60 protein-coding genes, 1 tRNA gene and 1 pseudogene (2 of these 62 cut by a window edge) are annotated in these 55,435 nt (G+C 58.3%); 36 read left to right on the forward strand and 26 right to left on the reverse strand.

The annotated features are described in order from the left end of the window. The 4 genes in view from JQ848_RS14400 to lpdA are tightly spaced (at most 4 nt apart) and all read left to right on the forward strand, a layout consistent with a single transcriptional unit that may run on beyond the window. Positions 1–777, forward strand: the 3' portion of a protein-coding gene (locus JQ848_RS14400) for a 3-methyl-2-oxobutanoate dehydrogenase (2-methylpropanoyl-transferring) subunit alpha (protein ID WP_003442106.1). The gene continues 456 nt to the left of window position 1, outside the view; only the last 777 of its 1,233 coding nucleotides appear in the window; its start codon lies beyond the left edge, outside the window; the stop codon is at positions 775–777. Positions 778–781: 4 nt separating this feature from the next. Further along, entirely contained in the window at positions 782–1,837 is a 1,056-nt protein-coding gene (locus JQ848_RS14405) for an alpha-ketoacid dehydrogenase subunit beta (RefSeq protein ID WP_003442104.1), read from the forward strand. Then, positions 1,838–3,118, forward strand: coding sequence for a dihydrolipoamide acetyltransferase family protein (locus JQ848_RS14410; RefSeq protein ID WP_202210877.1), 1,281 nt, complete (start codon positions 1,838–1,840; stop codon positions 3,116–3,118). 2 nt (positions 3,119–3,120) lie between these two features. After that, positions 3,121–4,509: a dihydrolipoyl dehydrogenase gene (lpdA, locus tag JQ848_RS14415; protein ID WP_202210878.1), complete on the forward strand. Its 1,389-nt coding sequence runs from the start codon at positions 3,121–3,123 to the stop codon at positions 4,507–4,509. A 400-nt stretch (positions 4,510–4,909) separates the two neighbouring features. On the opposite strand, the gene JQ848_RS14420 is transcribed toward lpdA, so the two are convergent. Then, the gene (locus tag JQ848_RS14420; protein ID WP_202210879.1) at positions 4,910–6,550 is read right to left on the reverse strand and encodes an ABC1 kinase family protein; all 1,641 of its coding nucleotides are present in this window, start codon (positions 6,548–6,550) and stop codon (positions 4,910–4,912) included. A 173-nt stretch (positions 6,551–6,723) separates the two neighbouring features. Here JQ848_RS14420 and JQ848_RS14425 point away from each other — a divergent pair, with 173 nt between their 5' ends. Together JQ848_RS14425 and JQ848_RS14430 are read left to right on the forward strand one after the other, a co-directional pair. Continuing rightward, positions 6,724–8,100, forward strand: coding sequence for a nucleobase:cation symporter-2 family protein (locus JQ848_RS14425; protein WP_003442097.1), 1,377 nt, complete (start codon positions 6,724–6,726; stop codon positions 8,098–8,100). A 106-nt stretch (positions 8,101–8,206) separates the two neighbouring features. After that, positions 8,207–8,530, forward strand: a complete 324-nt coding sequence (locus JQ848_RS14430) for a DUF6388 family protein (RefSeq protein ID WP_202210880.1) — start codon at positions 8,207–8,209, stop codon at positions 8,528–8,530. A 42-nt stretch (positions 8,531–8,572) separates the two neighbouring features. Here the strand turns inward: JQ848_RS14430 and JQ848_RS14435 are convergent, their stop codons facing one another. Genes JQ848_RS14435 through JQ848_RS14455 form a run of 5 tightly spaced genes read right to left on the reverse strand, consistent with a single transcriptional unit; the run spans position 8,573 to position 13,322 of the window. Continuing rightward, positions 8,573–9,172 (reverse strand): ATP-binding cassette domain-containing protein, encoded by a 600-nt coding sequence (locus tag JQ848_RS14435; RefSeq protein ID WP_003442093.1) that lies wholly within the window; start codon positions 9,170–9,172, stop codon positions 8,573–8,575. Then, positions 9,165–9,971: an ATP-binding cassette domain-containing protein gene (locus JQ848_RS14440; protein WP_003442091.1), complete on the reverse strand. Its 807-nt coding sequence runs from the start codon at positions 9,969–9,971 to the stop codon at positions 9,165–9,167. Before JQ848_RS14440 ends, JQ848_RS14435 begins: the two co-directional genes overlap by 8 nt. Continuing rightward, positions 9,971–10,777 (reverse strand): ABC transporter permease, encoded by an 807-nt coding sequence (locus JQ848_RS14445; RefSeq protein WP_202210881.1) that lies wholly within the window; start codon positions 10,775–10,777, stop codon positions 9,971–9,973. Before JQ848_RS14445 ends, JQ848_RS14440 begins: the two co-directional genes overlap by 1 nt. Then, positions 10,774–11,745, reverse strand: a complete 972-nt coding sequence (locus tag JQ848_RS14450; protein ID WP_235972479.1) for an ABC transporter permease — start codon at positions 11,743–11,745, stop codon at positions 10,774–10,776. Before JQ848_RS14450 ends, JQ848_RS14445 begins: the two co-directional genes overlap by 4 nt. Further along, a complete protein-coding gene (locus tag JQ848_RS14455) occupies positions 11,742–13,322 on the reverse strand; it encodes an ABC transporter substrate-binding protein (RefSeq protein ID WP_202210883.1) in 1,581 nt (526 codons plus the stop codon). The genes JQ848_RS14450 and JQ848_RS14455 overlap by 4 nt, the downstream gene beginning before the upstream one ends. A gap of 285 nt (positions 13,323–13,607) precedes the next feature. On the opposite strand from JQ848_RS14455, the gene JQ848_RS14460 reads away from it, so the two are divergent. Further along, a complete protein-coding gene (locus tag JQ848_RS14460; protein ID WP_127196298.1) occupies positions 13,608–14,099 on the forward strand; it encodes a hypothetical protein in 492 nt (163 codons plus the stop codon). A 173-nt stretch (positions 14,100–14,272) separates the two neighbouring features. Here the strand turns inward: JQ848_RS14460 and JQ848_RS14465 are convergent, their stop codons facing one another. Beyond that, positions 14,273–15,604: an aminotransferase-like domain-containing protein gene (locus JQ848_RS14465; protein ID WP_202210884.1), complete on the reverse strand. Its 1,332-nt coding sequence runs from the start codon at positions 15,602–15,604 to the stop codon at positions 14,273–14,275. Between the two features lie 98 nt (positions 15,605–15,702). On the opposite strand from JQ848_RS14465, the gene JQ848_RS14470 reads away from it, so the two are divergent. After that, positions 15,703–16,599, forward strand: coding sequence for a DMT family transporter (locus JQ848_RS14470; protein ID WP_127196296.1), 897 nt, complete (start codon positions 15,703–15,705; stop codon positions 16,597–16,599). A gap of 11 nt (positions 16,600–16,610) precedes the next feature. On the opposite strand, the gene JQ848_RS14475 is transcribed toward JQ848_RS14470, so the two are convergent. The 6 genes from JQ848_RS14475 to JQ848_RS14500 form a co-directional block, all read right to left on the reverse strand. Continuing rightward, positions 16,611–17,942, reverse strand: coding sequence for an LLM class flavin-dependent oxidoreductase (locus JQ848_RS14475; RefSeq protein ID WP_010656401.1), 1,332 nt, complete (start codon positions 17,940–17,942; stop codon positions 16,611–16,613). 83 nt (positions 17,943–18,025) lie between these two features. After that, a complete protein-coding gene (locus JQ848_RS14480; RefSeq protein WP_003442075.1) occupies positions 18,026–18,790 on the reverse strand; it encodes an ABC transporter ATP-binding protein in 765 nt (254 codons plus the stop codon). Between the two features lie 25 nt (positions 18,791–18,815). Next, a complete protein-coding gene (locus JQ848_RS14485; RefSeq protein ID WP_003442072.1) occupies positions 18,816–19,601 on the reverse strand; it encodes an ABC transporter permease in 786 nt (261 codons plus the stop codon). Further along, positions 19,598–20,503 carry an ABC transporter permease gene (locus JQ848_RS14490; RefSeq protein ID WP_202210885.1) on the reverse strand — a complete coding sequence of 302 codons (906 nt, stop codon included), beginning with the start codon at positions 20,501–20,503 and terminating at the stop codon, positions 19,598–19,600. Before JQ848_RS14490 ends, JQ848_RS14485 begins: the two co-directional genes overlap by 4 nt. A gap of 3 nt (positions 20,504–20,506) precedes the next feature. Next, positions 20,507–21,610: an ABC transporter substrate-binding protein gene (locus JQ848_RS14495; RefSeq protein WP_202210886.1), complete on the reverse strand. Its 1,104-nt coding sequence runs from the start codon at positions 21,608–21,610 to the stop codon at positions 20,507–20,509. Positions 21,611–21,646: 36 nt separating this feature from the next. Further along, a complete protein-coding gene (locus JQ848_RS14500; RefSeq protein WP_010656404.1) occupies positions 21,647–22,558 on the reverse strand; it encodes a TauD/TfdA dioxygenase family protein in 912 nt (303 codons plus the stop codon). A 481-nt stretch (positions 22,559–23,039) separates the two neighbouring features. Between JQ848_RS14500 and JQ848_RS14505 the strand changes: the two genes are divergently transcribed. Both JQ848_RS14505 and JQ848_RS14510 read left to right on the forward strand, forming a co-directional pair. Then, complete coding sequence (locus JQ848_RS14505) at positions 23,040–24,095, forward strand: fatty acid desaturase (RefSeq protein ID WP_003442063.1); 1,056 nt, start codon at positions 23,040–23,042, stop codon at positions 24,093–24,095. 79 nt (positions 24,096–24,174) lie between these two features. Next, complete coding sequence (locus tag JQ848_RS14510) at positions 24,175–25,320, forward strand: serine hydrolase domain-containing protein (protein ID WP_202210887.1); 1,146 nt, start codon at positions 24,175–24,177, stop codon at positions 25,318–25,320. 391 nt (positions 25,321–25,711) lie between these two features. On the opposite strand, the gene JQ848_RS14515 is transcribed toward JQ848_RS14510, so the two are convergent. Beyond that, positions 25,712–25,799 (reverse strand) — tRNA-Ser (locus JQ848_RS14515). A gap of 123 nt (positions 25,800–25,922) precedes the next feature. On the opposite strand from JQ848_RS14515, the gene JQ848_RS14520 reads away from it, so the two are divergent. The 8 genes and pseudogenes from JQ848_RS14520 (at position 25,923) to JQ848_RS14555 (ending at position 30,451) form a co-directional block, all read left to right on the forward strand. Further along, complete coding sequence (locus tag JQ848_RS14520; RefSeq protein WP_003442061.1) at positions 25,923–26,594, forward strand: Bax inhibitor-1/YccA family protein; 672 nt, start codon at positions 25,923–25,925, stop codon at positions 26,592–26,594. Between the two features lie 110 nt (positions 26,595–26,704). Continuing rightward, a complete protein-coding gene (tusD, locus tag JQ848_RS14525; protein WP_003442060.1) occupies positions 26,705–27,097 on the forward strand; it encodes a sulfurtransferase complex subunit TusD in 393 nt (130 codons plus the stop codon). 1 nt (position 27,098) lies between these two features. Continuing rightward, the gene (tusC, locus tag JQ848_RS14530) at positions 27,099–27,461 is read left to right on the forward strand and encodes a sulfurtransferase complex subunit TusC (RefSeq protein ID WP_010656406.1); all 363 of its coding nucleotides are present in this window, start codon (positions 27,099–27,101) and stop codon (positions 27,459–27,461) included. Continuing rightward, on the forward strand, positions 27,461–27,736 hold the full coding sequence (gene tusB / locus JQ848_RS14535) for a sulfurtransferase complex subunit TusB (RefSeq protein ID WP_202210888.1): 276 nt from the start codon (positions 27,461–27,463) through the stop codon (positions 27,734–27,736). The genes tusC and tusB overlap by 1 nt, the downstream gene beginning before the upstream one ends. Beyond that, positions 27,733–28,068 (forward strand): TusE/DsrC/DsvC family sulfur relay protein, encoded by a 336-nt coding sequence (locus JQ848_RS14540; protein ID WP_160628072.1) that lies wholly within the window; start codon positions 27,733–27,735, stop codon positions 28,066–28,068. Before tusB ends, JQ848_RS14540 begins: the two co-directional genes overlap by 4 nt. Next, positions 28,065–29,066 (forward strand): glycosyl transferase family protein, encoded by a 1,002-nt coding sequence (locus JQ848_RS14545; RefSeq protein WP_003442054.1) that lies wholly within the window; start codon positions 28,065–28,067, stop codon positions 29,064–29,066. Before JQ848_RS14540 ends, JQ848_RS14545 begins: the two co-directional genes overlap by 4 nt. Positions 29,067–29,154: 88 nt before the next feature. Then, positions 29,155–30,152: pseudogene (locus JQ848_RS14550) on the forward strand (glutathione S-transferase family protein). Positions 30,153–30,223: 71 nt separating this feature from the next. Further along, positions 30,224–30,451: a YheU family protein gene (locus JQ848_RS14555; RefSeq protein ID WP_003442050.1), complete on the forward strand. Its 228-nt coding sequence runs from the start codon at positions 30,224–30,226 to the stop codon at positions 30,449–30,451. Between the two features lie 18 nt (positions 30,452–30,469). Here JQ848_RS14555 and JQ848_RS14560 read toward each other — a convergent pair whose 3' ends face one another. Next, the gene (locus JQ848_RS14560; RefSeq protein ID WP_003442048.1) at positions 30,470–30,802 is read right to left on the reverse strand and encodes a YnfA family protein; all 333 of its coding nucleotides are present in this window, start codon (positions 30,800–30,802) and stop codon (positions 30,470–30,472) included. Between the two features lie 201 nt (positions 30,803–31,003). Between JQ848_RS14560 and JQ848_RS14565 the strand changes: the two genes are divergently transcribed. After that, positions 31,004–31,162, forward strand: a complete 159-nt coding sequence (locus JQ848_RS14565) for a DUF3309 family protein (RefSeq protein ID WP_177412975.1) — start codon at positions 31,004–31,006, stop codon at positions 31,160–31,162. Positions 31,163–31,233: 71 nt separating this feature from the next. Here the strand turns inward: JQ848_RS14565 and JQ848_RS14570 are convergent, their stop codons facing one another. From JQ848_RS14570 to JQ848_RS14585, 4 genes are all read right to left on the reverse strand, one after another. Continuing rightward, the gene (locus JQ848_RS14570; RefSeq protein ID WP_202210889.1) at positions 31,234–33,312 is read right to left on the reverse strand and encodes an LTA synthase family protein; all 2,079 of its coding nucleotides are present in this window, start codon (positions 33,310–33,312) and stop codon (positions 31,234–31,236) included. A gap of 565 nt (positions 33,313–33,877) precedes the next feature. Next, positions 33,878–34,069 carry a PLDc N-terminal domain-containing protein gene (locus JQ848_RS14575; RefSeq protein ID WP_003442042.1) on the reverse strand — a complete coding sequence of 64 codons (192 nt, stop codon included), beginning with the start codon at positions 34,067–34,069 and terminating at the stop codon, positions 33,878–33,880. Positions 34,070–34,154: 85 nt separating this feature from the next. Next, positions 34,155–34,685: a hypothetical protein gene (locus JQ848_RS14580; RefSeq protein WP_010656408.1), complete on the reverse strand. Its 531-nt coding sequence runs from the start codon at positions 34,683–34,685 to the stop codon at positions 34,155–34,157. A 70-nt stretch (positions 34,686–34,755) separates the two neighbouring features. Continuing rightward, positions 34,756–35,289 (reverse strand): ankyrin repeat domain-containing protein, encoded by a 534-nt coding sequence (locus JQ848_RS14585; RefSeq protein ID WP_003442036.1) that lies wholly within the window; start codon positions 35,287–35,289, stop codon positions 34,756–34,758. Positions 35,290–35,602: 313 nt separating this feature from the next. Here JQ848_RS14585 and JQ848_RS14590 point away from each other — a divergent pair, with 313 nt between their 5' ends. Continuing rightward, positions 35,603–35,881, forward strand: a complete 279-nt coding sequence (locus JQ848_RS14590) for a DUF3509 domain-containing protein (protein ID WP_003442035.1) — start codon at positions 35,603–35,605, stop codon at positions 35,879–35,881. Positions 35,882–35,991: 110 nt separating this feature from the next. Here the strand turns inward: JQ848_RS14590 and JQ848_RS14595 are convergent, their stop codons facing one another. The 3 genes from JQ848_RS14595 to aroC form a co-directional block, all read right to left on the reverse strand. Further along, the gene (locus JQ848_RS14595) at positions 35,992–36,537 is read right to left on the reverse strand and encodes a 1,2-dihydroxy-3-keto-5-methylthiopentene dioxygenase (protein WP_003442034.1); all 546 of its coding nucleotides are present in this window, start codon (positions 36,535–36,537) and stop codon (positions 35,992–35,994) included. A 91-nt stretch (positions 36,538–36,628) separates the two neighbouring features. Next, positions 36,629–37,783, reverse strand: coding sequence for an MFS transporter (locus JQ848_RS14600; RefSeq protein ID WP_202210890.1), 1,155 nt, complete (start codon positions 37,781–37,783; stop codon positions 36,629–36,631). A gap of 34 nt (positions 37,784–37,817) precedes the next feature. Then, the gene (gene aroC, locus JQ848_RS14605; RefSeq protein ID WP_003442032.1) at positions 37,818–38,909 is read right to left on the reverse strand and encodes a chorismate synthase; all 1,092 of its coding nucleotides are present in this window, start codon (positions 38,907–38,909) and stop codon (positions 37,818–37,820) included. Between the two features lie 143 nt (positions 38,910–39,052). Here aroC and JQ848_RS14610 point away from each other — a divergent pair, with 143 nt between their 5' ends. Beyond that, positions 39,053–40,051, forward strand: a complete 999-nt coding sequence (locus JQ848_RS14610; RefSeq protein WP_003442029.1) for an alpha/beta hydrolase — start codon at positions 39,053–39,055, stop codon at positions 40,049–40,051. A gap of 59 nt (positions 40,052–40,110) precedes the next feature. Further along, positions 40,111–40,902: a hypothetical protein gene (locus JQ848_RS14615; RefSeq protein ID WP_202210891.1), complete on the forward strand. Its 792-nt coding sequence runs from the start codon at positions 40,111–40,113 to the stop codon at positions 40,900–40,902. 45 nt (positions 40,903–40,947) lie between these two features. Here the strand turns inward: JQ848_RS14615 and prmB are convergent, their stop codons facing one another. Continuing rightward, a complete protein-coding gene (gene prmB / locus JQ848_RS14620) occupies positions 40,948–41,856 on the reverse strand; it encodes a 50S ribosomal protein L3 N(5)-glutamine methyltransferase (RefSeq protein WP_003442023.1) in 909 nt (302 codons plus the stop codon). A 273-nt stretch (positions 41,857–42,129) separates the two neighbouring features. Between prmB and JQ848_RS14625 the strand changes: the two genes are divergently transcribed. From JQ848_RS14625 to JQ848_RS14650, 6 genes are all read left to right on the forward strand, one after another. Continuing rightward, the gene (locus JQ848_RS14625) at positions 42,130–42,720 is read left to right on the forward strand and encodes a cysteine hydrolase family protein (protein WP_003442020.1); all 591 of its coding nucleotides are present in this window, start codon (positions 42,130–42,132) and stop codon (positions 42,718–42,720) included. Between the two features lie 143 nt (positions 42,721–42,863). Continuing rightward, positions 42,864–43,184, forward strand: coding sequence for a hypothetical protein (locus JQ848_RS14630; RefSeq protein WP_003442017.1), 321 nt, complete (start codon positions 42,864–42,866; stop codon positions 43,182–43,184). Between the two features lie 63 nt (positions 43,185–43,247). Then, positions 43,248–43,805 (forward strand): Smr/MutS family protein, encoded by a 558-nt coding sequence (locus JQ848_RS14635; protein ID WP_003442014.1) that lies wholly within the window; start codon positions 43,248–43,250, stop codon positions 43,803–43,805. 77 nt (positions 43,806–43,882) lie between these two features. Continuing rightward, entirely contained in the window at positions 43,883–44,428 is a 546-nt protein-coding gene (folE, locus tag JQ848_RS14640; protein ID WP_003442011.1) for a GTP cyclohydrolase I FolE, read from the forward strand. A gap of 100 nt (positions 44,429–44,528) precedes the next feature. Beyond that, complete coding sequence (locus JQ848_RS14645; protein WP_003442008.1) at positions 44,529–44,900, forward strand: glutathione S-transferase N-terminal domain-containing protein; 372 nt, start codon at positions 44,529–44,531, stop codon at positions 44,898–44,900. 156 nt (positions 44,901–45,056) lie between these two features. Then, positions 45,057–45,788: a hypothetical protein gene (locus tag JQ848_RS14650; RefSeq protein WP_161718844.1), complete on the forward strand. Its 732-nt coding sequence runs from the start codon at positions 45,057–45,059 to the stop codon at positions 45,786–45,788. A gap of 121 nt (positions 45,789–45,909) precedes the next feature. Here JQ848_RS14650 and JQ848_RS14655 read toward each other — a convergent pair whose 3' ends face one another. Beyond that, complete coding sequence (locus JQ848_RS14655) at positions 45,910–46,512, reverse strand: glutathione S-transferase family protein (RefSeq protein ID WP_010656413.1); 603 nt, start codon at positions 46,510–46,512, stop codon at positions 45,910–45,912. A gap of 11 nt (positions 46,513–46,523) precedes the next feature. After that, positions 46,524–47,690, reverse strand: a complete 1,167-nt coding sequence (locus tag JQ848_RS14660; protein ID WP_003441999.1) for an aminotransferase-like domain-containing protein — start codon at positions 47,688–47,690, stop codon at positions 46,524–46,526. A gap of 82 nt (positions 47,691–47,772) precedes the next feature. On the opposite strand from JQ848_RS14660, the gene JQ848_RS14665 reads away from it, so the two are divergent. The 3 genes from JQ848_RS14665 to JQ848_RS14675 all read left to right on the forward strand — a co-directional run bounded on the left by JQ848_RS14665 (position 47,773) and on the right by JQ848_RS14675 (position 50,508). After that, positions 47,773–48,213, forward strand: coding sequence for a MarR family winged helix-turn-helix transcriptional regulator (locus JQ848_RS14665; protein ID WP_003441996.1), 441 nt, complete (start codon positions 47,773–47,775; stop codon positions 48,211–48,213). Positions 48,214–48,463: 250 nt separating this feature from the next. Further along, entirely contained in the window at positions 48,464–49,813 is a 1,350-nt protein-coding gene (locus JQ848_RS14670) for an NCS2 family permease (RefSeq protein ID WP_003441995.1), read from the forward strand. Positions 49,814–49,881: 68 nt separating this feature from the next. Further along, entirely contained in the window at positions 49,882–50,508 is a 627-nt protein-coding gene (locus JQ848_RS14675; protein WP_003441992.1) for a LysE family translocator, read from the forward strand. 127 nt (positions 50,509–50,635) lie between these two features. On the opposite strand, the gene uraH is transcribed toward JQ848_RS14675, so the two are convergent. Further along, the gene (gene uraH / locus JQ848_RS14680) at positions 50,636–50,989 is read right to left on the reverse strand and encodes a hydroxyisourate hydrolase (protein ID WP_003441977.1); all 354 of its coding nucleotides are present in this window, start codon (positions 50,987–50,989) and stop codon (positions 50,636–50,638) included. 372 nt (positions 50,990–51,361) lie between these two features. Here uraH and puuE point away from each other — a divergent pair, with 372 nt between their 5' ends. From puuE to JQ848_RS14705, 5 genes are all read left to right on the forward strand, one after another. Continuing rightward, positions 51,362–52,291 (forward strand): allantoinase PuuE, encoded by a 930-nt coding sequence (puuE, locus tag JQ848_RS14685; RefSeq protein ID WP_003441974.1) that lies wholly within the window; start codon positions 51,362–51,364, stop codon positions 52,289–52,291. After that, a complete protein-coding gene (gene uraD, locus JQ848_RS14690; RefSeq protein ID WP_003441971.1) occupies positions 52,288–52,803 on the forward strand; it encodes a 2-oxo-4-hydroxy-4-carboxy-5-ureidoimidazoline decarboxylase in 516 nt (171 codons plus the stop codon). The genes puuE and uraD overlap by 4 nt, the downstream gene beginning before the upstream one ends. 61 nt (positions 52,804–52,864) lie before the next feature. Then, positions 52,865–53,860, forward strand: a complete 996-nt coding sequence (gene alc / locus JQ848_RS14695) for an allantoicase (protein ID WP_003441968.1) — start codon at positions 52,865–52,867, stop codon at positions 53,858–53,860. A gap of 115 nt (positions 53,861–53,975) precedes the next feature. Next, positions 53,976–54,479: an ureidoglycolate lyase gene (locus JQ848_RS14700; protein ID WP_003441966.1), complete on the forward strand. Its 504-nt coding sequence runs from the start codon at positions 53,976–53,978 to the stop codon at positions 54,477–54,479. Positions 54,480–54,528: 49 nt separating this feature from the next. Continuing rightward, a protein-coding gene (locus JQ848_RS14705; RefSeq protein ID WP_010656415.1) for a urate hydroxylase PuuD crosses the window boundary here: on the forward strand, positions 54,529–55,435 show its 5' portion. The gene runs 383 nt beyond the window's last position; 907 of the gene's 1,290 nt are visible here — the first part of the coding sequence; its start codon is at positions 54,529–54,531; the stop codon falls past the right edge of the window.

A 55,435-nucleotide genomic window follows, 5' to 3' on the forward strand; every position in this document is an offset into this window, starting at 1 on the left:
TTGCTGTCCAACGAACGCGATCCACTTAAAGGCCGTCAGTTGCCGATCATGTATTCGGTCCGGGACTACGGCTTTTTCAGTATTTCCGGGAACCTCGCGACCCAATTCATGCAGGCGGTCGGCTGGGGCATGGCATCGGCGATCAAGGGCGACACCAAAATCGCCTCCGCCTGGATCGGTGATGGCGCCACCGCCGAATCGGACTTTCACACCGCCCTGACCTTTGCCCACGTCTACCGCGCGCCGGTGATCCTTAACGTGGTGAATAACCAGTGGGCCATTTCGACCTTCCAGGCGATTGCCGGTGGCGAAGCCACCACCTTCGCCGGACGTGGCGTGGGCTGCGGCATTGCCTCGCTGCGCGTCGACGGTAACGACTTCATCGCGGTGTACGCCGCCTCGGTCTGGGCCGCGGAGCGCGCACGACGCAATCTGGGGCCGACACTGATTGAGTGGGTCACGTATCGCGCCGGCCCGCACTCCACTTCTGACGACCCTTCCAAGTACCGTCCTGCCGATGACTGGAGCCACTTCCCGCTGGGCGATCCGATCATTCGCCTCAAACAGCACCTGATTGCCACTGGCAACTGGTCCGAGGAAGAACACGCAGCCGTCAGCGCCGAACTCGAAGCCGAAATCATTGGTGCACAGAAAGAAGCCGAGCGATTTGGCACCCTGGCCGGCGGCCAGATGCCAAGCGCGGCGACGATCTTTGAGGACGTGTACAAGGACATGCCCGAGCACTTGCGTCGGCAACGTCAGGAATTGGGGTTATAACCAGATGAACGACAACAATAAAATTCTGATGGAGAACGCCGTGAGCACCAGCACCATGACGATGATCCAGGCCCTGCGCTCGGCCATGGATGTGATGCTTGAGCGCGACGACAATGTGGTGATATTTGGCCAGGACGTGGGCTACTTCGGCGGCGTATTTCGTTGCACCGAAGGCCTGCAGGCCAAATACGGCAGCTCGCGGGTGTTCGACGCCCCGATCTCGGAAAGCGGCATCGTCGGCGCCGCCGTCGGTATGGGCGCCTATGGCCTGCGCCCGGTTGCCGAAATCCAGTTTGCCGACTACTTCTACCCGGCATCCGACCAGATCGTTTCCGAAGCGGCCCGCTTGCGCTACCGCTCGGCCGGTGAGTTTATCGCCCCCATGACCCTGCGCATGCCCTGCGGCGGCGGCATCTATGGCGGCCAGACCCACAGCCAGAGCCCGGAAGCCATGTTCACCCAGGTATGCGGCCTGCGCACCGTCATGCCGTCCAACCCCTACGACGCCAAAGGCCTGCTGATTGCCGCCATCGAAAACGATGACCCGGTGATCTTCCTGGAACCAAAACGCCTGTACAACGGCCCCTTTGACGGCCACCACGAACGCCCGGTGACCCCGTGGTCCAAGCACCCGGCCAGTGCCGTACCCGATGGCTATTACACTGTGCCGCTGGATTGCGCCGCGATCGTGCGCCCCGGCACTGAAGTCACCATCCTGACCTACGGCACCACCGTCTATGTGGCCCAGGTCGCTGCCGAAGAAACCGGCATCGACGCTGAAGTCATCGATCTGCGCAGCCTGTGGCCGCTGGATCTGGACGCCATTGTCACCTCCGTGAAAAAAACCCGCCGTTGCGTCGTCGTGCACGAAGCCACCCGCACCTGCGGTTTTGGCGCCGAGCTGATTGCGCTGGTTCAAGAGCACTGCTTCCACTATCTGGAAGCACCTATTGAACGCGTCACAGGCTGGGATACGCCTTATCCGCATGCTCAGGAATGGGCTTACTTCCCGGGCCCTGCACGGGTCGGTGCGGCTTTGCAACGGGTTATGGAGGTCTGAATGGGTACGCACGTTATCAAGATGCCGGACATTGGCGAAGGCATTGCGCAAGTAGAACTGGTGGAATGGTTTGTCAAAGTCGGTGACATGGTCAGCGAAGACCAGGTGGTCGCCGATGTGATGACCGACAAGGCCACCGTGGACATTCCCTCCCCGGTAGCGGGCAGAGTCCTGGCTCTGGGCGGCCAGCCCGGCGAGGTAATGGCCGTAGGCAGCGAGCTGATTCGTATCGAAGTCGAAGGCGCGGGTAACCTGCGCGAAAGTGCTCAGCCGGCCGCTGCTGCAGAACCGCTGGCCGCCGCCCCGAAAGCTGCGCCACAGGCCCGGGTCGAAGTGGCGCTGGTCACGGCCCCGGCAATCAAGCCTGCTGCGGCCCAACGGCCTGCGCCTGTAGCCCGCGAAGCCAATGAACGTCCGCTGGCCTCCCCCGCCGTGCGAAAACGCGCCTGGGATGCCGGCATCGAATTGCGCTTTGTCATCGGCAGCGGCCCGGCAGGACGTGTGCTGCACGACGACCTTGAGGCTTATCTGGCGCAAGACAACACCTGCGTCGCGGCACCGGCCAGCGGTTATGCCAAACGCAACGATGAACAACAGATCCCGGTGATCGGCCTGCGCCGCAAAATCGCCCAGCGCATGCAGGAGGCCAAGCGCCGCGCCGCACACTTCAGTTATGTCGAAGAAGTCGACGTCACTGCCCTTGAAGAACTGCGCGCGCAGCTCAATCAAAAATGGGGCGAAAGCCGGGGCAAGCTGACCCTGTTGCCGTTTCTGGTACGGGCGATGGTGGTGGCCTTGCGCGACTTTCCGCAAATCAACGTTCGGTATGACGATGAAGCGCAAATCATCACCCGCTTTGGCGCCGCCCACATCGGAGTTGCCGCGCAAAGCGACGGCGGCTTGATGGTGCCGGTGGTCCGACACGCCGAAACCCTGACCCTGTGGGGCGCGGCCAATGAAATCACGCGCCTGGCCAACGCCGTGCGCGCCGGCAAGGCGACCCGTGAAGAACTCAGCGGCTCGACCATTACCCTGACCAGCCTTGGCGCACTGGGCGGAATCGTCAGTACCCCGGTGGTCAACCTGCCCGAAGTCGCGATTGTCGGGGTCAATCGCATCGTCGAACGGCCAGTGGTAGTCAAAGGCCAGATCGTGATCCGCAAAATGATGAACCTCTCCAGCTCCTTCGACCATCGGGTAGTGGACGGCATGGACGCAGCGCAATTTATCCAGGCCATGCGTGGCTTGCTCGAACAACCAGCCACCCTGTTTCTGGAGTGAACATGCAGCCAACCCAACACACCACGCTGCTGATTATCGGTGGCGGCCCTGGCGGCTACGTGGCTGCCATCCGCGCCGGCCAGCTGGGAATTGCAACAGTCCTGATCGAAGGTCAGGCGCTGGGCGGTACCTGCCTGAACGTCGGTTGCATCCCGTCCAAGGCGCTGATCCATGTGGCCGAGCAATTTCACACCACCCAAGGCTACAGCAATAACAGTTCGCCACTGGGGATCAAGACCCAGGCCCCGACCCTCGACATTGGCCAGAGCGTTCAGTGGAAAAACGGCATCGTTGATCGCCTGACCAGCGGCGTCGGTGCGTTGCTGAAAAAGAACGGCGTCAAGGTCATCCACGGCTGGGCCAAAATCCTCGATGGCAAGGCGGTTGAAGTCGACGGCCAGCGGATCGAGTGCGAACACCTGTTGCTGGCCACCGGCTCGAAAAGTGTCGACCTGCCGATTCTGCCCATTGGTGGCGCGATTATTTCCTCCACCGAAGCCCTGACCCCCACCAACATACCAAGGCGTCTGACCGTGGTCGGCGCGGGTTATATCGGACTGGAGCTGGGCATTGCCTATCGCAAGCTGGGCGCGGAAGTCACGGTGGTCGAGGCCCGCGACCGGATCCTGCCGACCTACGATAAAGATCTGACCCTGCCCGTTGCCGAGTCCCTCAAGGCATTGGGCATCACTCTGTATCTGGAACATAGCGTCGAAGGCTTCCAGGCCAGCAGCAAAACCCTGTCGATGCGCAATGCCCTGGGCGAAAGCCAGACTCTGGAAACCGACCAGGTCCTGGTCGCAGTGGGACGTCGCCCGCACACCCGGGGCTTCAACCTTGAGACCCTGGCGTTGGCCATGAACGGCCCGGCGCTACGGGTCGACAATCGCTGTCAGACCAGCATGCGCAATGTATGGGCGATTGGCGACCTGACCGGTGAGCCGATGCTGGCTCACCGGGCCATGGCCCAGGGCGAGATGGTCGCCGAGATCATTGCCGGCAAACAGCGCGAATTCTGCCCGACAGCCATTGCCGCGGTGTGCTTTACCGATCCGGAAATTGTCGTGGTCGGTAAATCCCCCGCCGAAGCCGAAGCGGCGGGCCTGGACTACATAAGCGCAAGCTTCCCGTTCAGCGCCAATGGTCGCGCCATGACCCTGGAATCAAAAAGCGGATTCGTGCGGGTTGTTGCGCGGCGTGACAACCACCTGATTCTCGGTTGGCAAGCAGTGGGCGCCGGTGTTTCGGAGCTGTCCACGGCCTTCGGCCAGTCGCTGGAAATGGGGGCTTGCCTGGAAGACATCGCCGGCACCATCCACGCTCACCCGACCCTGGGCGAAGCCGTGCAAGAAGCCGCGCTGCGTGCGCTGGGGCATGCACTACATCTCTAACCCGTAGGAGCGAGCTTGCTCGCGAGCTTTTAACGCTACAACCATAAGCTCGCGAGCAAGCTCGCTCCTACAGATAAGTCGCTGCTGCAGTGCGGCACAGCTTCTGAACAGGCTCCACAAGAACGCCAACATCTCAAAAACGCAGTAAACCCCGTAGGAGCGAGCTTGCTCGCGAGCTTTTTCAACGCTGCAACCATGAGCTCGCGAGCAAGCTCGCTCCTACAGACAAGTCGCTGCTGCAGTGCGGCTCAGCTTCTGAACAAGCTCCACAAGAACGTCAACATCTCAAAAGCGCAGTAAAACCTGTAGGAGCGAGCTTGCTCGCGAGCTTTTTCAACGCTGCAACCATAAGCTCGCGAGCAAGCTCGCTCCTACAGACAAGTCGCTGCTGCAGTGCGGGTCAGCTTCTGAACAAGCTCCACAAGAACGCCAGCAAGCCGCCTAAGGTCGCAATCCCCGCCAGCCAGCCAATTGCCGACAAACCCTGACACACTGGCCCCGCTGCCGCTATTTGCGGACCAAATGCGATCAGCAGCGCGCTGATCAGCAACGCCAGCGACAATCGGGTCGAGGCCAGTCGCAATGAGCGCTCCAACCGTTCCAGCCCCGGCATGTCCACCTTGAGATCCAGCACCCCGTGCTTGAGACGGTGCACCATCAGGCGCGTGAGCTTGGGCAGGTCGCTCAGCACCCCGCGCCCCAGTTCCAGACCGTCGATGCCCAACCCCCTGGCCACTTTCCAGCTGAATTGCTCACGCAGCATTTTCTCGACTGCCGGCTTCGCCGTGGCGATCAAATCCAGATCAGGATCAAGTTGCGTCAATACCCCGTCAGCCGTGATCAGCGCCTTGAACAACACCAGTAAATCCGGCGGCAGCAACAAACGATATTCACGGATCAAACCGAGAAAATCGGTGATCAACGCGCTGATTTTCAATTGCCCCCCTGTGTGGCGCGCCATATATTCGCGGGCGGCCTGTTCGATCAGGGACAGGTCTTGCACGCGCTCCCCGCTCCAGTCAATCAGCACAGCCACAAGGAGCTCGGTACTGCCCTCGGTCAACGCGCGCATGAAATTCATGACCTCAAGGCGCCGTCGCTCATCCAGTCGACCCACCATGCCAAAGTCGATGAAGCCTACGCGGTTATCACTCATTGCCCGCAGGTTGCCCGGGTGCGGGTCGCCATGGAACAACCCGTCCTCCAGCAGCATTTTGATAAAGGCGCGTGCCCCGCGCCTGGCCAGCAAGCCGGGATCAAGCCCTTGTTCGATCAGTGCATCCCGCGCCAAGGGGGTAAAGCTGGGCAAGAATTCCTGCACCAATAACCGCTGGCTACTGAAAGCCCAATAGATACGCGGGATGACGATATGCGGCGTCTGCGCAAAGTTCTGCGCGATGCTGTCGCCGTTCTGCCCCTCCTGAGTGAAGTCCAGCTCCTCCAGCATCGCCCGGGCCAGCTGCCTGACCATCTGGCGCGGCTGATACACCGCCAGCGCGGCATTCTGCTCAACCAGCTGGGCCAGGCTTTCGAGCAACTGCAAGTCGGCGGTCATGGTGTGCCGCAAGCCGGGCCGTTGCACCTTGACCACCACCGCCTCGCCACTCAGTAAACGTGCAAGGTACACCTGGGCCATGGAGGCCGCGGCAAGGGGCTGAGTGTCGAACTCGGCAAATACCTGATCGAGACCGCAGCCCAAATCCTCCAGCACCTGTGCCTCCAGCTCGGCCCATGGCAGGGTTGAGGCCTGACTGTGCAAGGCCTGCAGTTCATTGACCCACTCCGGCCCCAGGATGTCGCGGCGGCTGGCCAGGATCTGCCCGCACTTGATAAACGTTGGCCCCAGCGCTTCCAGGGCCATGCGCACCCGCTGCGGCGTACTGGCCGGCAGCGATTCACCGGGCTCGGCATTGACGTCCACCAGCAAACGGCCCAGGCCCAGACGCAGCAGTACGTCCTGGGCACCGAAGCGCACCAGGGTGGCGACAATCTGATGAAGCCTGCGGTGGTGTTTCAAAGCCGTCCACGAGGAATCAAGCATGGTTACGTGTCCTGTTTAAAGTAGTGCCGGGGCCCGGTCAGACCAAGATTCGGACCTTCAGAGTCGCTGAACATTCGATTAATTAAAGTTCGCCTACGCTTGCAGGCAAGCAAACGCTGTGCGTGATGGCCCAAGACCAGTAGAATCGCGCTCTTTTTTCCAGGGCACTCGCCATGACCTCTCCCAAAACACCGCATGAAGCCGAGTCCCAGACCAGCGATCTGGTCTTTGGTCTCGAAGCCCGTCCCAAGCCATGGATCGCTTTCCTGGCAGCGCTGCAACATCTGCTGGCGATCATTGTTCCTATCGTCACCCCCGGCCTGCTGATTTGCCAGGCGCTGGGCGTCTCGACCCGCGACACCAACATGATTGTGTCCATGTCCCTGGTGATCTCCGGGATTGCCACCTTTGTTCAATGCAAGCGCTTCGGGCCTTTCGGCGCCGGGCTGTTGATCGTGCAAGGCACCAGCTTCAACTTTGTCGGTCCGCTGATCGCGGGCGGCGCGTTGATGGTGAAACAAGGCACCCCGGTTGAAGGGGTGATGGCTGCCATTTTTGGCGTGGTGATTGCCGGTTCCTTTGTCGAAATGGGCATTTCCCGGGTACTGCCGTTTGTAAAACGCATGATCACCCCGCTGGTGACCGGCATCGTCGTACTGATGATTGGCCTGACCCTGATTAAAGTCGGCCTGATCAGCATGGGTGGCGGCTTCACCGCAATGGGCAACGGCACCTTCGCCAATGGCGAAAACCTGATGCTGTCAGGCGTGGTGCTGGCGATTATCGTGATCCTCAACCGCATCCCGCTGGTCTGGATGCGCAGCTGCGCCATCGTCATCGCGCTGGCCGTGGGCTACGCCCTGGCGGGCTACCTCGGACGTCTGGACTTCACCGGCATGCACCAGGCCGAAGTATTCCAGGTACCGGTACCGCTGCACTTTGGCCTGGGCTTCTCGTGGGCCTTGTTCATTCCGATGCTGGTGATTTATCTGGTGACCTCGCTGGAAGCCATTGGTGATGTGACCGCCACCAGCAAGGTCTCGCGCGAACCCGTTGAAGGCCCGGTGTGGATGCAGCGCATCAAGGGCGGCGTGCTGGTCAACGGCGCCAACTCGCTGCTGGCAGGTATTTTCAACACCTTCCCGAGCTCGATCTTTGCCCAGAACAACGGGGTGATTCAGCTGACCGGCATCGCCAGTCGCCATATTGGCGTGTGGATTGCCGGCATGCTGGTGCTGCTGGGGCTGTTTCCCAGCGTTGCTGGTGCCATTCAGGCAGTGCCTGAGCCGGTACTCGGTGGTGCGGCCATGGTGATGTTCGGGGCTGTTGCAGCCTCCGGGATCAATATTCTGGCCAGCACTACACTGGACCGTCGTGCCCTGTTGATCATTGCGGTGTCGCTGGCGCTGGGTCTTGGTGTGTCGCAAGTCCCTGAGTTCCTGGCCCACATGCCCGCCGCCCTGCGCAATGTGCTGGAGTCCGGTGTGGCCACAGGGGGGATTTGCGCCTTGTTACTGAACTGGTTCCTGCCGGAAGCAGAAAAGAAATAACCCGCAATACGACCATCAACGGCAGGATTGCCTTGAGCCATCCTGCCTGGCCTTGAACCGGGCCTGTACCCTGTACCGACCGTCCCTTTGCAACCAGGAGTCTGGCGTGACTGAACCCGGAATCAACCATCAGCAAGCCCTTGATCGCTTTCTCGGCGAGCACCCCGAACTGGCAGCCGAGCTTGAGAAGTTAAACCCCTTGGCCGCCCGTGCGGTGGGCCAATCGATGAAGGAATATCGCCAGGAACGTTTAAACGAAGCCTTCGAGGCCGAGGCTGAACGCCTGGGCTTTTTTGCCTGGGAACTGACGCTGCAATTGACCAGTGCCAGCACCGAGGAGTTTGAGGCCAAACGTCTTGAGGTACACCGCGAGGTGGCACAAATGGCAGGTATGGACTGGGACGAGTATTGCGAGCTGCATGGCCTGTAGGAGCGAGCTTGCCTCGCGATGCCAGCACACAGCTTGCGCGGATCAGCCGTCCCGCTGTGGCATCCAGATACTGGAACAGACTTTCTCCAGCAGCGCCTTGTTATGGCTGAACACAATCAGCCCCAGTTCACGGCGCTTGACCTCCTCCAGCAACACTCGCCATACCTGGGCCTGAATGTGAGGGTCAAGTTGCGCCGTCACCTCATCGGCAATCAGATAGCGCGTGCGCGGGTCCAGCGCCCTTAGCAAGGCGATACGCGCCAGTTCGCCGCCCGATAGTTCATCCGGCCGGCGCGTCAGCCAGGCAGGATTCACCGCCATGCGTTCAAGCCATGGGGCATCCGGGGACCAGGCATCACGCAGGCTCTCACCCGTGGTGCGATAGGGATTGAAGGTCAGTTCGGGGTGTTGTGGCACTAGCTGAACCGGGCAGTAGCCCTTCTTCGACAGCGGTTTACCGCCCACTGTGACACTGCCCGAAGTTGCCGTTTGCCACTGCGCCAGCACCCGGCCCAGGGTGGTTTTCCCAAAACCGCTGGGGGCGGAGATGCCTTGACACTCCCCCAGCCCCACCTGAAAAGACACCGAATCCCAGAGTCGATGACCGTCTTGCACAATGCTGAGTTCGCGCACTTCAAGCATAAGAATCAGCCCCGACTTCCGGTACCCGCCGCGCCAGAAACTGTTGCTCGGGCAAGGCCGCCCAAAGCGACTGTAGCCACGGACTGCCTGCGCTTTCACGCAACTCTTTCGCGCTCAGGGTTTCGTGCAGTTCACCTTGATGCAACACCGCGATCTTGTCGGCAAAACGCGCCGCCAACGCCAGGTCATGGGTGACCCACAGAATGCCCCGCCCCTGCTGGCAAAAACCCTTGAGATGGGTCAGCAGCTGACAAGCATGCTCGTCATCCAGCCACGAGGTGATCTCGTCCGCCAGAATGTAGCGCGCGTGGGTCAGTGCCGCGCAGCTGGCCAGAACCCGCTTGGCCATGCCCCCGGACAACTTGCGCGGATATTCGTCCACCAGCCCGGGTTGCAGGTTGTATTGCTGCAGTTGCCGCGCCACAGCCCCCGGCTCCAGCGTGACCCCGCTCAACTGCGCCGCCCTGTTCAACTGCGGGCCGACTTTGATCAGCGGGTTCAGGGCACTCACGCCCTGGGGCACATAGCACAGGCTTTTGCCGCGCTGGTCGACCTTGCCCGCAGCGCTCAGCACCTGCCCATCGAGCACGATATCGCCATGACAGCGCATGTTGTCCGGCAGCAAACCCAGGGCGCTCTGTAGCAACAGGCTTTTGCCCTCCCCGCTGGAGCCCACAAGTGCCACCAGCTCACCGGGGTTAATCTCCAGGGAGATATTGCTCAGCAGCGGATGCCAGGTTTTATGGCCCAGCCAGTGATAGTGGGCGATATCAATCGCAAACCGGTCGAATTTCAGCATCAGGTAATCCTTATCCAGAGCTGTTGCAGCGCTCGTGCAAAATGGTCGAATACCAGTACCAGACCCACCAGAATCAAACCCGGGAAGAACGCCATCCACCAGGCACCCGTACTCAAGTACCGTAGCGCATCCGCCAGCAACAAGCCCAGTGACGGATCATGGGGCGCCAGACCAAAGCCCAGAAAGCTCAGCGCCGCCGAATGCAACACTGCATGGGGGAACATCAGCAAGGTGCCGATGATCCACTGCGGCAGCAACAACGGCAGCAAGTGATGGCGCCAGCGATAGAAGCTGCTGTTGCCCAGGCGATGGGAGAGCATGACAAAATCGGTCTCGCGTATGCGCAGGATTTCGGCTCGCAGGATCAGGGCCAGTCGCGGCCAGTGGGTCAGGGCCACGGCCAGGATCACTCCCTGTTTGCCGCCGCCCAGGGTGAAGCAAATCAACACCAGCAACAGCAGATGCGGCAACGCCAGCATGCTGTCGATCAGCCCGCGAATCAGGTAGTCCAGGGTTTTGTTCAGTGCACACAGGCTGGCGGCAAACATGGCCAGAAAACCGCTGCTAAAGGCGGCGGTCAAACCGATTTGCAGGCTGGTGGTCATCCCCTGGAAGCACCGCAGCCACAGGTCCCGTCCCAGGCTGTCGGTGCCGAACCAATACTCGGAAGAAGGTGGCAGGCGCCGCGCCAGCAAATCCATCGGAACATCAACGCTGACTATCGACAGGCCATACGCGATCAAAAGCAGCAGCATCAGCAGCGAGAGGCAAAGCCTGAACAAGGCACGATTGGGGTCGTAAGTCATGACTGGCGCGCCGCCCCGCGGTTGAGGCGCAGTAACAGCGCGTTGGCAATGCTGTTGCCGGTAAACACCAGCACCGCACAAAACATCACAATCCCCATCAGTAACGGGATATCACCACGCAAGCCGGCATCGATAGTGGCCTGGCCGAGGCCCGGATAAGCGAAGACTTTTTCCGCCAGCAGCGAACCGCCAATCAACTCCCCCACCGAAGCAAATTGCAGGCACAACGCGGGGGTTACCGCGTGACGCAAAATATGAAAGTTGATCAGCGGCCAGCCTTTATCGCCCTGGGCCTGGGCATAGCGAATGAACTCACTGTTCATCACCTCTGCCACCCGTGAGCGGGTGTGCAGCGCAATATTGCCGACCCCCAGAACCCCGAGGGCCAGCATGGGCAAAATCAGGTGCCTGAGCTTGTCGCCCCAGGTGGCTGTTTCGGCGCTGCTGCCCGGGGTCCAGGCACAGCAGATCGGCGCCCAGTTGAGGGTGACGGCAAACAGTGACAGCAACAACAGGCCAATCCAGAAGGTCGGCAGGGACGCCAGTACATAGGACAGGGTCGAGATCAACCGGTCCGGCCAGCGATTCAAGTAACGTCCGGCCGTAAGGCCCATGGCCAGACCGACAATCCCGGAAAACAGCCACGCTGACAATAGCAGCGCGAATGAGGTGGCAAAGCGCTCACCAATCACTTGCGACACCGGCGCGTTGTAGAGCATCGAGTAGCCGAAGTCGCCTTGCAGGATCTGGCTGAACCAGTGCAAAAAGCGCTCCCACAAGGGCTGATCCAGCCCCCAGCGCGCAGCAATCAGCGGGTATTGCTCGGGCGGCACGTGCAACAGGTCGTTGCCGATATAAGCCCGGATCGGGTCAACCGGAGAAAAGCTGAGCAAGGTAAACGTGCCTGCTGCCGTCACCAGCAGCAGGCACATCAAGCGCACAACATAAAGCGAGAATCCACGAATCACTTGCAGGTCCACTTCCAGCCATCAAGGCTATTGAGCAGCGACCAGGAACCGTGGATTTCCGGAGCGCCTTTGCCCAGGTCGATACACTCATCAGCCAAATACGTGTGCTGTACGTTCAGCAACCACGCCCAGGCTGCATCGCCCTTGACCCCGGCGCCGGTCTTGCCGTCCCACTCCACTTGCTGCCAGAACGGTACCGCCTGCTGCCAGGTCGGAGCATCCAGCGCCTGCTGCAAATGCTGATCGACTACAGGATTCTTGTAATAACCGGGGTTGTAGTACTCAACCCCGGCCGCCTTGCTGCTGTAGTGATGATAAAGCTCCATCGGGTCGAGGCTGCCCCAGCCAAACAGGGTCGGGTTGGCGTGCATGTTGCGTTCAACGGTTTCCCAACTGCCTGACTTCAAGTCCACCTCGATCCCGACCGGCTTGAGCATGGAGCGCACGGCCTGGGCCAGGTCACGTCGGGTCGCATCGCCACTGGCGTACCACAGGGTGAGTTTGGCCGGCACACCCTCTTTGGCACGAATGCCACTGGCGGTTTCAACCCAGCCGGCTTCATCCAGGATCTGTTTGGCCCTGGCGATATCGCCATCCTTGAAGGCCGCCTGCGGGTTATCCCAGGGCAAACCCTGGACCCCGGTGTAGGCAGGTATCGCATGCCCTTCGAGAATCTGGTCCGCCAGCAATTGGCGATTGATTGCGTAGTTGATGGCCTTGCGGATCGCCACATCGGCGGTCACATCGTTACCAACGGGGTAGCCATGGGCATCCTTTTTGCCTGCCCTGGTGGTGGGCAGCACAATGCCGCGATTCTCGACACTGGGGCGTACCCACAGCTTCATGCCCGGTGTCGGCGTCACCGCCAGCGACGGAACGATTCGTACGATACCCAGCTGCTTGCTCTGGGCCGCGGCAAACGAGCTGTCCTCATCGAGGAATACAAACACCAGCTTGTCGAAATCGTTTTTCTGCCCCGCGTAATACGGATTGGCTTCAACAATCAACTGCTGCCCCGGCTGGTAGCTGACCAACCGGTAAGGCCCGGCACCAACAGGCTTTTGCGCATAGGTTTTAGCGTCGTACTTGTCGGCCGAGACAATGCCCAGCGAACCCAGCACATTGACGAAGGTACTTTGCGGCGCCTTCAACTCAATGCGCACGGTGAGCGGATCTACCGCTTCGGCCTTGAGGAAGTTGCCCATATCGACCTTGCCGCCACTGGCCGCCGCATTGTTGTAGGTGTAGGCCACATCCCTGGCAGTCAGGGCCGAGCCATCGGAGAATTTCAAGTCGGGCTTGAGCTTCAAAGTCCAGGTTTTGCCATCGTCACTGGTCTGATAATCAGTGAGCAGGAAACTGCTCCAGGACAAGTCCTCGTTTTGCTTGAGCAACGGGCTGTGCAACAGCAGATAACTGCCGTGACTCCAGCCCAGCATGGGGTCAAAGCCTTCAGTGGGTTCATCGCCAATGGCCAGTTGCAGAGTTCGTGCCTGCGCTGAGTAAACCGGCGCAGCGAGCACACTCAACAAGGCAGCGGCCACCAGGGTATTGCGCATCCATGCAGGCTTTGACATCTATCCTCCTGAAATAAATAGCTTCGTCGGCAAATCCCGGAAAAACCATGCGCCAATTCTCGCGCCCAACAGTAATAGCACCCCAGTATCAAATATCCAGCAGTCATATGATTTTTTAGGGAAATCTTCATACCGGCGCATTATCTTGTAACAACATAAGAATCCCCAGCGACCGGGATCTCAACTTCCAGGCAACCTCTGAGAGGTTCAAGGACGCGGCTGTGCTATACCAAATGGGTACGATTGTTCAGACATGGCATGCAGATTCCACATACAGAGGTTCACATGTTCAAAGGATTAGCCGGTCACCTCAAAGACAAAAACATCCACTCGATCAACGCCCTGCCATCGAACAATATCGAACTGTTCGACTGCTACACCGGGCTGATCCTGGGCCACCTGTATCGCAATTTCCCGCTGCCCCTCACCCTCACCGCCGAGCGCTTTATCGATTACAAAACCCTGGGCGCCAGCAACCGCGACACTCTGGAAAAAGAAGAGGCCCTGTTCCTGGCCACCGTCAAATGGCTGGCCGACGTCGGCTACATCCACTTTGACGGACTGTCAGGGGTTTCATTTTTCGAAGTAGTGCTGACCAATAGCGGACTGCTGATTTTGCGCGCGTTCCCTGAAGGCAAAGACAACGCCCCTACCATTGGCGAGAAGTTGTCGCACTGCACCAGGGACGAAAATAATGGCGAACTACGGGCCCTGGTGTCAGAAGCACTGGGCCTGGGAAGCCGGATGATCAGCCCGATGACGCGCTCGGGGATTTGAGCCAGTCGCATTGATCCGCATGCCACTGCAACGTTTCAACTCTGGCCTTCGCTGAAGCCGATGTTGGCGTAGCCAGTGGCATGCCTGGGTAGTGGTTGCAAGGTAGCCATTGGTATACCCCCCTCTTGATGCCTGTACCTGCCATGCAGAAAGTGCAAGCCCGTCCCCAGCCACTAAGTACAGGCTTCAACCACCCACTTCACTTTCGCCAGCGCCCCGCACAATGCCCCCATGTCCACCGATCCCAGGGCCAGTCTGATGGCGTGGGGTACGTGGGTCGAAACAGCAAATGGCTGGGCGGTGGAGACCGATATCTGTTCGCGCAGCAATGCCGTGACGACCTGATCTGCTCTGGCATCCTCGGCCAGGGGCAGCCATACAAAGTAGGAAAAGGGATGGCGCACACGGTGCAGCCCGGCCAATTGTTCGTCAGCAATGATCTGGCGGGCCTGTCCGTCCTGGCGCTTTTGCACTTCAAGTCGGCTCACCGTGCCGTCGTCGAGCCAGGCACTGGCGATCGAGGTCATTATCCCCGGGGTATTCCAGGCTGTGACCCGGATCATGCGCTCCAGTGCGGCAATGGTTTGAGGCGGCGCCGCGACGAAACCGACGCGTAAACCCGCAGCAACATTTTTCGACAGTCCGGATACATACACCGTCCTTTCCGGTGCCAGTTCAGCCAGGGGTGGCGGCGGATTTTCCACAAGAAAAGCGTAGGCCGCGTCTTCGATGATATGCAGATCATGCTTGCGCGCGATTGCCACAAGCTGCTGACGCTGCTCGAGGCTCATCACCCAACCCAGCGGATTGTGCAGGGTCGGCATGCTGTAAATTGCTCGCACCGAGCGACTGCGACAGAGTTGTTCCAGGGCATCAAGGTCCGGGCCACTTTCTGTAACCGGAATCGGCAACACCTCAAGATGCAGCGCCAGGGCCAAAGCCTTGAAGCCCGGATAGGTCAACCCATCGACCGCAATCACATCGCCGGGCTGGAGCAGCGACATCAAGGCCACAGTCAAACCGTGCTGGGCACCATTGACGATCAAGACCTGCTCGGCAGGTATGTTCAGGCCGCGAGTCTGCAAATGCCGGGCAAACGAAGCCCGCTCGTGCAGGCGTCCGCCATGGGGCTGATAGCGCAGCAGCGACTCCAGGTCGCCGGACAACGCGAGCTGGCGCAAGGCGCTGCGCAACAGTTCGGCCTGGCCGGGCACAGAGGGGTAGTTGTAATTGAGGTCCAGCATCCCTGCCGTCACGTCGGGCTGGTCGATGCCGTGGCCGGGGGGCAACGACGTCTCTCTGACGAAAGTCCCGCGCCCCGCCTCTCCACTGACCAGGCCCATGGCCTCAAGCTCGGCGTAAACCCGACTGGCCGTGACCAGGGCCAGCCCTTCTGATGCGGCCAATTGCCGGTGGGTGGGCAAGCGGGTACCGGGTGGCAAGCGTGCACTGCGGATATCAGCGGCAAAGGCGTCGACCAGCGACTTATAGCGAGAGCGCGGCATCGGGACTTGTATCCATGACAATATTTTGATTGTCATCAATATTCGACCCTAGGATGCACTTTATGCAATCCCGCGATCAGCCTTGAGTGTGAAACTCGATGGAACGAACCTCCAACCTGCAAAATCCGGCAACCTCGCAAAACCTGAGCGGCTGGCTCAACGGGTTTATCGGCGTGGTTATTTTCAGCGGCTCGTTACCGGCAACCAAGGTGGCGGTGCTGGAATTTGATCCGGTTTTTCTGACCCTGGCCCGCGCCACCATCGCCGGGGTCATTGCCCTGTGCATGCTGCTGTTGTTGAAGGCAAAGCGCCCTCAGCGAAGCCAGCTTTTGTCCTTGCTGATCGTGGCCATCGGGGTTGTGGTGGGCTTTCCACTGCTGACCGCCCTGGCGCTGCAGCATGTCACTTCTGCTCACTCGATTGTGTTTCTCGGCCTGTTGCCCCTGGCGACTGCAGCCTTCGGCGTGTTGCGCGGCGGCGAACGTCCACGGCCGGCGTTCTGGCTGTTTTCAATCCTGGGCAGCGCGCTGGTGGTGACGTTTGCCCTGTCACAGGGTCTGACCGCCTCGGCCACAGGCGACATTCTGATGTTCCTGGCCGTGATCATTTGCGGCCTGGGCTATGCAGAAGGTGCAAAGCTGTCCAGAACCCTGGGCGGCTGGCAGGTGATTTGCTGGGCGCTGGTGCTGTCGCTGCCGGTGATGGCAAGCCTGGCGGTTTACTGTGCACCCTCTTCGTTCGCCAACATCAACCCGCCAGCCTGGCTGGGCCTGGCTTACGTCTCGTTGTTCAGCATGCTGATCGGCTTCGTATTCTGGTACCGCGGACTGGCCCAGGGAGGCATTGCGGCCGTGGGCCAGCTTCAGCTGTTGCAGCCTTTTTTTGGCTTGGCCCTGGCCGCTACCCTACTGCATGAGACCGTCAGCATCGGCATGTTCGCCGTGACCGGCGCGGTGATCCTGTGTGTGATTGCGGCGAAAAAATTCGCTAGATAAGGCCCCGTTGTTCAGGCAGTTTTCAGCGTAAAGCGCGAAGCCGGGCGGTTCAGGCCGTAGTGATCGCGCAAGGTACTGCCAGCGTATTCGGAGCGGAACAGGCCGCGCTGGCGCAGGATCGGCAGCACTTCATCAAGGAACACCTCAAACCCGTCCGGGAACGCCGGAGGCATCACGTTGAAACCGTCGGCGGCGCCACTGCGAAACCACTGTTCGATCAGGTCAGCAATCTGCACCGGCGTGCCTACCGGTACCCAGTGCCCTCGCGCACCGGCCAGGCGATTGATCAACTGGCGCAGTGTCAGGTGCTCGCGATCAACAATGTCGATGATCAGCTTGAAGCGACTGGACTGACTTTCACGGCTGTCGAAGTTGATCAGGTGCCGCGGAAACGGCGCGTCCAGGTCATGCCCGGACAGGTCGACCCCCAGCATGCGGCGCAACTGACCCAGAGAGATATGCGGCAGGACCAGCTCATTGAGCTCATCGAATTTGCGCTGGGCTTCAGCTTCGCTGCTGGCTATGTACGGGCTGATGCCCGGCAGGATTTTCAGCTGCCGCGGGTCGCGCCCCACCGCCCTGGCCCGGGCACGGATGTCGTTGGCGAACTCGGTCGCACTGTGCAGCGTCTGGTGCGCGGTGAAAATCGCTTCGGCATGGCGAGAAGCAAAGTCGCGGCCGTCCTCGGAAGAGCCCGCCTGCACCTGCACCGGCCGGCCCTGTGGCGAGCGCGGCGAGTTGAAGGGACCCTTGACCTTGTAATGGGCGCCCACATGGTTGATCGCATGCACCTTGCTGGTATCGGCAAACACCCCGGCCGTCTTGTCCAGCACCAGCGCGTCGTCTTCCCAGCTGTCCCACAAGTCGGCCGTCACCTGCACGAACTCTTCGGCCTGGGCGTAGCGATCATGGGCCGATGGATGCTGGTCAAGGCCGAAATTGGCGGCAGCGTCGGCCATGGAAGTGGTCACGATGTTCCAGCCGGCGCGGCCGTTGCTGATGTGGTCCAGGGCGCTGAACGCTCGGGCCAGATTGTAGGGTTCGCTGTAGGTGGTACTGGCCGTGGCAATCAGGCCGATGCGCCGGGTGACTGCGGCAATGGCCGCCAGCCAGGTGATGGGCTCGAACCGGATACGCAGGCCCTCCCGCCCGCTTTCGGAAAGTGAGGGTGAATCGGCAAAGAAAATCGCATCGAGCTTTTCCCGTTCAGCGCGTAACGCCAGCTGCTGGTAATAGCCGATATCCATCGAGTGTTCCGGCACCGATTGCGGGTGGCGCCAGGCGGCTTCGTGATGGCCATTGGGGTAGATAAACAGATTGAGGCTGAGCTGGCGTTCGGACATTTTCCGCTCCCTGAAGAGAATAAACCTGACAAACATGGGCCCGCGCGCGGCGTCAGGCAGCAACCCGCGGCGCAGTAAAAAGATCAGTGCAGTTCAGCGAAATCACTCAGTACATCGTCGCGCAGGGCAATGAAACGGCTGTCGCTGCGGTTGCGCGGGCGTGGCAGGTCGACATCGAGAATACGGCGGATGCGGCCCGGGTTCGGTTGCATCACCACAACCCGATCCCCCAGGAAAACCGCCTCATCCACATCGTGGGTTACCAGGATCATGGTGATTTTTTCCTTGGCCCAAATGTTTTGCAGCTCGCCCTGCAGACGCGCGCGGGTCAAGGCATCCAGGGCTCCCAGTGGTTCATCAAGCAGCAACACGCTGGGGCGATTGACCAGCCCGCGGGCAATCGCCACCCGTTGCGCCATGCCTCCGGAGATCTGATGCGGGTAAGCGTCGATAAAATCCTGCAGGCCCACCAGTTCGATGTGCTCACGCACGGTGTCGCGTTTTTCAGCGCTGCTCAGCACCGAGTTCTTCAGCCCTACCGCGACGTTCTGCTCCACGTTGAGCCACGGGAACAGGCGGTGATCCTGAAACACGATGCCGCGCTCCAGCCCCGTGCCGGCGATGGGCTTGCCATTGATCAGGATCCGCCCGTCATATTCCTCATCGAGCCCCAGAATCAGGCGCAACAACGTGGACTTGCCGCAGCCGCTGGCGCCGACAATGCTGATGAATTCGCCGGGGGCGATGTCGAGCTGAATGTTGTCCAGTACTTGCAGCTGGGTCGTGCTGCCCGGGCGGGAGGCAAAACGCTTGCTGATGTTTTCCAGGGTCAGGCCGTTGTTGAGCATGCTGCAGTCCTTCTGAAAGTGTTAATCAACGGGGGGCGATGCCATACAGACGCTGCATGCGCCGCTCACATACCCGTGCCAGTGCATTGAGGCTCCAGCCCACCAGGCCAATCACCACCATGGCGAACAACACCAGGTCCATCATGAAATGCTCGCTGCCATCAATCAGCGTATTGCCGATCCCCTCCCCCGAAACCAGCAGGTATTCGGCACCGATGGTGGCCAGCCAGGAGTACACCAGCGCCAGGTACAGCCCGGTAAAGATCGACGGCAATGCGGCCGGCAACATGACCCCGATGATGGTTTGCCAGCGGCTAAAGCCGTATACCCGCGCCACCTCCAGCAAATTAGGCGGCACGCTGCGCAAACCATCGCAGGTATTGACCACCACCGGCACCAGCGCTGCCAGTGACAGAAAGGCCACTTTCGCCACATCACCCAGGCCGAACCACACCGAGATCAGCGGGATCCAGGCGAACAGCGAAATCTGTTTGAAGGTGTTGAAACTGGGCCCGACCAAACGCTCGAAATGCCGTGACAGCCCCAGCAGGCATCCCAGCACCAGACCCAGGCTGGTGCCGATAAAAAAGCCACTGAGATTACGCGTCAGGCTGGCGCATATGGCGCGCCAGAATTTGTCCGAGGTGATTTGCTCCCAGGCCGTGACTGCGACTTTCTCCGGTGACACCAACAGCCCCGACTGGCTCCAGCCCTGATGGGATGCCAGCCACCAGATTGCGATGGCGGCAATCGGTAACACCCAGCCACGATAGCGACGACTGCCCGGACTCACTGCAATCACGGCGCTCATGACAGTGCCCCCGCTGTCCCGGGGCGACCGCGATTGAGGCGGCGCTCCACATAATCAAACCCGCGATCGATCAACAGGCCGACTGCCCCCACGACCACCACGGCCGCCATTACCAGATCCAGTTGAAACAACTGACGGCCATATACGATCAGGTAACCCAAGCCCTCACTGGAGGCAACCAGCTCCACTACCACCAGCGACAACCAGGCCTTGGTGAAGCCCAGACGCAACCCGGTGAACAGCGTCGGGACCGCCGCCGGCAAGACAATCCCGACCACGCTTTGCCAGCGACTGAAACCATAGGCCCGGCCAACTTCCAGCAGCCCCTTGGGCGCCTGATGAAACGCTTGCAAGGTGCACAGGGTGATCGGCACTGTCGCCGCCTTGGCAATCAGCACGTACTTAAGGGGTTCGCCGATACCGAACACCAACAAGGCAAATGGCAGCCAGGCCAACACCGGGATCTGAACCAGCGCATTGAAGGTAGGCAGCAGGTAATCCTCGACGGTGCGCGAGAGACCCATGGCCGCCCCCAATACCACACCGATCAAGGCACCCAATGCGAACCCCAGGACTACTCGTTGCATGCTGGCCAGGGCATTGATCCACAGATCACCGGAAGTGATCAGGTCCGACAGGGTTTGATACACGTAGGCCGGGGGCGGCAGCACCTGCTCCGATAGCCAGCCGCGCTCGACGCCCAAATACCACAGGCCCAGCAAGACCAGCGGCAACAGCCAGGGCTCGGTGTAACGACGCAGCCTGGCGAACCCCTGAGAAGTACGCGGTATCTCGACCTTGCGCACGGGCCGAATCGGCGCCGGCGGCAAGCGCTTGACGTTGTCCCTGGGTAACGCCGGAGCCGAGTACGGCTCCGGTCTGGCGGTCTGTGCCCTGGCCATGTGCTAGCTCCCTTGCTTGCTGGTCGCGACCGCTACCGCATCAGCGGCGGGCTGCTTGCCATCCGGGCCGTAGGGGGTCCAGTAGTGTTCAAGGCCCCTGCTTTTGAGAGCCGCCTGCAAATAACCGGGGGCGAACCAGCCCTCAACAATCACCGGACGACGGATCAATTTTTCTGCCTTGGCTTGATCAGCCACGGCCTGATAGCGGCCTATCAGGAAGTTGTCCACCAGAGGCGAGACTTTGTCCCGCAGGCTGCTTCCGGCAAAGTCGGCACGCAATGACTCCACCGGGTCATTGCTCTTGGCCCACTCGGCGAAGACCTGCTCGGCATGCCCCTCGTCCGAACTCCATTTCGCCGCATCCACCAGGGTGTCGACGACTTTCTGCACGTTCTGCGGGTGTTCCTTTTCATAATCGCTACGCACCACCAGCGCCGTCTGGCGGGTGTAGCGCACATCCTGCGAAGGGTTGTCATAGATGATGTCGATCAGGCCTTTATCCCGCAGCTTGAACAACTCGCGTCCGCCAAAGGCCGCGTCCACGCCATTGGAAACCAGGGCCGCCTGGGTGCTGCCAGTGTCGAGGTTGATCACCTTGATGTCGCGCTCGGTCAGGCCACGCTCGGCCAGCAGGTTGATCGACACCAGGTGCCCGTTGGTACCGCGAAACACCGCTACTTTTTTGCCTTTGAGGTCATCGATGCTTTTGATGTCAGAGCCCTTGGGCACCGCCAGGTAAATGTTCGAGCGCACCCCCAGTGCCGCCAGCAATCTGGTGTCCAGCCCGTTGGAGCGGCCTACGACTGCAGGCAGGTCGCCCTGGTAGGCGAAATCCAGCTGCTGGTTGGACAGGGCTTCATTGACTGCCGGCCCTGCCCCTTTAAAGAAGAACCACTGCACCTCGGTGCCGCTGCCGGCGAAGGCTTTTTCCAGAAGTTGCTGATTGCGCACAATGCCCAGGGACGAACCACTGAACGTAACCGGGTCACCACCACCGGCGGCGGCGACGCCAATGCGCAACACATCGGCCTCGGCCAATGGCGCAACCAGCAGCACCGCCAGCGCGGCCGCAATACGCCCTTTGCGAAACACTTTAAATGTAGCCATGTGGAGGTCTTCCTTGGATCGATGAGGATTGGTCTGTCAGGCGGCGAGGTGTTTTTTGTCGGCTTCGGTTTGCGGCGAGCGGGTTTCGGGGGTGGGTTTGAGTGCCTGGCTCAAGCGTCCGTCGACGCCAAACGGCACATCACCGTCAATGGTGGTACGGCGCACAATGCGCTGCGCATCGCCGTAATCGTTGATCGCAATATGCTGGGTGGCGCGGTTGTCCCAGATCACCACATCACCTTCCTGCCAGCGCCAGCGGACGGTGTTGTCGACATGGGTAATACGGTCGTGAAACAGACGGATCAGCTGTTTTGAATCATTGCTGCTGACCCCTTGAATCTGCTTAACGAAGTGCCCCAACAACAAACTTCTCTCGCCCGACTCCGGGTGTACGCGAACCAGAGGATGTTCAGTCTCGTAAACTTCGGCGGTGAACTGTTCGCGATAACGCTTGAGCCCCGATTCATCGGTATTACGCGGTGCGGCGTAGTCATAAAGATTGGTGTGCAAGGCGCGCAAACCATCGGCCAGCAGTTTTAAAGGATCCGGCAGATCGGCATAGGCCGTTGCCGTATTGGCCCATACGGTGTCGCCGCCATAAGGCGGGATGACCACACCGCGCAGGATGGAAATCTTCGGGTAATTGGCCACGAACGTCACATCGGTGTGCCAGGAGTTGGCCCGGGTTTCCTTGGCATCCAGGTGCAGGATGGCAGTGCTTTGCTCGGCCGAACGCACGGTCGGGTGCGGTACTTGATTACCAAAACGTCGGGAAAATGCTTCGTGCCCGGCATCATCGAGATGCTGATCGCGAAAGAACAACACTTTGTATTTCAACAGTGCTTCATTAATAAACTCGAACGCTTGCTCACTGATATCACCGCCCAGTTTTATGCCGTCCAGTTGTGCACCAATTCGACCTGCGACGGGTTTTATTTGAATAGTCATCAAACCACTCCTGCCTTATGAACCGTTGTTGGCCAGATCATAAAGGCATAAAAGCAGCACTGACTAATCACAATTTAATATAAAGATATGCGAATCATCCGCTAGAACCAGGACGCTATAAAGCTTGATAAATCGTTATATAAGTCTGGTTGTAAGCTCATAACTTTTTCACTGGACCCTGGATAAACAGGTGGGGCCGGGTCTGGAAAATTCACCGTCGCCACCACAGCTGCCCCCGGATTTACCTGAGTACCGCCGATTTTTAACCAAACAGGAGACGGCCACAGGGAAATAACGAGTGCCAGCTTTGACCCACATCATTCACCAAGCCACAGAGACAAGTTGATTGTCGGACAATACAACATTCTATATATCCACTCGTCAGATTAGACACTTAAAAAAACCGAAAACTTTGCTCTGTAAAATATATGTGCTTCTCTAGAGACGCTAACCCGACCCATCGTCTTCAAAGGATGAAGTGATGAATGCCTTATATAAAACCTCGACCAGTCCGTTATCAAAAACAGAGCAAGATTCAATCAATGAGGTCACTCAGAAAATCACCCAACACAGTAACGAACTGCGTAAAAAATACCCCCTGCTCGGGTATCAAAATGTTATAGGCGCTAGCGTGATGACACTGTCTATCGCTGGCATGATCCTCTCTGGCACGCTGTACATCAAAGGCATAATACCCGCATGGCTGTGTATTGTGATCAATGCTTTATTAACCTCCTTCATACATGAACTTGAACACGACTTGATTCATCGCTTGTATTTCAGAAAGCAGCCCATTGCACACAACTTGATGATGTTGCTGTGCTGGATAACCCGCCCGGGAATGCCGAGCCCCTGGTTAAGGCGAGAGCTGCACTTTCACCACCATAAAGAGTCGGGCACAGACACCGATGTTGAAGCATGGATTACCACCAGCGGCAGCAAGTGGGGCGCCAAGCGGCTCCTGAAACTCATCGATGGATTTGTCTTTGGCATTGTAAATGCCCTGTTTGCGCCTACCTGGCGGGAAAAGGTCAGATTGACCGTCAAGGTGCTGCGCTTGAATGCCCCCATGGGACTGTTGTACTGGGGCTGCTGGTATGTGTTCCTGGGGTATCACTTCTATACATGGACAAGCTCATTAATGGGTTTTGCCTATCAGCCATCGCCCACCACATCGATACTGATGAGCGTGATCAACAGCGCCGTGGTTATCATCGTCGCGCCAAATATAATACGTCAGTTCTGTCTATTCTTTGTCAGTTCAAATATCCATTATTACGGCGATGTGATGCCGCGCAATCCCTTGCAGCAAACTCAAGTCATGAATCATTGGTGGCTATGGCCATTCCAGTTGTTCTGCTTCAACTTCGGCAGCACTCACTGCATTCATCACTTCGTGGTTAAAGACCCCTTCTATATCCGTCAAATGACAGCACCCTTCGCCCACAAGGTATTAGCGCAAGCCGGTGTTCGCTTCAATGACTTCGGCACTTACAAACGCTCAAACCGTTACAACCTGACTCAACCGGACGCTTGAACCTGTGCACGGCCCTTTTAGAACAAGGGTATTTACGATTTAAACGATGGCACAACTTTAAACAAATGGAGTGTTAAGCATGGAAGCTGAAGGGATATGTGCGAATCAATTTGAAAGCGTCAAGCATGCTTTTGAAAATATCTTTAATGATCCGCAGGAACGAGGGGGAGGACTCTGCGTAAAAATTGGCAATGAAACGGTCGTGGATTTATGGGCAGGTTCATCAGATCGTGAAGGTAATAAACCTTGGCTTAAAGATACGTTGATAAATACATTTTGCACGGTCAAACCATTCGCTGCAGTGGCGGCATTGATGCTGGTCGAAAAAGGTAAACTGGAATTAGATATCCCGGTGACTCATTACTGGCCTGAATTTGCCCAGGGCGGTAAAGATAAAATCACCTTGCGCCATGTGATGAGTCATACCTCCGGGATTCCAGCGTTAAGGCTCCCCAACCGCAACCCGACGATGTATGACTGGGAGCATATGGTGAATGTTCTGGCTGCCGAGCCTATATGGTGGCAACCAGGTACCGAGCTGGGATATGGAACCACAACCTATGGCTGGATCATCGGCGAGCTGATCCGGCGAACTGACGGCCGCAACCCCTGCACCTTTATCCATGAAGAAATCACCCAGCCCCATGGCCTGGAGGTTCATCTGGGCGTGGAGCAACAAGATTATTACCGCATTGGCCATTATGACGCGGCCAAGGGACGCATAGGTGACCCTTACTCGAAGAACTTGCGAACAGTAGTTACCACTCATTCGGAAGACATTTCGACCCTTGCCTTTACCAATCCGGGAATATCTCCCAAGCGTTCATCTGATCCAAAATGGTGGGCCTTCAAGCAGCCCGGTGCGTGCTCACATAGTACGGCAGCTGGTTTGGCCGGTTTTTACAGTGCATTACTGGCCGGGCAATTCATCGGCACAGACATGCTGAACGAATTCACCAAAGAGCAAAGCAACGGCATGGATCGCATCTGGAAGCGGCCAATGCGCTATGGCCTGGGTTGCATGATGGAACAAACGGCCGATCCGGATGCATCACACTGCATGGGGCCCAACACCTTTGGCCATATAGGGCTTGGCGGTCCAATTGCCTTCGCAGATGCTGATCGCGAGATCAGTTTCAGCTTTGTGACAACGACTTCAGGTGGGCACATGATGATTGATCCACGCGCACAGAACCTTGCAGCCCTTGCCTACGCGGCAATCTAAACACCCGAGGATCAACCTGGTACACAGAGAGGCCAGCCCCGCAGGCAACTGCACAAAACCGCGACAAGCGAAGCCGACTCGATAGCAAGTCACCCCGCTGCACCCGGTGTAGTGTGTTGTATTACACATCACTACACCGGGACCCCATGCCTACTATGTCTGCGCGCATGCATGGCCAAATGACACACGCCCTCACCCATCTCGCCGAAGCCACTGGCCGCAGTAAATCCTTTATGGCCATCAACGCCCTGCTCGGTTGCTTACACACATATAAAGAAAAGGTCCTTCCTGGCAGCAAGAAAATGCGGCAAAAAAGAGAGTCTGCGCAGAGGTTTCCCAAACCCCAGAAACGACAAAGCCCACCAATGGCGGGCTCTGCGGTGTAGCAATATGGCGGAGGCGATGGGATTCGAACTCATGGACCTGTTACAGTCGACGGTTTTCAAGACCGTTGCCTTAAACCACTCGGCCACACCTCCTAACGTTGTTGCGGGCGCCATAATACCTGAATGAAACACGTTGTCAAACTCTCTTGATCCCTTGTTTCAGAGCCTCTGCTATGATCTTTGCAACTTAACATTTCCGGACACAGGAGTATCGCCATGCGCGAACAGGATTACCCAGTTAATAGCAACGTGCAGGCCGAACAGCTAGAGGTTAGCCGTGTCCTGCGCAACACTTACGGTTTACTGGCCCTGACACTGGCTTTCAGCGGTGTAATGGCCTACGTATCTCAGCAGATGCGTGTCGGTTACCCAAACATTTTCGTGGTCCTGATCGGCTTTTACGGCCTGTTTTTCTTGACCAACAAGCTGCGTGACTCGGCATGGGGCCTCGTGTCTGCTTTTGCCCTGACCGGCTTTATGGGCTTCCTGCTGGGCCCGATTCTCAACCGCTACCTGGGCATGCAGGGCGGCGCTGAGGTCGTTAGCTCCGCATTCGCCATGACGGCTCTGGTTTTCGGCGGTCTGTCGGCCTATGTGCTGATTACTCGCAAGGACATGAGCTTCCTGGGTGGTTTCATCACTGCAGGCTTCTTTGTTCTGCTGGGCGCAACGCTGGCGAGCTTCTTCTTCCAGATCAGCGGCCTGCAACTGGCTATCAGCGCCGGTTTCGTGCTGTTTTCTTCGGTCTGCATTCTGTTCCAGACCAGCGCCATCATTCAGGGCGGCGAGCGTAACTACATCATGGCGACCATTAGCCTGTATGTATCGATCTACAACCTGTTCATCAGCCTGCTGCAAATCTTCGGCATCATGAGCCGCGACGACTGATTGACGACCGCTGTACAAAAGCCCGCTTCGGCGGGCTTTTTATTGCCTGTAGCAAGCATCTTTAGGCGTCTGGCTTTATCATTGCGTCAGATTTGCCGACAGAGCCCACCATGAAATTTGCCATTGCCCTTTATTCAGCAGCCCATGCGCCCTCCTCTCGCCGAGCCCTGCGCTTTGCCGAGGCGGCATTGGCGGGCGGCCACGAGATTGTCCGGTTGTTTTTCTATCAGGACGGCGTCCACAGCGCTTCGAGCAATATCGTGACACCTCAAGATGAACAAGACCTCGCACAGCAATGGTCAACCTTCGTCAGCAACAATCAACTCGATGGCGTGGTGTGTATTGCAGCAGCCTTGCGCCGCGGTGTGCTGAATAACGACGAAGCTGCGCGATATCAACGCCCGGCGGTCAATTTGCAAGCGCCGTGGGAATTGTCTGGTCTGGGACAGTTGCATGATGCAATTCAATCGGCCGATCGACTGATCTGCTTCGGAGGGCCTTGAGATGCCTAAGTCGCTTTTGATTATTAGCCGTCAGTCTCCCTGGTCCGGCATCAACGCGAAAGAAGCGCTGGATATCGTGCTGGCAGGCGGTGCGTTCGATTTGCCGATCGGTCTGCTGTTTATGGATGACGGTGTATTTCAGCTTGTACCCGAGCAGAAAGCCGCCGCCGTCCAGCAAAAAAACCTGACGGCCAATCTGCAAGCTTTGTCCCTGTTCGGCGTTGAGGACCTGTTCGCTTGCGGCCACAGTTTGTCCGTACGCGGCATCTCGCCTGCCGGGCTTGCAGTCGATGACGTCGAGCCGCTGTCGGCAGAAGACATACGCACACTTATTGACCGTTATGACCAAGTGATAACTCTCTGATGTCGACCTTACACGTTCTGAGTCACTCGCCCTTTTCAGACACGCGCCTGGATAGCTGCTTACGCATTCTGGGGCGCGGTGATGCCTTGCTACTCTGTGGCGATGCGGTCTATGCCCTGCAGCAGAGCAGCACACTTGAAGACAAGACTGTCTTTGCCCTCGAAGAGGATCTGCAGGCACGCAATATCGAGTGCCCGCAGTGGGCGGTAGCGATTGACTACCCGGCCTTCGTCGATCTGTCTATTCAGTATGACAAGGTCAACAGCTGGCTATGAATGTGCTCACCCTCGATGGTAAAAACATCCCGCTGGATAAAGACGGTTATCTGCTCGACCTCAACGATTGGTCGGCAGACGTCGCTCAGGCACTGGCCGCACAGGCGGGTATTGAGCTCAGCCCCGAGCACTGGGAAATTCTTCAACTGCTGCGCGACTTTTATCAGGAGTTCCAGCTGTCTCCCGCTACCCGGCCGCTGATCAAATACACCGCACTCAAGCTGGGGACAGATAAAGGCAACAGCCTGCATCTCAATCGCCTGTTCAATGGCACTCCTGCCAAACTCGCCGCCAAGCTGGCGGGCCTGCCAAAGCCGACCAATTGTCTATGAACATCCCTGCACCGCTGACCCTGGAAACACCCGCCGAGCACCCTTTTGCACAATTTGTCCGGATTCTGGGTAAAGGCAAGCGCGGCGCCCGCAACCTGACCCGCGAAGAAGCCCGCGAAGCGATGGGCATGCTGCTGGATGAGAAGGCCGAGGACACGCAACTGGGCGCCTTCCTGATGTTGCTGCGGCACAAGGAAGAAAGCCCTGAAGAACTGGCCGGTTTCACCGAAGCGGTGCGCGAGCGCCTGACAGCCCCCGGGATCCACGTCGATCTTGACTGGCCAACGTATGCGGGCAAGAAACGCCATTTACCCTGGTATTTGCTGGCAGCCAAATGCCTGTCGCAAAACGGCATACGCATCTTTATGCATGGCGGCGGCGCCCATACTGCAGGCCGTCTATACAGCGAACAGCTGCTGGATGAACTGGCCATACCACTGTGTCGCAACTGGCAAAGCGTTGAAGTCGCCCTGGACCAGGGCAATCTGGCATTTATGCCGCTGCAGGACTGGGCGCCACAGTTGCAACGCATGATCGATCTGCGCAATACCCTGGGCTTGCGCTCGCCAATTCACTCGCTGGCACGCATTCTCAACCCCCTGGGTGCACGTTGCGGCCTGCAGAGCATTTTCCATCCGGGCTATCAAAGTGTGCATCGCGACGCCAGCGGCTTGCTGGGAGACACCAGCATCGTGGTCAAGGGCGATGGCGGCGAAATCGAAGTCAACCCTGACAGCCTGAGCCATCTGTACGGCACCACCCAAGGTGTGAGCTGGGACGAAGAATGGCCGGCGTTGTCTGCGCAGCGCCACGTCAAACCGGCAACCCTGGAGCCACAACACCTCAAGGCGTTATGGCGTGGAGAGGTCGAGGACAGCTATCCGCAGCTGGCGTTGCTATCGACCATGGCCCTGGCCTTGCGCGGGCTGGGTACGCCCCGCGAGCAAGCCTTCGAACTGGCTCAGCGCTACTGGGACAACCGCAACAAATCGATTTAATCGATACTTGGCGCCCATGTTTTGCGCTTTTTGTTCGAACTCAGCCCTTTAGACTGAACTCCAATGCAAAATAGCCAAGGAGCCTCACATGGGCCTGTTGATCGAAGGGCACTGGCATGACCAGTGGTACGAAAGCAGCAAGGACGGGGCGTTTCAGCGCGAGCAGGCCCAGCGCCGCAACTGGGTGACCCGGGACGGCTCGCCTGGCCCGACGGGCAACGGTGGCTTTGCGGCCCAGGCGGGCCGCTACCACCTGTATGTCTCTCTGGCCTGCCCCTGGGCCCACCGCACCCTGATCACCCGCCAACTCAAAGGCCTGGAGTCGCTGATAGACGTGTCAGTGGTCAGCTGGTTGATGCTGGAAAACGGCTGGACCTTTGACAAGGCATTTGGCTCCAGCGGTGACCCTCTCGACCACCTGGATTTTTTGTATCAGCGCTACATTCTGGACACACCCGATTACACCGGCCGCGTCACCGTCCCCTTGCTCTGGGACAAACAGCAACAATGTATCGTCAGCAACGAATCGGCCGACATCATTCGCATGTTTAACACTGCATTTGACGACCTGACGGGCAACCCTCTGGACTTATATCCGCCGTCGCTGGCCACCCAGGTCGATAACTGGAATGAAAGGATTTACCCGGCCATAAACAACGGCGTATACCGGGCCGGATTCGCCACTTCCCAATCGGCTTACGAACAGGCATTCGATGAGATTTTCCGCGAGCTCGAACACCTGGAAACCCATCTGACAGACCATCGCTATCTAGCCGGTGAGTATTTAACTGAGGCAGACGTACGCCTGTTTACCTCACTGATTCGATTTGATGCGGTGTACTACAGCCACTTCAAGTGCAATGAACGACGTATTGCCGATTATCCAAACTTGTCCAACTGGCTGCGTGAGCTATACCAGTGGCCTGGCATTGCGCAAACCGTGGATTTCACCCACATCAAGGGACACTATTACGCCAGTCACCGCACAATCAATCCCACAGGTATTATCCCGAAAGGCCCGGCGCTGGACTTCACCCGCCCCCATGACCCAACCGCCTTACAGGCAAGGGCATCCAGCAACGCTAATACCTGCAAATATGCTGGCCGCACAGGCTTGCGGCCAGTAGCATCGCGCGCACTGTTTACGAGACTGCCTTATGCTTATTCCATACGACCAGCTTGAACCTGACACCCTCACCCGCCTGATTGAAGACTTCGTCAGCCGTGAAGGAACCGACAACGGTGATGACACGCCGCAGGAAACACGTGTGCTGCGAGTCCGCCATGCCCTGAGCAAAGGCCAGGCCGTTATCTTCTTTGACCTTGAGAGCCAGCAGTGTCAGCTGATGCCCAAGCATGCCGTGCCAAAAGAGTTCTTTGATTAAGCACAACTGCCCCCCTGATCAAGGACTGGAGAAGCGCGGCCCCAACAAAATAATGGTCGCGCCTATTACACACAGCCCTAGCCCCAGCCAGTCTGAACCCAGCGGCCGAATGCGCTCCACCACTGCCAGCCAGGCAATGGACGTCACGATGTAGATCCCGCCATAGGCCGCATAGGCCCGCCCGGCATAGACCGCCTCGACCTTGGTCAAGAGCAGGGCAAACACCACCAGGCTCAGGACTGCCGGCACCACCCACCAGGCACTCTTGCCCTGGCGCAACCACATCCAGAACCCATAGCAGCCAGCAATCTCAAACAAGGCCGCGAAAAAAAACCAAACGTAGTTAAGCATGCGAGAACTCTCCAAATGCGCAGCGCGCAACCCTACGCGTCAGCCCGTGGCCGATCAAGGCTGGAGGGGTTTGGGTGGGGATTAATAAAAGTTGAATTTTCCGCCGGCATCACCAGTCGGACTTTATAAGCACTGCCTATCCTCGTTCGTCAAACAGTGCCCTGAAGAACCTGCAAATTGGCAGAAAACATCAATAAGGAAATGATCATGACCACAATTCTACTCATCATCCTGATTCTGCTGTTAGTAGGCGGATTGCCTGTATTCCCGCACTCGAAAAGCTGGGGCTACGGGCCGTCAGGCATCATCGGCGTGGTTCTGGTTGTACTGTTGATTTTGCTGTTACTCGGCAAGATCTAGAACACACCCAGAGCACAACCCGCGCGCAATAAAAAAGAGGCCCTGAGGCCTCTTTTTTATTGCGCGGTTACTTACTTCGGATCTTCTACACCCGCAGTGTTATCCATCAAACTTTTGGTGGCTGTTTGCAGGAAGGATTCGAGTTTCTTTTTAAGCTCGGCCTCATCCGGCGAATCGGTAACCACCTTGGCTTCAGGATTGGCGCCCAGCTTGTACTGCCAAACCTTGGCCAGCATATCCTTGGGCTGAACCAGCAAGTGGTCGCCGCTGATGACTGCCACTGTCTGGTCACTGCCGGACGGCTTGATCACGCCTGTACCCTTGTCGCCTTCAGGCAGGGTGAGCAGGTCACGGCCCCAGCATTGCTGACGGAACTCGCCACCCAGACGCCCCATGATGGTCGGCACGATATCAACCTGTGTCCCCACGGTGTCATTGCGCGCGCCAAATTTTTCCTGGATACCAGGCCCGATCAACAGCAATGGAACGTTAAAGCGTCCCAGGTCCATCTCGGAAATTTGCTGCTCGTTACCGAAGCCGTGGTCACCCACCACCACAAACAGGGTTTCCTTGAAATACGGTTCTTTACGCGCTTTTTCGAAGAACTGACCCAATGCCCAGTCCGAGTAACGCATGGCCGTCAAATGCTCATTGAGCGATCCACGGTCAGTGACCGGTTCAACCGGCAACGGGGTCGGCAGTGCATACGGCGTGTGGTTGGACAGGGTCTGCAGCAAGGCATAGAACGGTTCTTTGCCTTCGCGCTTCTTCAGCTCTTCCAGACCACGGTTGAACATGTCCTGATCGGACACGCCCCACGTAGGATCGGAGAACACCGGATCAACGTAATCGTTACGACCAACGAAAGTGGTCATCCCCTGATTACTGAAGAAACCCGACTGGTTGTCCCAGGCAAAATCACCGTTGTAGACATAGACGTCGTCAAACTTGCGTGCACTGAGCAGTTCCGGCAGACCGGACAGCTTGTGGCTGCCTTCCGGGGTTTGCATCAGGTATTCAAAACCCGGCAGGTTCGGGAAACAGGCCATGGTTGCGAACATACCCTGGTGGGTATGGGTACCGTTGGAGAAGAAGCGCTCAAACAACAGGCCTTCTTTCGACAGGTTGTCAAAATACGGCGTGACATTGCCCGGACGACCCAGCGCACCCACCGAGTGACCGGCGAAGCTTTCCATCAGGATCACGACAACGTTCTTGATCGGCAGGGTTTTTTCCGCAGGTGGCGTGGTATCGCGGCGTACAGGCGCAGTGTCCGGATCGACCAGCTTGTCGTTCTCGGTCAGCAGCATATCGCGCACTGTCTGTTGGGCTACCGGATCTTCCAGGGTGGCCTTCCAGATATTGCTGCGCTCGTCGGAAAAGCGGCTTTTGGCAGCGGCAATCAGCGACAGGGAGCCGTTAAGACCCAGCTGGTTAGCGAAGTTGGAGTCTGTTGTGTAGGCATCGCCCCAACGTAGAGGAGGACCCTGGCGCAAGGTGCCGCGAGCAGCAACCACACACACCAGCAGTACCACCACAAACACCGCGACACGGCCATACCACGGCGCCACGGCGCGGGCGGTGCCGGCAACGGCTGCGGTGGTCCGCGAACGGGTCAGGCGATCGGCGCCACGAAATGCGAAGTACAGAATCAGCGTACCAACGGCCCAGGCCAACAAGTAGCGCACCACCGGGAAACCGTACCAGAGCATGCTCATGACGGTTTTAGGGTCTTCCTTGACGTACTGGAAAACCAGACCGTTAAGGCGCTGGTGGAACTCGCGGTAGAAGTCCATCTCCATCAGGCCCAAAAACAGCGCCAGGCTGCAAGCAGCTGTCAGCCACAAGCGCATCACTGCGCGCATGGTCATGGCTTTGACACTGAGAATCGCCAACAGTAGAGGAATGCTGAGATACACCACAATTCGCAGGTCAAATCGCAGACCGTTGGCGAATGCTTCGAGGAAGGTCGAAGCCGGGGTATCGAGGATCATTTCCCGGTTATAAACCAGCAGAGCAACCCGTAGCAGGGTGAACATCAGCATCATGATCAAGGCACACAGCAGCGTAAACGCCAGATGCGATTTGACCGTCGGTTGCAACACACGCGTAGCAGCGTGCTGTTGTTTTGGGGCGTCCGGGTTTGCCATGTCGTTTAAGAACCCATTTGTTCAAGTTGAAAAAGTAGTCAAGCCGAAATTTTGCTGGCGGATTGTCTTGAATAGATCGTGAAAATTCCGTGTAGAGCACATTTTGAAACATAAGAAAGGGCCTTTCGGCCCCTCTCGCTCAAGGTTCTGCTGGCATTGCAGTGTGCTAGCGATGCAGCCCACAACCAAACATCAACAGATCCCGGAAGATACCCGATCGTTACCCGGCGTGTTCACTGCCTGTAAAACATAGGCGGCAAAACGAAAGCTCATACATGGACTTCAGGCATGCCTGAAAGAAGTTTTCGCAGAACATCAGGTCACCCGGACCGAGAAGATCGGTGAAGCCCGGAATGATCGCATCGGATTTTGCTTTGGTTTTGGGCAACAGACGGCCGCCCGCCCATGATCGACAGACAAACCCAGCGGCGCTATTGCTGCACACCCGTTCAACTGCCCAACAAAGACGCGCATTCTACTTCGGGGAGGGTGTCAGGTCGAACCCTGACGCAGACAAACTCAGCGGACCGCCACGACAAACCCGTCGCAGCCCGCTGATCATGGCTCAAACTCGGACATTGCCCCGTGGCCCGGCGATGGCCCAAATGATCAGGCCCAGCACCGGCAGGAAGATAATCAGCAATACCCAGATGATTTTCGCCCCGGTTCCTGCACCGCTTTTGATCACATTGATGATGGCCCAAATATCCAGAGCCAGAATAATCAGGCCAATCAGACCGTTGAACGTGGACCCCATGATGACGCTCCTGAGTGAGTAACTGTTCACATAGGATAGTCAGCTGTGGCCAGGGTTCCGGTTTTTATTGCATGGACCGGGCCTGTCAGACGTGAACCGCTACTTTCAAGGCTTCCAGCGAAGGTGCAGCACTGATCCCGGCTTCGGCACACAGCTCCAGAACACGAGGCACGTCATTGCCGAAAACCAGCACCACCTGAATCTCGTCATCCAGCGGCTGGCTCAGGTTCATCAGCACGTATCCGCCCTTCTCCGGATTCATGCTCCCCATCTGGATCTGAATGCGGTTGAGGGCCGTCAGCGCCTCTGTTTTAGCCAGTTGCTTGGGTTTGATGTTGAATGCGACACCCGGACCAAACGACGCCACGATCTGTGCAAACAGCTCCATATAGGTATCGGCCTGAAACAGGACGGTGTCTGGCAGGCTCCCGATCACGACCCACTCACCCAGGGCAATCGGGAAGCTGTCGTCGTAGTTGATATCCGGGTTGGCTGCCAGAAATGCCACCGGGTCTGCGTAAGCCTGGGCGGCTTCTGTGGCGATGGTGGCGATATCGTCGTCGTCCATGCACCCGGAGCTGATTTTACTGATGAGTTCAACGAGAGTGGTTTTCATGGGCGAGGCCTGTCACGAGGAAAATTGAGGGCGCGCAGGATATATCAAATGCGCCCCCCGGGGTCCGAAATCAGCCCGCCAGTTTCTCGAGCTGAGCCACGGCATCTGTGGCGCCCATGGTTTTGGCGGCATCCAGTGCAGTAATGCCATTGGCATCCTTGGCCTGCGGATCAGCCCCTTTGCTGATCAGGTAGTCGATGATAGCGACGCGATTGAACATCGCAGCCATCATCAGCGCAGTACGGCCATCGAACGAAGCGCCTTCAACCTGAGCGCCCCCCTCCACCAGCGCTTTGACCATCTCCAGGTCGCCTTTGAATGCTGCGCCTGCAATCGGGCTCTGACCGTTATCGTTGCGAATCTCGGGATCGGCTTTATGCTCGAGCAGAACCTTCACCGCTTCAACGTGCCCGTGATAGCTGGCGAGCATCAACAGGGTATCGCCCTTGTGATTGCGCAGATTGGGCGGCAAGCCCTTGCTCAGCAAGGCCGCCAGCATCGCCGCATCACCTTCGCGCGCCTTGTTGAACACCTGCTCGGCAAACTCCGCAGCCTCTTCCGGGGTCATCTGCCGATTCTGATCTGCTGGCTTGTCGTCTGACATATGAAGCTCCACGTTCGTTACAAAGAAATCCAGTTTCCTGAGACCGGCCCTGCGTGTCATCCCTTTTTTGCTCAAGTGCGCCATAGCGACAATCAATCGACTGGAATAATTCCATCCAACGGGAAAATAACCCGGACAAAATGGGCAAAATGCAGGATGCACGATGGCCAGTCATGCAGATTGCACGACGGCCAGCTCAGCCTGAAATTACAAGCCATTGATTTATAAGGATATTTTAAAAAATAAATAGTGGCACAATCACTGCAATACCTACTCCATGCAAGCCAGTCATGAGCCAATGGAGCTGAATCACATGAGCCTGATCCAAGAAAAATTCGCATCGTTGTTCTCTAACCACAGCGTTACTGTCAAACCCCGCCCGGATGGCGGCGTGTTGTTGACCCTGTGCGACAGCGATGGCAAACAGACACAACGCTCAATTTCCTATGCGCAATTGCACACCGCAGAACAACTGACCTGGGTGATCAGCGCGATTCGCCGCGACCTGGCCGGCACAGCCAGTGAACTGCCGACGATTTCGATGCTGCAAAGCCAGCACCGTTTTGCCCTGCCGACCTACCACTCCCGGTAATAACGCGGCATAAACCCGAAATACTAAAAAGCCAGCAGCCGCTATCAACGCGGCTGCTGGCTTTTGTCCATCTGGGTCGACTTTGCCCAAGCTCCTTGGGCAGCGCGCCCTTAGTCTTCGAAACCAGGGAAGCGGCCGGCAATGTCCTGCCCGGTGTAACTCATCACCAGGGCTTCAGGATTGCTGAACAGGCGGATGGCAACAAAATGCGGATGCTCGCCCATGTCAAACCAGTGGGCAGTGCCCGCAGGGACTGAGATCAGGTCATTTTTCTCGCACAGTACCGCGTAGACATAATCCCCCATATGCAAGCTGAACAGCCCGCGCCCTGCCACCAGGAAACGCACTTCATCTTCCCCGTAGTGATGCTCGTCCAGAAACCTGGCGCGCAACTCGGCTTTTTGCGGGTGGTCACGATCGAGGCTGATCACATCAACCGCGATATAACCGCCCTCGGTCATCAAGTGGTCAATCTGCTCACGGTTGGCATCGATTACTTCTTCCTGGCTGGCACCCGGCCGGATCGGCGCGCACGCCTGCCAGCGATCAAAATGCACACCCTGCTCGGCCAGAGTCGCAGCGATGTCTTCAAGGTGGGTCAGCACCTTGTTCGGCATTTCGGGGCTTGATACGTGATAAACGGACAGACTGCTCATTGGACGTGGTTCCTCGGCATAGGCATGCCCTTACGGCTATTACAGGCCGCTCAGGCATCCTTTCAAATCAGGCTGCAAATTTACGGCGAAGTCAGGGTTGTGCCCTGTCCTCTTGCAGTCGAGTGGCAATGATAACGGCTGCCGCCAGCGCTGCGACGCTTGCCATACTAAAGGTGATAGTCGGGCCCAGCGTGTTCCAGCTGTACCCGGCGTACAACGCACCGACCGCGCCGCCAATGCCGGCCAGGGTGGCATACAGCGCCTGCCCTTGCCCCTGCTGGCCCGGACCGAAGCTGCGCTGCACGAACGTCATGGCAGAGGCATGAAAACTGCCGAAGGTGGCGGCGTGCAGCAATTGCGCCAGCAGCAACAGCCACAGGTACTCGGCAACAGACCCCAACAGCAGCCAGCGCAATGCAGCCAACAGAAAGCTGAACATTAATACCCGGCGCACCGAAAATCTTTGCAGGATGCGGCGCATGGCCAAAAACATCAGCACTTCTGCCACCACCCCCAACGCCCACAGCAAGCCGATCACACCCCGGCTATAGCCGAGGGCTTCAAGGTGCAGGGTGAGAAAGGTGTAGTACGGTCCGTGGCTCATCTGCATCAACGCGACACAGACGTAAAACGCGATCACCCCGGGGCTGCACAGCTGCTGCAAAAAGCCCCCTTCCAGCGGCTCTCGCCCCTGATATGAGGGCTGGGCGTTTGGCACCCACAGACTGAACAGGACAATCCCGGCCATGACCAGGATCAGCGCAGCCGGATAGATGTCCAGGCTCAACCATTCAAACAAACGCCCCAGAAGAACGACGGCGAGGATAAAACCAATGGATCCCCACAACCGGATCTGGCTGTAGCGCTCCGGCTGCTCGCGCAAATGGGCGAAGGTGATGACTTCAAACTGTGGCAGCACGGCGTGCCAGAAGAACGCGTGCAATGCCATGACCAGCGCCAGCCAGGCGTAACTCTTGCCGAAGAAGATCAAGCTGAAGCTGAGCAGCGTACAGAGCGCCCCCAGTCGCACGATCAACAGGCGCTTGCCGGTGTAATCCCCCAGCCAGCCCCACAGATTGGGGGCTATGCAGCGCATCAGCATCGGAATGGCCACCAGCTCGCCTATTCGCGCGCTGGAGAACCCGAGATGATGAAAGTACAGCGCCAGAAAAGGCGCTGTTGCACCGAGCAAAGCGAAGTAAAAAAGATAGAACCCCGACAATCGCCAGTAAGGAAGTGGCGCCACCGTCGTCAGACCATGGCGCTCAACAGTCCTTGCATTACAACTGGCCCAGCACAGGCGTGCTGACACTCACATCGGCATTCTGCCCGCGATGGCGCAGCAGGTGGTCCATCAACACGATTGCCATCATCGCCTCGGCAATCGGCGTGGCACGGATGCCCACGCACGGGTCATGGCGGCCCTTGGTGATGACGTCCACCGGGTTACCGTCAACATCAATCGAGCGACCCGGGGTGGTGATGCTGGATGTCGGCTTGAGCGCCAGATGCGCAACAATCGGCTGACCGCTGGAAATACCGCCCAGAATGCCGCCCGCGTTGTTGCTGAGGAAACCTTGGGGCGTCATCTCGTCGCGATGCTCGGTGCCGCGCTGGGCAACACTGGCAAAACCCGCACCGATTTCAATGCCCTTGACTGCGTTGATGCTCATCAGCGCATGGGCCAGTTCTGCATCCAGACGGTCGAAAATCGGTTCGCCCAGGCCCGGAATGACCCCTTCGGCCACGACGGTAATTTTCGCCCCGACGGAATCCTGATCGCGACGCAGCTGGTCCATGTAGGCCTCGAGCTCGGGCACTTTGTCCGGGTCGGGGCTGAAGAATGCGTTTTCTTCGACCGAATCCCAGGTCTTGAACGGGATTTCAATCGGGCCCAGCTGGCTCATGTAGCCACGGATCACAATGCCCTGGGTCGCCAGGTACTTTTTGGCAATCGCACCCGCCGCCACGCGCATGGCGGTTTCACGGGCCGAGCTGCGGCCGCCGCCGCGGTAATCACGTTCACCGTATTTGTGGTGATAGGTGTAGTCCGCGTGGGACGGGCGGAACAGATCCTTGATCGCCGAGTAGTCCTTGGACTTCTGGTCGGTATTGCGGATCAGCAGGCCGATGGCGCAACCGGTAGTGCGGCCTTCAAAAACACCAGAGAGAATTTCGACTTCGTCGGCCTCCTGGCGCTGGGTGGTATGACGGCTGGTGCCAGGCTTGCGTCGATCCAGATCGTGCTGCAAGTCTTCAATGGACAGCTCGAGCCCGGGCGGGCAGCCATCAACAATGGCGACCAACGCCGGGCCATGGCTTTCGCCAGCGGTGGTGACAGTGAACAGCTTGCCGAAGGTATTGCCGGACATGCAGGGCGCTCCGCGAAAATCAGCCGATTGAATTCAGCCTCGATAACTATGCGCGCCAGTATACGCAGGCTGCCCTTGTAGTTCATCCTCGAACCTTACTCATCCGGGTTTGTCCAACCGGCACATTAGACAATGATGGCGTGATGATGCTGCGAATACTTTTTTTAGCCCTGACCCTGTTTGGCACCCAGGCCCTGGCGGCCCCCCCTTCTAATGTGTTGCTGCGGCCCATCGAGCTGGACACCGGCTCCGGCACGCTTTATGGCTCGCTGGTGCTGCCAAAGAGCGATAAACCCGTGCCCGTGGTACTGATCATTGCCGGCTCCGGCCCCACCGACCGCGATGGCAACAACACCATTGGCGGACGCAACGACAGCCTGAAAAAGCTGGCATGGCGCCTTGCCCAGAGCAATATCGCCAGCGTGCGTTTCGACAAGCGCGGGATTGCCCAAAGCCAGCCCGCCGGGCCTGACGAAAGCAAACTGAGCCTGGACCAATACGTTACCGATGCCGTGGCCTGGGGCGAGAAGCTCAAAAGTGACCCGCGCTTCGGCAAGGTGTTTGTCCTGGGCCATAGCGAAGGTGCGCTGATCGCCAGCCTGGCCGCGCCGCGCATAGGCGCCGCCGGGGTAATTTCGATTGCCGGCACGGGACGCCCGGTCGGCCAGTTGTTGCGCGAGCAGCTACAGCGCAATCACCTGCCACCGGCCATGCTCAAGCGCAGCTTCGAGCTGATCAGCACCCTCGAAGCCGGGCGCACCGATGACAATGTGCCCGCCGACCTTGAAGTGATTTTCCGTCCAAGTGTGCAGCCGTACATGATCAGCCTGCTGCGCTATAACCCGGCTACCGCTTTTGCCGCACTGAAGATGCCGGCCCTGATTATCCAGGGCACCCACGACATCCAGGTCGAGGTCAAGGATGCACGCCTGCTCAAGGCGGCCAAGCCGGATGCCGTGCTGACCCTGATCAACGGCATGAACCACGTGATGCGCATAGTGCCGATGGACATGAAACGCCAGATCCAGTCCTACAACGACCCCAATCAGCGGGTGGCGGGAGAACTTGGTGATCGAACTGTGCGCTTCATCACTAAAGTGAATGCCGCCCAGCCCTCCAGTCCTGGCACTAACGGCCGATAAGCCAGTGTCGACCGCCCAAATCAGGTCGACATACCGGGCTTGCACAGGACTCTGCCGTTATGAGCGACACCCCATCACAACCCGCCGGCCCTGAAGAGTCGGCAACGCCCGAGACGCCTGTGCGGCCTTGGGCAGATGTGCACCCCGAGCATTTCAAAATGCTGCGCCTGGCCCCCCTGCAGACTGACCGCAGCACCGGCGCGCGGCCTTTGCGCTTTGTGCAGTTCGGCTATGCCGAGCGCAACAACAAAGACCTCAGCCTGTTGCGGCTGGAGATCCTGCTGCCCGGGCAAAAGGTACGCAAAGAACAGAACCAGCTTGAGGTGTGGGTCGACCATGCCACCCAGCGGGTGAGCATCAGCCCCGAGCGCGGTGTGCTGGTTGAGCCCATGAATCGCGGCATCGGTCGTTTCCTGATGGCCCAGGGGATTGAGTGGGTACAGAAGAAATGGGCGCGTTACCATTTTGACAGCATCGACTTGCCCAGCCGCGATGCCCTCAACGAAGACACCCGCCTGCGCCGCGACCACTGCCTGCGCACCCAGGGCTTTGATGTGATCTATGAGGACGCACTGCAGCGTAAGGCGCGGATCGAAAAAGTGCAGGCCGGCGAGCTGTACAACACCTGGAACAGCGAAAAAATCCAGTTCGTGGAGATTCTCGAGGCCGCACAAATGCTTCAGCAAGCAGAACAAAATCTGCAGGCACAAGAACTGAAACTGCGGGAAAAAGAAGAACGGATCAGCAAATACCAGCGCGAAGATACCGGTTTGCGCTTCACCATCACCTGCCTGGTTGCCTTTGCAGTGTTCCAGGCAGCGCTACTGATCTGGATTGCGACTCACCGCTAAAAAACGGCAGGAGCCTGGCTTGCCAGGCGCCTGCCGATCCAGGGCTTAAACCCGCGAAGCAAACAGCGCTTGATGCTCACGGCATTGCTCGGCCGTAAGCATGAATACGCCATGCCCGCCGCGCTCAAACTCGAGCCAGGCAAAGTCGACTTCCGGATACAACGACTCGACGTGAACCTGGCTATTGCCCACCTCAACGATCAACAAACCCTTGTCGGTCAGATGATCGCCTGCCTCGGCCAGCATCCGGCGAACCAGATTCAGCCCGTCATCGCCGCACGCCAGGCCCAGCTCGGGTTCGTGCTGATACTCCGCCGGCATGTCAGCAAAATCTTCAGCGTCGACATAGGGCGGGTTTGACACGATCAAATCGAAGCGCTGCCCCGGCAGACCATCAAAGCCATCGCCCTGAACCGTGTATACCCGCTCATCAACGCCATGGCGTTCAATGTTCTGGTTGGCCACTTCGAGTGCTTCGTAGGACAGGTCGGCCAGCACCACTTCGGCATTCTGGAACTCATACGCACAGGCGATGCCGATGCAGCCCGAGCCGGTGCACAGATCGAGGATCCGCGCCGGTTCTGCACCCAGCCACGGCTCGAAACGCTTTTCGATCAGCTCACCAATCGGCGAGCGCGGAATCAACACGCGCTCATCAACGATAAACGACATGCCGCAGAACCATGCCTCGCCCAGCAGGTAAGCCGTCGGCACGCGCTCTTCAATCCGGCGCTTGAGCAGATGCTGCAGATTAACCAGCTCATCGTCCTCGAGGCGGCAGTCGAGATAGCTGTCAGCGATTTCCCAGGGCAGGTTCAATGCCCCCAACACCAACTGTCGGGCTTCGTCCCAAGCGTTGTCGGTACCATGACCAAAGAACAGCTCTTCCCCATGAAAGTGGCTGACGGCCCAGCGAATATGGTCGCGCAGAGTGCGCAGGCGGGAAGTGATCACGGTCTTACTCCTCAAAATCGACCGATGATTCTAACAGCCAAATCCCGACAGGGTTAAGGTTGTGCCCTACGGTCAGGCAAAATGCCAAGCCGGGCGCACATAACAGCTGCGCAAAAACCCAAAATCACTCCATTTCGTACACTTGGGCACTCCGGCGCTCACCTCTGGCTGCGCTGTAGGCCAAGAACCACGTGGCTTACACGACTAGCCATTCACATAAGCGCCCGGCCAGTGGAGAATGTCGCAAAAGCCCCACTCAAAGGAGCCCCTCGAATGCCCGCTTTAAAGACGATGTTTCAACTCACTGGACGTGGTTATGCCGCTGCCAGCCTGAGCAACGCCAGCCTGCTGATCATCGATGCGCAAAATGAATACCTGAGCGGGCCTCTGGCCTTGTCCGGAATGGAAGCCGCCACCGCCAATATCGCCCTTCTGCTCGACGCGGCCCGCAAGGCCAAGCGCCCCGTGGTTCATATCCGCCATCTGGGCACGGTGGGTGGCATGTTCGACCCTCAAGGCGAACGCGGCGCGTTCATCAAGGGCCTGGAGCCTCAAGGTGATGAGTTGATCATCGAAAAACGCATGCCCAACGCCTTCAATGACACCGGCCTGCAAAAAGCCCTGGAAAACCTGGGCTCCCTGGATGTGATTGTCTGCGGCTTCATGAGCCACTCCAGCGTCAGCACCACGGTTCGCGCCGCCAAAGACTATGGCTTGCGCTGCACCCTGGTCGAAGATGCCTGCGCCACACGCGACCTGCCTACTCCGGATGGCATTATCAGCGCCGCGCAGGTACAGAAAACCGAGATGGCAATCATGAATGACAACTTCGCCACCTTGACCCTGACCAAAAACCTGATTTGATCCCGTCCGCTCCTGATAGGCGGGCTGCTCAAGCCGCCTATCGAGACATTCCATTGCCAGCACGCTCCCCTTTTCAGCGCATCTCAGGAACAACCTGTCCATGTTCCTGTCGAAGGGCCGATACCCTTTAAGGAAAGATCGGAATGAAGATCGCCGATGGTTTTGACGCGCGACGTTTGCGTCCCAAGGCACACAGCAACTGGCGTTCGCGTCTGGTGCTGCTTTTTGCCGCCCTGCTGACGCTGTGCGGCGTGCTATTGCTACTGGCCGGCGCCAGTAGCCTGATTGGCCATCCAGAGGCGTTGGGCGAGCTCAACGCCAGCCCTGCCGGGGCGATCGTAGTGCTGGTATTCGGAATACTGATCAGCTGGCTGGGTGTCTGGCTTTGGCGCCGCCGCCGTCGCCGGATGCGCCAGCCGTTTGGGCTGAGCATGGCTGCGCACCTGATGAAAAAGCGCGACTGAGGCATATCCGCCGCCCGATTGTCGTCGACTTGGGTAAACTAGCCGCCCTTCGCGGAGGCTGACATGCAAGACGACGACTTTTCCCTGTTCAAAAACGAGACTCGCGGTGTAAAGCCGATCAAGCATGATCGTGCCGATACCGGCAAACCCAAATCCGACCGGGCACAACTGGCCAAACTGCGCCAGAACGCGACCGTGCGCACCAATGCCACGATCATCGACGGCCTGTCGGACCAGTTTGTGATTGATGTCGGCCCCGAAGACCAATTGAACTGGTCACGGGACGGCGTGCAAGAAAGCCAGATGCGCAAGCTCAAACTCGGCCAGATCAGCTTCGAAGGCAGTCTTGACCTGCACGGCATGACCGTCGAAAAGGCCCGCGAAACCCTGTGGGAGTTTCTGGGCGAAGCCTCCCGCCTTGAAGTGCGCTGTGTCCGCGTCACCCACGGCAAAGCCGTGCGCCTGGACGGCAAGCGACCAATGATCAAAAGTCACGTCAACACATGGTTGCGCCAACACTCGCAAGTGCTGGGGTTCTGCTCCTGCCAGGCCAGGCATGGGGGCGCCGGCGCGGTTTACGTCATGCTCAAGCGCACCATGATGGACGGTCGCGACGAGTAACACCCTATCACCACACTTGCAGCGCCGTGCCAGCCCCCGTACCCTTACTCTTTGCGAAAAATCCCACAGGTAGATTAATGTCCCTGGAACAAAACTACACCGCGATCCTCGGTCAACTCGGCGAAGACGTTTCCCGTGAAGGCCTGCTGGATACGCCAAAGCGTGCCGCCAAAGCCATGCAGTACCTTTGCCGCGGCTATGAGCAAACCCTGGAAGAAGTCACCAACGGTGCCTTGTTCAGCTCTGACAACAGCGAAATGGTACTGGTCAAGGACATCGAGCTTTATTCGTTGTGCGAACACCATTTGTTGCCGTTTATCGGCAAAGCCCACGTCGCTTACATTCCGAGCGGCAAAGTGCTGGGCCTGTCGAAAGTGGCACGGATAGTCGACATGTACGCCCGTCGCCTGCAGATTCAGGAAAACCTGAGCCGGCAGATTGCCGATGCAGTGATGCAGGTTACCGGTGCGCTGGGCGTGGCCGTAGTGATTGAAGCCAAGCACATGTGCATGATGATGCGCGGTGTCGAGAAACAGAACTCGTCGATGATCACCTCGGTGATGCTGGGTGAGTTCCGCGAAAACGCGGCCACCCGCAGCGAGTTTCTCAGCTTGATCAAGTAATATCCCCAGTCAGAAAGACCGGCGTTGATCGCCGGTTTTTTTTCGCCTGCCGATTTCAGGTAAGCTGCGCCCCTTCTTTCTCGCCCATGAGGCTTTTACTGTGTTTATCAAAGCGCTTCGCGTAGGCCTGGGTCAGCTGATCATCGCTGGCGATTTCATAACCCGTCCCGGCAAAAAGCAACGCCCGGCAGCGGCTCAGGCCCAGGTTGACGAGGCCGCCAAAAGCCTGACCCTGTACCAGTTCCATGCCTGCCCGTTCTGTGTAAAAACCCGCCGCACCCTGCGCCGCCTGAACGTACCGGTGGCACTGCGCGACGCCAAGAACAACGAACAGGACCGCCAGACGCTGCTGGAGCAAGGGGGCAAGATCAAAGTCCCGTGCCTGCGGATCGAAGAAGACGGCAAGACCACCTGGATGTACGACTCCAAAGTCATCATCGATTACCTGAACCAGCGTTTTGCCAACGTTTAACCTCCTGTGACCCGTACTCGCTGACGGGGAACCAAGGCTGCGAGCTCAGGTTTTGCGGGCTCTGCCCGATCGCAGCCCTGGTATATCTTCAGCGACTGCGGGTTGCTTCTGGTTCAGTCAGCGTCATCACCGTCCAACCTTGTGCAGATAATCCCCATGCGAAAATTACTTGCCCTGAGCCTGATCCTGTTGGGCGGCTGCAGTCATGAGCCGCAAACGTCCGGCATCAACGGACTATGGATCAACCAGGCGGCCATCGATTCAGCCGCCCAGGGCAGGCCCTTGCTGCAGGCCATTGATGCCCACGGCATGAACCTGGAATGGAACATCGACACCCGTAACGGCAAAGTACAATTTCGCAATGCATTCGAGCTGAACGAAGGCCAATTGCTGCCCAAGGCTCCCGGCACCTGGGCCATTTACCACGACGGGCATTTCATCAACGAACTGCAACTCAATGGCAAACAACTGATCCAGCAACCCACAAAAACTTACGCAGCCCAGGTTTTCTCACGTCCGGCCCGGTCCGTCGCCGGCGCCAGGACGGACACGAATTTCCGGCAGGCATTGAACGCAGCCTATATGGGTGGTCAGTGGAGGATCGTTGAAGGCCCGGGTACCGGCAACACCGTTGCGTTCAAAGATGATGGCGGTGTGACAGGGCTGGGACAAAATGACCGGTATCAGTTGTGCCTGGGAGGCGATTGCGCCAATCAAGGTGCCGGCAATGACACCCTCTACCTGGGCAAGGGTGATATCGGGGAAGGATGGATTTTCGTCCGTCATGGCAAGCAGTTGGAGATTTTCAAGGCGATCAACCTGTCACTGCCCGACGAAATCCCCCAGCTCACTCCAGGTCCACGCCAATGGCTGCTGGAAAAACAGTGACGCAAAAAAGGAGCCCTTGGGCTCCTTACTGCTCATTCAAGGCCTGACACCCTACCTGTGGCGAGCGGAGGACTGCACAGCAGTCCAATTTACAGGGCCGGTTTTCAACCTGTTCTGTATCTCAATCAAGCATCCCCACATGCCGCGGATGGCTGGCCACCCGTTGCAGCCAGGCTTGAATGCCCGGATAGCCGCTCAGGTCAAATCCGCCCTGATCTGCCACGTGGGTGTAGGCATACAGCGTCACGTCCGCAATCGAATAGTGATCGCCCACCAGATACGGAGTGCGGGCCAGCTGCTGTTCCATCACGTCCAGCGCCTTGTAACCGCGCTTTTGCAGTTTGCGGTATTCCTCAAGACGTTCCTCGGGCAACCCCAGGTACAACTGGATAAACCGCGCCACTGCAATGTAAGGCTCATGGCTGTATTGCTCGAAAAACTGCCACTGCAACACTTGCGTACGCAGCCGGGGCTCACCGGGCAAGAACTCGCTGCCGTCGGCCAGGTAGTTGAGAATCGCGTTGGACTCCCAAAGGCAGGTGCCGTCTTCGAGCTCCAGCACCGGCACTTTGCCGTTGGGGTTTTTCGCCAGAAATTCCGGGGTTTCAGTTTCGCCCTTGAGAATGTCCACCGCGAACCACTGATACTCAAGCCCCAGCAAATGCAACATCAGCTTGATCTTGTAGCAGTTGCCCGAGTTGTAATCGCCATAGACCTTGAGCATCGCAACTTCCTTCAGGCCGCCTGGGCGGCCTGTGCTTGACGAATCACGTTAGCCAGACGCTTGAGACCTTCGTGCAGGCGCTCAGGGTCGATATGGCTGAAGTTCAGACGCAGGCTGCCGACATTCTGATCCGGATTGGCAAAGAACGGTTCGCCCGGCATGAAGGCGACATTTTGCTCCAGCGCCGGCTTGAGCAAGGTACGGGTGTCAAACGGCTGCTTGAGGGTCAGCCAGAAGAACAGCCCGCCCTGCGGCACATGCCAGTCAGCCAGGTCCGAGAAATGCTCTTGCAGCGCCAGCTGAAAGCCATCGCGACGCACGCGATAGAAGTCCCGCAGCTCAGCCAGGTGGTTGCTCATTTTCTCGGTGCCGATCCACTGCAAGGCCTGCCACTGACCGACACGGTTGGTGTGCAAGTCCGCCGACTGCTTGAGGCGCAACAGATGCGGGAACAGGTCGGGGCTGGAAATCAGGAAGCCCACCCGCAGCCCCGGCAACAGGGTTTTGGACACGGTGCCGGTGTAGATCCAGCTGGCTTTTTTCAGGCGGCTGACAATCGGCGTGGCGCTGCCGCCATCGAAATTCAGTTCGCGGTACGGCTCGTCTTCGATCAGGGTCACACCGAACTCGTCCAGCAATGCCGCTACCGCGTCACGCTTGGTTTCGCTGTAACGCACGGCAGACGGGTTCTGGAAGGTCGGGATCAGGTAGATGAACGCCGGGCGATGTTGCTCCAGCTGCACCCGCAGCGCCGCCAGATCAGGGCCATCGGCTTGCAACGGGAAGCTCAGGCACTCGGCGCCGAACAATTGAAAAATTTGCAGCGCCGCCAGGTAGGTCGGCGCTTCGAGCATGATTTCGGTGCCCTTGTCGATGTACAGCTTGGCCGCCAGGTCGAGGGCCTGTTGCGAACCGCTGAGAACCATCACCTGGCTCGCATCACAATCAACCCCCAGGGCGCGGGCTTCTGCGGCCAGTACTTCACGCAGGGCCGGCTCGCCTTCGCTCATGCCATATTGGCCCATCGAGGCCGGCATGTCGGTCCAGTCGACCTTGGGCAGCATGGCCTCGGCCGGTAGTCCGCCGGCGAAAGACATGACTTCCGGACGTTGGGCCGCAGCCAGAATTTCGCGAATCAAAGAGCTTTTCAGGCGGGAAACACGTTCGGAGAAGGCCATACAGATCACCGGTAGCGGAAGTAATTGGAAATAAGTCAAACTGATTGACCGAAATTACGCCGCGCAGCCTAGATACGTCAATATGCCTGACCTTAAAAATCCAACCACTCAGCGCGCCGCCATGGAAGCCTTCTTCTTTGGCTATCAAGCATTTACCGCCAAAGCCGATGAAATGCTGGCCCGCCGCGGGCTGAGTCGGGTGCATCAGCGCATCGTTTTTTTTATCGCCCACTACCCCGGGGTGAGCGTCAAGGAGCTGCTGGTATTGCTGGGGGTCAGCAAGCAGGCATTGAATACGCCATTACGCCAGTTGATCGAGATGAACCTGGTACGCAGCGTTGCCCCCGAGACCGACAAGCGCAAGCGGCTACTGGAACTCACGGCTGACGGCGTCAGTTTCGAAAAAGCCCTGCGCCGCGAGCAAGTCAAATTGCTGCAACGGGTATTTGCCCAGGCGGGTGAAGACGCGGTCAATGGCTGGCTGGCGATCAATCAGGCTTTAGGCCAAAGCCGCCAGGCCTGACAGCTGCCTATCTGCCTATCTGTAGGAGCGAGCTTGCTCGCGAGCTTTTCAATGCAATAAAGCAGAGCTCGCAAGCAAGCTCGCTCCAACAGAGCCTATATTTCGATCACAATCCGAAAAACATTATTTGCTTTTTTTGTATACAAAAGCATAATCCTCGTCACACACAGATTTCTGACTCAAAGGTCAGGAAAAGCATCGCCCGCCTCAAACAGCGCCCTTACAAAAATAAAAGCCTGAGGACATTACCGTGGACAGCCAAAAGTCAGAAGCACCCGCCCTGGATCTTTCACCGCCCGCCTCCCGAGGCTGGCTGGAGCGCCTGTTCAAACTGTCGCTGCATGGCACTACGGTCAAAACCGAGCTGATTGCCGGGTTGACCACCTTTATCACCATGGCCTACATCATCTTCGTCAACCCCAACATCATGGCCGATGCCGGGATTGACCATGGCGCAGCCTTTGTCGCGACCTGCATCGCCGCTGCGCTGGGCAGCATGCTGATGGGTCTTTATGCCAACTGGCCGGTAGGCCTGGCGCCAGGCATGGGCCTCAACGCGTTCTTTACCTACACCGTGGTCGGCACCATGGGCTATAGCTGGGAAACCGCCCTTGGCGCAGTGTTTATCTCCGGCGTGCTGTTTTTGATTCTGACCCTGTCACGGGTCCGAGAATGGTTACTCAACAGCATCCCCGCCAGCCTGCGCTACGCCATGGGCGCCGGCGTCGGCCTGTTTCTGGGAATCATCGGCCTGAAAACCTCGGGCATCATCGTCGACAGCCCGGCCACCCTGATCAAGCTCGGCTCACTGCGCGACCCCGCTCCGCTGCTGGCCGCCGTGTGCTTTCTGATGATCGCGATTCTCAGCTATCACAGGGTGTTCGGCGCAATCCTGATCAGCATCATCGCCGTCACTCTGGCGGGCTGGGGCCTGGATCTGGTGCACTACAACGGCATCATGTCCGCCCCGCCCAGCCTGGCACCGACCTGGATGGCGATGGACCTCAAGGGCGTGTTCAACGTCAGCATGATCAGCGTGGTCCTGGCCTTCCTGTTTGTGCACATGTTCGACACCGCCGGCACCTTGATGGGGGTGGCCCAGCGCGCCGGACTGGTGAAAGCGGATGGCAAGATCGAAAACCTGTCCCGCGCCCTCAAGGCTGACAGTGCGTCCAGCGTATTTGGGGCAGTGGTCGGTGTACCGCCCGTCACCAGCTACGTCGAAAGTGCCGCAGGCGTTGCGGCCGGCGGACGTACCGGGCTCACCGCCGTGACCGTGGGCGTACTGTTTGTCGCCGCGATGTTCTTTGCCCCGCTGGCTGGCATGATTCCCGCCTATGCCACTGCCGGAGCGCTGATCTACGTGGCCATGCTGATGATGGGCGGCATGGAGCACATCAACTGGAGCGAACCTACCGATTGCATCCCGGCGATTGTGACCATGATCATGATGCCCCTGACCTTCTCGGTGGCTGACGGTATAGCCCTTGGCTTTATCAGCTACGTTGCACTCAAGGCCGGCACGGGCAGGTACCGCGAGATATCCGTGAGCCTGTGGGTGCTCTGCGCCATTTTCATTGCCAAGTTTATTTACCTGTAAACAGGGCAATATCGACCTGCCCCGCCCGGTGCGGGGCGTTTGCTTTTTTAGAAGAGGGAGAGCACGTAATGAGTCTGGAAACCTGGCTGCTGTTCAGCAGCGCGGCACTGGTGGTGATCCTTATCCCGGGGCCGTTGTCGTTACTGATGATCAGCAACAGTTTGAACTACGGCCTGCGCCGCTCGTACCCCGCCTTTCTGGGTGGCGTGATTGCCTCGATTTGCCTGCTCAGCGCTTCGGCACTGGGGCTGGGGGCCCTGCTGCTGGCCTCGGAACAGTTGTTCAGCGCGCTCAAGATCGTCGGTGCGCTGTACCTGTTCTACCTCGCCTGGCAAAGCTGGAAGCAATCGCGGCAACCGGCCACCGCCGTCAACGTACCGGCCGCCGCACCAAAACCGCGCTTCAGTGCCCTGTTTGGACGCGCGTTCGTACTGGGCGCCAGCAATCCGAAAGACATTCTGTTCTTTGCCGCATTTTTGCCGCAGTTTCTTGATCCCGATCAGCCTTTCCTGGCGCAGTTACTGGTGATGATTGCCACCTGGACCGTGCTGGACCTGCTCTGCAAGCTGGCCTACGGCCTGGGCGCACACGGCGCGGCGGGCTATCTGCGCAGCGGCAAGGGCCAGAGCTGGTTCAACCGTATCAGTGCCGGCCTGTTCGGCGTGGCGGGCACCGCGTCTTTGCTGAGCCGCTAAAGCCGGCAATAACACCTGTAGGAGCGAGCTTTTTAACAGCCCGCTCCTACAGGCTTGGCGCACATTGCGGGCAAAAAAAAGCCCGCAGTGCGAGCGGGCAAATAACCACATGCGCAGATCGAAAAACCTAGCTGCCGCGATACGTCGAATAGCTGTACGGCGAAATCAGTAGCGGCACATGGTAGTGATCCTGCTCGGCACTGATACCGAATCTGAGCACCACCACATCCAGAAATGCCGGCTCCGGCAACTGCACACCCCGTGCGCGGTAGTAGTCACCGGCACTGAACTGCAACTGATAAACCCCTGAACGGTAAGTGTCACCCTCCAGCAACGGTGCGTCGCAACGGCCATCGCTATTGGTCTGCGCCGTGGCGACCAGTTGCAGCTGCGAACCTTCCACCCGATACAGCTCGACCTTGATCGAACTGCCCGGACAACCGTGTGCGGCATCCAAAACGTGCGTAGTCAAACGTCCCATTGCGTGTGCGACCTCCCCGAACCGGTAAATAAAACTGGCGCTGCACCCTTTTGACCCGTCAAAAGATCCGGCGCAGCCAGGATTAAGACATTTATTAAAAAAATTGTACACAATTAAAAACGCAAATTAACCCAGGCCACAGCGCATAAGGCCTGGACCCCGTATTCCTTGAACACCGCTGCAGCCAAAGACTTTATATTCATAAGCTGACCAATCAGGCAAGTTTTTTGCAGGTACCTTTCCCGCACAAAGCATGGTAAAAATGCGCAAAAGCAGGGTTACAAACGTATTACAAAGTTGTATACAATCAGACCATCACAGTGACGCCAGGTCTGGCCAATCGACTGTTAACTAAACAATAAGGAAGATTGAGTGAGCGCTGACTACCCACGCGACCTGATTGGTTACGGTCCCAACCCTCCGCATCCGCATTGGCCGGACAACGCCCGCATCGCCCTGTCTTTCGTACTCAACTACGAAGAAGGCGGCGAGCGCAACATCCTCCACGGCGACAAAGAATCAGAAGCCTTCCTCTCGGAAATGGTTTCGGCGCAGCCGCTGCAGGGCGAGCGCAACATGAGCATGGAGTCCCTGTACGAATACGGCAGCCGTGCCGGCGTATGGCGCGTGCTCAAGCTGTTTCGCGAATTCGATATCCCGCTCACGGTGTTCGCCGTGGCCATGGCGGCCCAACGTCACCCTGACGTAATCCGGGCCATGGTTGCCGCCGGACATGAGATTTGCAGCCACGGTTATCGCTGGATCGACTACCAGTACATGGATGAAGCCCTCGAGCGCGAACACATGCTCGAAGCCATCCGCATCCTCACCGAAATCAGCGGCGAGCGTCCGCTGGGCTGGTACACCGGCCGCACCGGCCCCAATACCCGGCGGCTGGTGATGGAAGAAGGCGGCTTTCTGTATGACTCTGACACCTACGACGATGACCTGCCCTACTGGGAACCCAACAACCCCACCGGCAAGCCGCATCTGGTGATCCCTTACACCCTGGACACCAATGACATGCGCTTCACCCAGGTGCAGGGTTTCAACACCGGCGAGCAATTTTTCCAGTACCTCAAGGATGCTTTCGATGTGCTGTACGCCGAAGGCGCAGAGTCGCCGAAAATGCTATCGATCGGCCTGCATTGCCGCCTCATTGGCCGCCCTGCGCGTCTCGCCGCCCTCAAGCGCTTCCTTGAATACGCCAGGGGCCACGAACAGGTCTGGTTCACCCGCCGCGTGGACATCGCCCGGCACTGGCACGCCACCCACCCTTTTGTTGCAGAGACCGGCCAATGAGCACCTTCAAAACTCTCAAGCCTTCAACCCTGAGTCGTGAAGCGTTCGTGGCAGCCTTTGCCGATATTTACGAACACTCGCCCTGGGTCGCCGAAAAGGCTTACGACCTGGGTCTGGACAGCAGCGTCGACCAGATCGAAACCCTGCACCAGCGCATGAGTGACATTTTGTTGAGCGCCGATCACGCCAGTCAGCTGGCACTGATCAATGCTCACCCGGACCTGGCGGGCAAAGCTGCCGTACAGGGCCAACTGACCGAAGCCAGCACCCATGAACAGGCTGGCGCCGGTATTCACCAATGCACGGAAGAAGAGTTTCAGCGCTTCACCGAGCTGAACGAGGCCTATAAAGCCAAGTTCAAGTTTCCCTTCATCATGGCGGTAAAAGGCAGCGACCGGCACCAGATCCTCGCCGCGTTCGAGACCCGCATCCACAACCCGGCAGACGTCGAGTTCAAATGTGCGTTGGCGCAAATCAACAAAATAGCCCTGTTCCGATTACTCCAGCTCTAAGCCGAGCCGGCACCTGCCGGTCACGCATCTCCAGCCACTTATTTAAAGGCAGACCAGAAGAATGAAAGCTTACGCCGTACCTTTCGAGAAGTTCGTCAACCTGGCCGATGCCCGTCTAGGCACCAAGATTATCTCGGTGACCGATGACTGGTTCGCTGACGCCAACCGCATGTTCCAGCCGACCCCGGCCGTATGGAAGGAGGGCGTTTTCGATGACAACGGCAAGTGGATGGACGGCTGGGAGTCCCGCCGCAAGCGCTTCGAAGGCTATGACAGCGCGGTGATCCGCCTGGGCGTACCCGGCTCGATCAAAGGCGTGGACATCGACACTTCATTCTTCACCGGCAACTTCCCGCCGTCTGCTTCCCTTGAAGCCTGCTTTCTGGCCCAGGGCGAGCCCAACGAAAACACCCAGTGGGTTGAAGTGCTGTCCGCGGTCGAACTGCAAGGCAACAGCCACCACTACCACGAAATCAGCAATGACCAGGCCTTCAGCCACTTGCGTTTCAACATCTACCCGGACGGCGGCGTAGCCCGTCTTCGCGTGTACGGCGTGCCGTTCCGTGACTGGTCGGCAGTGGGCGACAACGAACAGGTCGACCTTGCCGCAGCCCTGAACGGTGGCCGTGCCCTGGCCTGCTCCGACGAACACTTCGGCCGCATGAGCAACATCCTCAACCCGGGCCGCGGCATCAATATGGGCGACGGCTGGGAAACCGCACGCCGCCGTACCCCGGGTAACGACTGGGTGATCGTGGCGCTGGGGCATGCCGGCGAGATCGAAAAAATCATCGTCGATACCCTGCACTTCAAGGGCAACTACCCGGACACCTGCTCGATTCAGGGCGCGTTCGTCAAAGGCGGCACTGACAGCCAGATCGAAACCCAATCGCTGTTCTGGCGTGAACTGCTGCCTGCACAGAAGATGGAAATGCACGCCGAGCACAGCTTCAGCGAGCAGATCAAAGCCCTGGGCCCGATCACTCACATTCGCCTCAACCTGTTCCCGGACGGTGGTGTAAGCCGCCTGCGTATCCTGGGCAAGGTCGCTAAATAAGGAATAACCCCGTCGCCGGTCAACCGGCTCCCACTGGCATATGCCAATGCGGGAGCCGGCTTGCCAGCGACAACAACAGATCCAACACCACAGAATCCGGAAAAGAAGACAGACCATGCGCACATTGCAGATTGAACCGCTGACCAAAGAAGCCTTCGCCCCCTTCGGTGACGTTATTGAAACCGACGGCAGCGACCACTTCATGATCAACAACGGTTCGACCATGCGCTTTCATCGTCTGGCCGAAGTCGAAACCGCGCAGCCGGAAGACAAGGCCATCATCAGCATTTTCCGCGCCGATGCGCAGGACATGCCGCTGACCGTGTGCATGCTGGAGCGCCATCCGTTGGGCAGTCAGGCTTTCATCCCGCTGCTCGGCAACCCCTTTCTGATCGTGGTCGCGCCACTTGGCGATGAACCTGTATCAGGCTTGGTCCGCGCCTTTGTCAGTAATGGCAGGCAGGGCATTAATTACCATCGCGGCGTTTGGCACCATCCGGTGCTGACGATCGAAAAGCGGGATGACTTCCTGGTGGTTGATCGCAGTGGCACAGGCAATAACTGCGATGAGCATTTCTTCAAAGAGGATGAGCGATTGATCCTCGCCCCCCACCAATAAGAGAAGGTCTGATCACTCACGCAAGAGTGACAGGCAAGAGGTAGAGACTGTGGAAGCACATCTGATGGAATGGCTGAATCTGAGCGTACGCTGGATTCATATGATTACCGGTGTGGCCTGGATCGGCGCGTCGTTTTATTTTGTCTGGCTGGAAAACAACCTCAACCGCAACAACCCAAAAGAGGGGCTGGCCGGCGACTTGTGGGCCATCCACGGCGGCGGCATTTACCACCTCGAAAAATACAAGCTGGCCCCCCCTACCATGCCGGACAACCTGCACTGGTTTAAATGGGAGGCCTATTTCACCTGGATGTCGGGCATCGCCCTGCTGTGCCTGGTGTTCTACTTCAACCCGGCACTTTACCTGATCGCTCCCGGCAGCAGCCTGAGCGGCCCGCAAGCGGTGGCCATCGGCATTGGTTCATTAGTTGCCGGCTGGTTCATTTACGACTTTCTGTGCGATTCGGCCCTGGGCAAGCGCCCGGCGCTGCTCGGCCTGATCCTGTTCGTACTGCTGGTAGCTGCCGCATTCGGCCTGAGCAAGGTGTTCAGCGGCCGAGGCGCCTATCTGCATGTGGGCGCCATTATCGGCACCATCATGGTCGGTAACGTGTTTCGCATCATCATGCCGGCCCAGCGGGCTCTGGTGGCCGCGATCAAGGAAGGCCGTACGCCCGATCCGGCCCTGCCGGCCAAAGGCCTGCTGCGTTCGCGTCACAACAACTACTTCACCTTGCCGGTGCTGTTCATCATGATCAGCAACCACTTCCCCAGCACCTACGGCAGTGCCTACAACTGGTTGATCCTGGCCGGGATTGCGGTGCTGGCAGTATTGGTACGCCATTACTTCAACACCCGCCATAACAGCCACAAATTTGCCTGGACCTTGCCGGTCGCGGCCCTGGGCATGATCTGCCTGGCATACGTCACCGGCCCCAAGCCTGCACCAACCGCCC

Source organism: Pseudomonas paraversuta (genome assembly GCF_904067025.1).
Taxonomy (GTDB): domain Bacteria; phylum Pseudomonadota; class Gammaproteobacteria; order Pseudomonadales; family Pseudomonadaceae; genus Aquipseudomonas; species Aquipseudomonas paraversuta.

Bases quoted from the DNA above. Each gene is read 5' to 3' on its own strand.
- JQ848_RS14405 (WP_003442104.1), top strand. From the start codon at position 782: ATGAACGACAACAATAAAATTCTGATGGAGAACGCCGTGAGCACCAGC.
- JQ848_RS14410 (WP_202210877.1), top strand. From the start codon at position 1,838: ATGGGTACGCACGTTATCAAGATGCCGGACATTGGCGAAGGCATTGCG.
- lpdA (WP_202210878.1), top strand. From the start codon at position 3,121: ATGCAGCCAACCCAACACACCACGCTGCTGATTATCGGTGGCGGCCCT.
- JQ848_RS14420 (WP_202210879.1), bottom strand. From the start codon at position 6,550: ATGCTTGATTCCTCGTGGACGGCTTTGAAACACCACCGCAGGCTTCAT.
- JQ848_RS14425 (WP_003442097.1), top strand. From the start codon at position 6,724: ATGACCTCTCCCAAAACACCGCATGAAGCCGAGTCCCAGACCAGCGAT.
- JQ848_RS14435 (WP_003442093.1), bottom strand. From the start codon at position 9,172: ATGCTTGAAGTGCGCGAACTCAGCATTGTGCAAGACGGTCATCGACTC.
- JQ848_RS14440 (WP_003442091.1), bottom strand. From the start codon at position 9,971: ATGCTGAAATTCGACCGGTTTGCGATTGATATCGCCCACTATCACTGG.
- JQ848_RS14445 (WP_202210881.1), bottom strand. From the start codon at position 10,777: ATGACTTACGACCCCAATCGTGCCTTGTTCAGGCTTTGCCTCTCGCTG.
- JQ848_RS14455 (WP_202210883.1), bottom strand. From the start codon at position 13,322: ATGTCAAAGCCTGCATGGATGCGCAATACCCTGGTGGCCGCTGCCTTG.
- JQ848_RS14460 (WP_127196298.1), top strand. From the start codon at position 13,608: ATGTTCAAAGGATTAGCCGGTCACCTCAAAGACAAAAACATCCACTCG.
- JQ848_RS14465 (WP_202210884.1), bottom strand. From the start codon at position 15,604: ATGCCGCGCTCTCGCTATAAGTCGCTGGTCGACGCCTTTGCCGCTGAT.
- JQ848_RS14470 (WP_127196296.1), top strand. From the start codon at position 15,703: ATGGAACGAACCTCCAACCTGCAAAATCCGGCAACCTCGCAAAACCTG.
- JQ848_RS14475 (WP_010656401.1), bottom strand. From the start codon at position 17,942: ATGTCCGAACGCCAGCTCAGCCTCAATCTGTTTATCTACCCCAATGGC.
- JQ848_RS14480 (WP_003442075.1), bottom strand. From the start codon at position 18,790: ATGCTCAACAACGGCCTGACCCTGGAAAACATCAGCAAGCGTTTTGCC.
- JQ848_RS14485 (WP_003442072.1), bottom strand. From the start codon at position 19,601: ATGAGCGCCGTGATTGCAGTGAGTCCGGGCAGTCGTCGCTATCGTGGC.
- JQ848_RS14490 (WP_202210885.1), bottom strand. From the start codon at position 20,503: ATGGCCAGGGCACAGACCGCCAGACCGGAGCCGTACTCGGCTCCGGCG.
- JQ848_RS14495 (WP_202210886.1), bottom strand. From the start codon at position 21,610: ATGGCTACATTTAAAGTGTTTCGCAAAGGGCGTATTGCGGCCGCGCTG.
- JQ848_RS14500 (WP_010656404.1), bottom strand. From the start codon at position 22,558: ATGACTATTCAAATAAAACCCGTCGCAGGTCGAATTGGTGCACAACTG.
- JQ848_RS14505 (WP_003442063.1), top strand. From the start codon at position 23,040: ATGAATGCCTTATATAAAACCTCGACCAGTCCGTTATCAAAAACAGAG.
- JQ848_RS14510 (WP_202210887.1), top strand. From the start codon at position 24,175: ATGGAAGCTGAAGGGATATGTGCGAATCAATTTGAAAGCGTCAAGCAT.
- JQ848_RS14520 (WP_003442061.1), top strand. From the start codon at position 25,923: ATGCGCGAACAGGATTACCCAGTTAATAGCAACGTGCAGGCCGAACAG.
- tusD (WP_003442060.1), top strand. From the start codon at position 26,705: ATGAAATTTGCCATTGCCCTTTATTCAGCAGCCCATGCGCCCTCCTCT.
- tusC (WP_010656406.1), top strand. From the start codon at position 27,099: ATGCCTAAGTCGCTTTTGATTATTAGCCGTCAGTCTCCCTGGTCCGGC.
- tusB (WP_202210888.1), top strand. From the start codon at position 27,461: ATGTCGACCTTACACGTTCTGAGTCACTCGCCCTTTTCAGACACGCGC.
- JQ848_RS14540 (WP_160628072.1), top strand. From the start codon at position 27,733: ATGAATGTGCTCACCCTCGATGGTAAAAACATCCCGCTGGATAAAGAC.
- JQ848_RS14545 (WP_003442054.1), top strand. From the start codon at position 28,065: ATGAACATCCCTGCACCGCTGACCCTGGAAACACCCGCCGAGCACCCT.
- JQ848_RS14555 (WP_003442050.1), top strand. From the start codon at position 30,224: ATGCTTATTCCATACGACCAGCTTGAACCTGACACCCTCACCCGCCTG.
- JQ848_RS14560 (WP_003442048.1), bottom strand. From the start codon at position 30,802: ATGCTTAACTACGTTTGGTTTTTTTTCGCGGCCTTGTTTGAGATTGCT.
- JQ848_RS14565 (WP_177412975.1), top strand. From the start codon at position 31,004: ATGATCATGACCACAATTCTACTCATCATCCTGATTCTGCTGTTAGTA.
- JQ848_RS14570 (WP_202210889.1), bottom strand. From the start codon at position 33,312: ATGGCAAACCCGGACGCCCCAAAACAACAGCACGCTGCTACGCGTGTG.
- JQ848_RS14575 (WP_003442042.1), bottom strand. From the start codon at position 34,069: ATGGGGTCCACGTTCAACGGTCTGATTGGCCTGATTATTCTGGCTCTG.
- JQ848_RS14580 (WP_010656408.1), bottom strand. From the start codon at position 34,685: ATGAAAACCACTCTCGTTGAACTCATCAGTAAAATCAGCTCCGGGTGC.
- JQ848_RS14585 (WP_003442036.1), bottom strand. From the start codon at position 35,289: ATGTCAGACGACAAGCCAGCAGATCAGAATCGGCAGATGACCCCGGAA.
- JQ848_RS14590 (WP_003442035.1), top strand. From the start codon at position 35,603: ATGAGCCTGATCCAAGAAAAATTCGCATCGTTGTTCTCTAACCACAGC.
- JQ848_RS14595 (WP_003442034.1), bottom strand. From the start codon at position 36,537: ATGAGCAGTCTGTCCGTTTATCACGTATCAAGCCCCGAAATGCCGAAC.
- aroC (WP_003442032.1), bottom strand. From the start codon at position 38,909: ATGTCCGGCAATACCTTCGGCAAGCTGTTCACTGTCACCACCGCTGGC.
- JQ848_RS14610 (WP_003442029.1), top strand. From the start codon at position 39,053: ATGATGCTGCGAATACTTTTTTTAGCCCTGACCCTGTTTGGCACCCAG.
- JQ848_RS14615 (WP_202210891.1), top strand. From the start codon at position 40,111: ATGAGCGACACCCCATCACAACCCGCCGGCCCTGAAGAGTCGGCAACG.
- JQ848_RS14625 (WP_003442020.1), top strand. From the start codon at position 42,130: ATGCCCGCTTTAAAGACGATGTTTCAACTCACTGGACGTGGTTATGCC.
- JQ848_RS14630 (WP_003442017.1), top strand. From the start codon at position 42,864: ATGAAGATCGCCGATGGTTTTGACGCGCGACGTTTGCGTCCCAAGGCA.
- JQ848_RS14635 (WP_003442014.1), top strand. From the start codon at position 43,248: ATGCAAGACGACGACTTTTCCCTGTTCAAAAACGAGACTCGCGGTGTA.
- folE (WP_003442011.1), top strand. From the start codon at position 43,883: ATGTCCCTGGAACAAAACTACACCGCGATCCTCGGTCAACTCGGCGAA.
- JQ848_RS14650 (WP_161718844.1), top strand. From the start codon at position 45,057: ATGCGAAAATTACTTGCCCTGAGCCTGATCCTGTTGGGCGGCTGCAGT.
- JQ848_RS14655 (WP_010656413.1), bottom strand. From the start codon at position 46,512: ATGCTCAAGGTCTATGGCGATTACAACTCGGGCAACTGCTACAAGATC.
- JQ848_RS14660 (WP_003441999.1), bottom strand. From the start codon at position 47,690: ATGGCCTTCTCCGAACGTGTTTCCCGCCTGAAAAGCTCTTTGATTCGC.
- JQ848_RS14665 (WP_003441996.1), top strand. From the start codon at position 47,773: ATGCCTGACCTTAAAAATCCAACCACTCAGCGCGCCGCCATGGAAGCC.
- JQ848_RS14675 (WP_003441992.1), top strand. From the start codon at position 49,882: ATGAGTCTGGAAACCTGGCTGCTGTTCAGCAGCGCGGCACTGGTGGTG.
- uraH (WP_003441977.1), bottom strand. From the start codon at position 50,989: ATGGGACGTTTGACTACGCACGTTTTGGATGCCGCACACGGTTGTCCG.
- uraD (WP_003441971.1), top strand. From the start codon at position 52,288: ATGAGCACCTTCAAAACTCTCAAGCCTTCAACCCTGAGTCGTGAAGCG.
- alc (WP_003441968.1), top strand. From the start codon at position 52,865: ATGAAAGCTTACGCCGTACCTTTCGAGAAGTTCGTCAACCTGGCCGAT.
- JQ848_RS14700 (WP_003441966.1), top strand. From the start codon at position 53,976: ATGCGCACATTGCAGATTGAACCGCTGACCAAAGAAGCCTTCGCCCCC.